The sequence below is a fragment of the Sulfurimonas paralvinellae genome (assembly GCF_014905135.1).
Lineage (GTDB): Bacteria > Campylobacterota > Campylobacteria > Campylobacterales > Sulfurimonadaceae > Sulfurimonas > Sulfurimonas paralvinellae.
Genome location: NZ_CP041407.1, coordinates 1 through 49811 on the forward strand (window position 1 = coordinate 1; position 49811 = coordinate 49811).

At 33.6% G+C, this 49811-nt stretch carries 56 protein-coding genes; 18 read left to right on the forward strand and 38 right to left on the reverse strand.

Features of this window, described 5'->3' with window-relative positions:
• The first annotated feature begins 90 nt into the window (after positions 1-90).
• Together FM071_RS10410 and FM071_RS10415 are read left to right on the forward strand one after the other, a co-directional pair.
• Complete coding sequence (locus tag FM071_RS10410) at positions 91-1311, forward strand: AAA family ATPase (RefSeq protein WP_193112107.1); 1221 nt, start codon at positions 91-93, stop codon at positions 1309-1311.
• A 113-nt stretch (positions 1312-1424) separates the two neighbouring features.
• Positions 1425-1841, forward strand: a complete 417-nt coding sequence (locus tag FM071_RS10415) for a secondary thiamine-phosphate synthase enzyme YjbQ (protein WP_193112108.1) — start codon at positions 1425-1427, stop codon at positions 1839-1841.
• Between the two features lie 12 nt (positions 1842-1853).
• On the opposite strand, the gene FM071_RS10420 is transcribed toward FM071_RS10415, so the two are convergent.
• The 3 genes from FM071_RS10420 to FM071_RS10430 are packed head-to-tail and all read right to left on the reverse strand — an operon-like array spanning position 1854 to position 3101.
• Positions 1854-2288 (reverse strand): NUDIX domain-containing protein, encoded by a 435-nt coding sequence (locus tag FM071_RS10420; protein WP_193112109.1) that lies wholly within the window; start codon positions 2286-2288, stop codon positions 1854-1856.
• A 23-nt stretch (positions 2289-2311) separates the two neighbouring features.
• Positions 2312-2596 (reverse strand): hypothetical protein, encoded by a 285-nt coding sequence (locus FM071_RS10425; protein WP_193112110.1) that lies wholly within the window; start codon positions 2594-2596, stop codon positions 2312-2314.
• A gap of 4 nt (positions 2597-2600) precedes the next feature.
• Positions 2601-3101 carry a SprT-like domain-containing protein gene (locus FM071_RS10430; protein ID WP_193112111.1) on the reverse strand — a complete coding sequence of 167 codons (501 nt, stop codon included), beginning with the start codon at positions 3099-3101 and terminating at the stop codon, positions 2601-2603.
• A 188-nt stretch (positions 3102-3289) separates the two neighbouring features.
• On the opposite strand from FM071_RS10430, the gene FM071_RS10435 reads away from it, so the two are divergent.
• Genes FM071_RS10435 through FM071_RS10455 form a run of 5 tightly spaced genes read left to right on the forward strand, consistent with a single transcriptional unit; the run spans position 3290 to position 5819 of the window.
• Positions 3290-3652 (forward strand): thioredoxin family protein, encoded by a 363-nt coding sequence (locus FM071_RS10435; protein WP_193112112.1) that lies wholly within the window; start codon positions 3290-3292, stop codon positions 3650-3652.
• A 10-nt stretch (positions 3653-3662) separates the two neighbouring features.
• Positions 3663-3938 carry a hypothetical protein gene (locus FM071_RS10440; RefSeq protein ID WP_193112113.1) on the forward strand — a complete coding sequence of 92 codons (276 nt, stop codon included), beginning with the start codon at positions 3663-3665 and terminating at the stop codon, positions 3936-3938.
• A gap of 18 nt (positions 3939-3956) precedes the next feature.
• Positions 3957-4259 carry a hypothetical protein gene (locus FM071_RS10445; RefSeq protein WP_193112114.1) on the forward strand — a complete coding sequence of 101 codons (303 nt, stop codon included), beginning with the start codon at positions 3957-3959 and terminating at the stop codon, positions 4257-4259.
• A gap of 6 nt (positions 4260-4265) precedes the next feature.
• Positions 4266-5000: an endonuclease gene (locus FM071_RS10450; protein ID WP_193112115.1), complete on the forward strand. Its 735-nt coding sequence runs from the start codon at positions 4266-4268 to the stop codon at positions 4998-5000.
• Positions 5001-5009: 9 nt separating this feature from the next.
• Positions 5010-5819 carry a S1 family peptidase gene (locus FM071_RS10455; protein WP_193112116.1) on the forward strand — a complete coding sequence of 270 codons (810 nt, stop codon included), beginning with the start codon at positions 5010-5012 and terminating at the stop codon, positions 5817-5819.
• 138 nt (positions 5820-5957) lie between these two features.
• Here the strand turns inward: FM071_RS10455 and FM071_RS10460 are convergent, their stop codons facing one another.
• From FM071_RS10460 to FM071_RS10475, 4 genes are all read right to left on the reverse strand, one after another.
• Positions 5958-7127, reverse strand: a complete 1170-nt coding sequence (locus FM071_RS10460; protein WP_193112117.1) for a competence protein CoiA family protein — start codon at positions 7125-7127, stop codon at positions 5958-5960.
• Between the two features lie 509 nt (positions 7128-7636).
• Entirely contained in the window at positions 7637-8608 is a 972-nt protein-coding gene (locus tag FM071_RS10465) for an ABC transporter substrate-binding protein (protein WP_193112118.1), read from the reverse strand.
• Positions 8609-8693: 85 nt separating this feature from the next.
• Positions 8694-8858 carry a hypothetical protein gene (locus tag FM071_RS10470; protein WP_193112119.1) on the reverse strand — a complete coding sequence of 55 codons (165 nt, stop codon included), beginning with the start codon at positions 8856-8858 and terminating at the stop codon, positions 8694-8696.
• Positions 8859-8869: 11 nt separating this feature from the next.
• Complete coding sequence (locus FM071_RS10475) at positions 8870-9817, reverse strand: transporter (RefSeq protein WP_193112120.1); 948 nt, start codon at positions 9815-9817, stop codon at positions 8870-8872.
• Between the two features lie 159 nt (positions 9818-9976).
• Here FM071_RS10475 and FM071_RS10480 point away from each other — a divergent pair, with 159 nt between their 5' ends.
• From FM071_RS10480 to FM071_RS10505, 6 genes are all read left to right on the forward strand, one after another.
• On the forward strand, positions 9977-10759 hold the full coding sequence (locus FM071_RS10480; RefSeq protein WP_193112121.1) for an ABC transporter permease: 783 nt from the start codon (positions 9977-9979) through the stop codon (positions 10757-10759).
• Positions 10747-11493 (forward strand): ATP-binding cassette domain-containing protein, encoded by a 747-nt coding sequence (locus FM071_RS10485; RefSeq protein ID WP_193112122.1) that lies wholly within the window; start codon positions 10747-10749, stop codon positions 11491-11493. The genes FM071_RS10480 and FM071_RS10485 overlap by 13 nt, the downstream gene beginning before the upstream one ends.
• Positions 11493-12734: an NnrS family protein gene (locus tag FM071_RS10490; protein WP_193112123.1), complete on the forward strand. Its 1242-nt coding sequence runs from the start codon at positions 11493-11495 to the stop codon at positions 12732-12734. Before FM071_RS10485 ends, FM071_RS10490 begins: the two co-directional genes overlap by 1 nt.
• Before the next feature lie 37 nt (positions 12735-12771).
• Entirely contained in the window at positions 12772-13098 is a 327-nt protein-coding gene (locus tag FM071_RS10495; protein WP_193112124.1) for a YnfA family protein, read from the forward strand.
• Positions 13099-13196: 98 nt separating this feature from the next.
• A complete protein-coding gene (locus tag FM071_RS10500) occupies positions 13197-13631 on the forward strand; it encodes a putative toxin-antitoxin system toxin component, PIN family (protein ID WP_193112125.1) in 435 nt (144 codons plus the stop codon).
• A complete protein-coding gene (locus tag FM071_RS10505; protein ID WP_193112126.1) occupies positions 13628-13855 on the forward strand; it encodes a YlcI/YnfO family protein in 228 nt (75 codons plus the stop codon). Before FM071_RS10500 ends, FM071_RS10505 begins: the two co-directional genes overlap by 4 nt.
• Before the next feature lie 324 nt (positions 13856-14179).
• On the opposite strand, the gene FM071_RS10510 is transcribed toward FM071_RS10505, so the two are convergent.
• The 8 genes from FM071_RS10510 to FM071_RS10545 are packed head-to-tail and all read right to left on the reverse strand — an operon-like array spanning position 14180 to position 20838.
• The gene (locus FM071_RS10510) at positions 14180-14932 is read right to left on the reverse strand and encodes a DUF695 domain-containing protein (protein ID WP_193112127.1); all 753 of its coding nucleotides are present in this window, start codon (positions 14930-14932) and stop codon (positions 14180-14182) included.
• 12 nt (positions 14933-14944) lie between these two features.
• Positions 14945-15286 (reverse strand): hydrogenase maturation nickel metallochaperone HypA, encoded by a 342-nt coding sequence (hypA, locus tag FM071_RS10515; RefSeq protein WP_193112128.1) that lies wholly within the window; start codon positions 15284-15286, stop codon positions 14945-14947.
• Positions 15279-16931, reverse strand: coding sequence for an enoyl-CoA hydratase-related protein (locus FM071_RS10520; RefSeq protein WP_193112129.1), 1653 nt, complete (start codon positions 16929-16931; stop codon positions 15279-15281). The genes hypA and FM071_RS10520 overlap by 8 nt, the downstream gene beginning before the upstream one ends.
• A 13-nt stretch (positions 16932-16944) precedes the next feature.
• Positions 16945-17943 (reverse strand): hydrogenase expression/formation protein HypE, encoded by a 999-nt coding sequence (hypE, locus tag FM071_RS10525; protein ID WP_193112130.1) that lies wholly within the window; start codon positions 17941-17943, stop codon positions 16945-16947.
• Positions 17940-19088, reverse strand: coding sequence for a hydrogenase formation protein HypD (gene hypD, locus FM071_RS10530; RefSeq protein ID WP_193112131.1), 1149 nt, complete (start codon positions 19086-19088; stop codon positions 17940-17942). Before hypD ends, hypE begins: the two co-directional genes overlap by 4 nt.
• The gene (locus tag FM071_RS10535; RefSeq protein WP_193112132.1) at positions 19088-19378 is read right to left on the reverse strand and encodes a HypC/HybG/HupF family hydrogenase formation chaperone; all 291 of its coding nucleotides are present in this window, start codon (positions 19376-19378) and stop codon (positions 19088-19090) included. The genes hypD and FM071_RS10535 overlap by 1 nt, the downstream gene beginning before the upstream one ends.
• 4 nt (positions 19379-19382) lie before the next feature.
• On the reverse strand, positions 19383-20171 hold the full coding sequence (gene hypB, locus FM071_RS10540) for a hydrogenase nickel incorporation protein HypB (protein ID WP_193112133.1): 789 nt from the start codon (positions 20169-20171) through the stop codon (positions 19383-19385).
• Between the two features lie 22 nt (positions 20172-20193).
• Positions 20194-20838 (reverse strand): hypothetical protein, encoded by a 645-nt coding sequence (locus FM071_RS10545; RefSeq protein ID WP_193112134.1) that lies wholly within the window; start codon positions 20836-20838, stop codon positions 20194-20196.
• A 118-nt stretch (positions 20839-20956) separates the two neighbouring features.
• On the opposite strand from FM071_RS10545, the gene FM071_RS10550 reads away from it, so the two are divergent.
• Positions 20957-21640, forward strand: coding sequence for a transposase (locus FM071_RS10550; protein WP_193112135.1), 684 nt, complete (start codon positions 20957-20959; stop codon positions 21638-21640).
• Positions 21637-22173 (forward strand): HyaD/HybD family hydrogenase maturation endopeptidase, encoded by a 537-nt coding sequence (locus FM071_RS10555; protein WP_193112136.1) that lies wholly within the window; start codon positions 21637-21639, stop codon positions 22171-22173. Before FM071_RS10550 ends, FM071_RS10555 begins: the two co-directional genes overlap by 4 nt.
• Before the next feature lie 16 nt (positions 22174-22189).
• On the opposite strand, the gene FM071_RS10560 is transcribed toward FM071_RS10555, so the two are convergent.
• From FM071_RS10560 to FM071_RS10605, 10 genes are all read right to left on the reverse strand, one after another.
• Positions 22190-22747: a hydrogenase maturation protease gene (locus FM071_RS10560; protein WP_193112137.1), complete on the reverse strand. Its 558-nt coding sequence runs from the start codon at positions 22745-22747 to the stop codon at positions 22190-22192.
• A 16-nt stretch (positions 22748-22763) separates the two neighbouring features.
• Entirely contained in the window at positions 22764-25025 is a 2262-nt protein-coding gene (gene hypF, locus FM071_RS10565) for a carbamoyltransferase HypF (RefSeq protein WP_226960609.1), read from the reverse strand.
• Entirely contained in the window at positions 25009-26934 is a 1926-nt protein-coding gene (locus FM071_RS10570) for a carbamoyltransferase HypF (RefSeq protein ID WP_193112083.1), read from the reverse strand. Before FM071_RS10570 ends, hypF begins: the two co-directional genes overlap by 17 nt.
• Before the next feature lie 69 nt (positions 26935-27003).
• On the reverse strand, positions 27004-27735 hold the full coding sequence (locus FM071_RS10575) for a cytochrome b/b6 domain-containing protein (protein WP_193112084.1): 732 nt from the start codon (positions 27733-27735) through the stop codon (positions 27004-27006).
• Between the two features lie 11 nt (positions 27736-27746).
• Positions 27747-29525, reverse strand: coding sequence for a nickel-dependent hydrogenase large subunit (locus FM071_RS10580; RefSeq protein ID WP_193112085.1), 1779 nt, complete (start codon positions 29523-29525; stop codon positions 27747-27749).
• Positions 29525-30760, reverse strand: a complete 1236-nt coding sequence (locus FM071_RS10585) for a hydrogenase small subunit (protein WP_193112086.1) — start codon at positions 30758-30760, stop codon at positions 29525-29527. The genes FM071_RS10580 and FM071_RS10585 overlap by 1 nt, the downstream gene beginning before the upstream one ends.
• Before the next feature lie 131 nt (positions 30761-30891).
• Positions 30892-32190: a nickel-dependent hydrogenase large subunit gene (locus FM071_RS10590; RefSeq protein WP_193112087.1), complete on the reverse strand. Its 1299-nt coding sequence runs from the start codon at positions 32188-32190 to the stop codon at positions 30892-30894.
• Positions 32168-33073 carry an NADH-quinone oxidoreductase subunit B family protein gene (locus FM071_RS10595; protein WP_193112088.1) on the reverse strand — a complete coding sequence of 302 codons (906 nt, stop codon included), beginning with the start codon at positions 33071-33073 and terminating at the stop codon, positions 32168-32170. The genes FM071_RS10590 and FM071_RS10595 overlap by 23 nt, the downstream gene beginning before the upstream one ends.
• A complete protein-coding gene (locus FM071_RS10600) occupies positions 33051-33647 on the reverse strand; it encodes a TetR/AcrR family transcriptional regulator (RefSeq protein ID WP_193112089.1) in 597 nt (198 codons plus the stop codon). The genes FM071_RS10595 and FM071_RS10600 overlap by 23 nt, the downstream gene beginning before the upstream one ends.
• 95 nt (positions 33648-33742) lie before the next feature.
• Positions 33743-34675: a tyrosine-type recombinase/integrase gene (locus FM071_RS10605; RefSeq protein ID WP_193112090.1), complete on the reverse strand. Its 933-nt coding sequence runs from the start codon at positions 34673-34675 to the stop codon at positions 33743-33745.
• 214 nt (positions 34676-34889) lie between these two features.
• On the opposite strand from FM071_RS10605, the gene FM071_RS10610 reads away from it, so the two are divergent.
• Both FM071_RS10610 and FM071_RS10880 read left to right on the forward strand, forming a co-directional pair.
• Positions 34890-35084 (forward strand): hypothetical protein, encoded by a 195-nt coding sequence (locus tag FM071_RS10610; protein ID WP_193112091.1) that lies wholly within the window; start codon positions 34890-34892, stop codon positions 35082-35084.
• The gene (locus FM071_RS10880) at positions 35056-35331 is read left to right on the forward strand and encodes a WGR domain-containing protein (protein WP_226960610.1); all 276 of its coding nucleotides are present in this window, start codon (positions 35056-35058) and stop codon (positions 35329-35331) included. The genes FM071_RS10610 and FM071_RS10880 overlap by 29 nt, the downstream gene beginning before the upstream one ends.
• A gap of 135 nt (positions 35332-35466) precedes the next feature.
• Here the strand turns inward: FM071_RS10880 and FM071_RS10620 are convergent, their stop codons facing one another.
• The 10 genes from FM071_RS10620 to FM071_RS10665 all read right to left on the reverse strand — a co-directional run bounded on the left by FM071_RS10620 (position 35467) and on the right by FM071_RS10665 (position 46339).
• On the reverse strand, positions 35467-36582 hold the full coding sequence (locus FM071_RS10620; protein WP_193112093.1) for an AAA family ATPase: 1116 nt from the start codon (positions 36580-36582) through the stop codon (positions 35467-35469).
• A gap of 969 nt (positions 36583-37551) precedes the next feature.
• Entirely contained in the window at positions 37552-38412 is an 861-nt protein-coding gene (locus tag FM071_RS10625) for a hypothetical protein (RefSeq protein ID WP_193112094.1), read from the reverse strand.
• Between the two features lie 17 nt (positions 38413-38429).
• Entirely contained in the window at positions 38430-39734 is a 1305-nt protein-coding gene (locus tag FM071_RS10630) for a hypothetical protein (RefSeq protein WP_193112095.1), read from the reverse strand.
• 789 nt (positions 39735-40523) lie between these two features.
• Positions 40524-41081 carry a hypothetical protein gene (locus FM071_RS10635; protein ID WP_193112096.1) on the reverse strand — a complete coding sequence of 186 codons (558 nt, stop codon included), beginning with the start codon at positions 41079-41081 and terminating at the stop codon, positions 40524-40526.
• The gene (locus tag FM071_RS10640) at positions 41065-41427 is read right to left on the reverse strand and encodes a winged helix-turn-helix domain-containing protein (protein ID WP_193112097.1); all 363 of its coding nucleotides are present in this window, start codon (positions 41425-41427) and stop codon (positions 41065-41067) included. The genes FM071_RS10635 and FM071_RS10640 overlap by 17 nt, the downstream gene beginning before the upstream one ends.
• A 132-nt stretch (positions 41428-41559) precedes the next feature.
• The gene (locus FM071_RS10645) at positions 41560-41820 is read right to left on the reverse strand and encodes a hypothetical protein (RefSeq protein WP_193112098.1); all 261 of its coding nucleotides are present in this window, start codon (positions 41818-41820) and stop codon (positions 41560-41562) included.
• 10 nt (positions 41821-41830) lie between these two features.
• Complete coding sequence (locus FM071_RS10650) at positions 41831-42973, reverse strand: reverse transcriptase-like protein (RefSeq protein WP_193112099.1); 1143 nt, start codon at positions 42971-42973, stop codon at positions 41831-41833.
• Between the two features lie 24 nt (positions 42974-42997).
• The gene (locus FM071_RS10655; protein WP_193112100.1) at positions 42998-43354 is read right to left on the reverse strand and encodes a gamma-glutamylcyclotransferase family protein; all 357 of its coding nucleotides are present in this window, start codon (positions 43352-43354) and stop codon (positions 42998-43000) included.
• Between the two features lies 1 nt (position 43355).
• The gene (locus FM071_RS10660) at positions 43356-44762 is read right to left on the reverse strand and encodes a DUF2130 domain-containing protein (protein ID WP_193112101.1); all 1407 of its coding nucleotides are present in this window, start codon (positions 44760-44762) and stop codon (positions 43356-43358) included.
• A gap of 206 nt (positions 44763-44968) precedes the next feature.
• Entirely contained in the window at positions 44969-46339 is a 1371-nt protein-coding gene (locus tag FM071_RS10665) for a zinc-ribbon domain-containing protein (protein WP_193112102.1), read from the reverse strand.
• Between the two features lie 158 nt (positions 46340-46497).
• On the opposite strand from FM071_RS10665, the gene FM071_RS10670 reads away from it, so the two are divergent.
• Positions 46498-46698 carry a helix-turn-helix domain-containing protein gene (locus FM071_RS10670; RefSeq protein WP_193112103.1) on the forward strand — a complete coding sequence of 67 codons (201 nt, stop codon included), beginning with the start codon at positions 46498-46500 and terminating at the stop codon, positions 46696-46698.
• Positions 46699-47354: 656 nt separating this feature from the next.
• Here the strand turns inward: FM071_RS10670 and FM071_RS10675 are convergent.
• The 3 genes from FM071_RS10675 to FM071_RS10685 are packed head-to-tail and all read right to left on the reverse strand — an operon-like array spanning position 47355 to position 49735.
• Positions 47355-48224: a hypothetical protein gene (locus FM071_RS10675; protein ID WP_193112104.1), complete on the reverse strand. Its 870-nt coding sequence runs from the start codon at positions 48222-48224 to the stop codon at positions 47355-47357.
• A gap of 1 nt (position 48225) precedes the next feature.
• Entirely contained in the window at positions 48226-49050 is an 825-nt protein-coding gene (locus FM071_RS10680; protein WP_193112105.1) for a ParB/RepB/Spo0J family partition protein, read from the reverse strand.
• 1 nt (position 49051) lies between these two features.
• The gene (locus tag FM071_RS10685) at positions 49052-49735 is read right to left on the reverse strand and encodes a ParA family protein (RefSeq protein WP_193112106.1); all 684 of its coding nucleotides are present in this window, start codon (positions 49733-49735) and stop codon (positions 49052-49054) included.
• Positions 49736-49811 lie beyond the last annotated feature (76 nt).

The following is a 49811-nucleotide window of genomic DNA, read 5'->3' on the forward strand; positions in this document are numbered from 1 at the left end:
TTTTGCAAATTATTCCATGAACATAATTACATTGTTTGCATTTTTATAATTATATGTATATAATACAACAACTAATAAGTATGAGGGAAGATGCAAGAACAAACATATGATATAAATATTGAAGCAACAGTCATATCAAGTATAATATACAACCCTGCCCTGCTAGACAAGTATGCTTCAAAAATCACTGAAAAGCTATTTTTCCTTCCTTTGCACGCTAAAATTATCCATATTATTTTAGATTTTTACAATACTGAAAAAGTCATAGACGAAGAACTTATCCGAAATAAACTTGGACGAGAGTATGAAGATGATTTTATTTATATTCTTACAAAAAACCCTGTAAATCATTTAGAAGACTACTTAAAAATACTTCAGGATTATTCAATAAAAAGAGAGATGCAGGCAGTAGCCTTTGATATTACCAAGTCTCTTCAATCAAATATTACAGGCCTTGAACTTCAGGCCAAGGTCTCCAACCTTACTCAGGAAATAGCGAGTGCCAATACATTAGACATTTTTGAGATCAACAATATAGAGTCCATAGAGGATAAAGAAGTTGATTTCATATGCAGATCATGGCTCCCTATTCCAGTTAGAACTGTCTCACTTGTTACAGCACCGGGCGGTACCGGTAAATCCTGGTTCGTACAACAGTTGGCTATTCGTGCCATTAATGAAGGCATTATAAAAAAAGCATTCCTTTGGCTAAGTGAGGATCCAAAAGAGATCAGTAAAAATCGCTTTACTAAAGTTTTTGAAAAAGTATTGAAATTAAAAGATAATTCTATTAAAAGCAAGATAGACATCAGTGACTCCCCTACTATTCAATTTCTGTATGATGATCAAAGAAAAGTAGAAGTATCTCCCCTCTTCTCTCATTTTAAAGCGAAGCTGCAATCCTATGATCTTATAATACTTGATCCACTAATTGCATTTTACGGTACTGATGAAAACAATAACTCGAGCGCAAGAAGATTTATGCAGCTCTTTACTGATTGGGCTAATAAAGAGAATAAAACTATTATCTTTATTCACCATAGCACAAAGAACACGACACAGAGTAGGGGAGCATCTGCGTTTGTAGATGCCGTAAGAACTGTATATGAAATTGATAAGATACGGGATAAAGAGGGCAATGAACAAGATACCCATAAACGTATTATAAAACTTACTAAAGACAATTATGGAATAAGTAATATTCTTGAAAGTTTCAGTGTACAGCGAGAACTTTTCCCGATAAAGATCCAACACAAAGAAGTCTCATACAAAGATGACTCTTTAGCGTTTGGGATACCAACGGATTTTTAAAAGAGAGGAGGGTAGTAAATAATGCTGTCACATATAGTAAAACTCATTAAACAGATCTTCTCCAAACGTAAATGGGGAGAGAATCCAAGATTCTGATATTATAAACCATACCGATGCAGATATATCAAACAACTATCCGTCTCAAACCTTATAGAAGAGGGTTCCACCTCATTACAGAACATATCGAAGAAGCCCTATCCCTATCAAATATCCAAACAGGTCTTTTGAATCTTTTTATAAAACACACCAGTGCATCACTCACCATCAATGAGAACTGCGATCCAAGTGTCAGAGAGGATATGAAAAATTTCTTCAGTGACATTGCGGATAACAAGTCCTATTACATACATACCTATGAAGGAAGTGACGATATGCCGGCCCATATCAAAACTTCACTCCTTGGCAACTCGCTAACCATACCTGTAACTGATGGAAAGTTGAATCTTGGAACATGGCAGGGTATCTATTTGGGAGAGCACAGAGAGAGTGCTCATGCAAGAGAGATCGTTGTGACCGTTCAGGGAGAGTAGGGCAGGGCAGAGTTATTTGATAGTAGAGTGAAACTTCTGAAGATAATCTCTCAAGATTTCCCCATGATCAAATACCAATGAATCAAGCTTGAGATCTTTTATAGGTACAAGAAAAGCTTCCTTGGCATCATCTGCACCTTGCGGCTTGCCATATGCTTTACAGACATAGACGACACTTACTGTATGAAACCGCTTGTCTCTCATAGGATCCGAATATACGCCAAGCAGCTCTTTGATCTCTACATCCAAAGAGATCTCCTCTTTCATCTCACGAACACAGGCATCCTCTACACGCTCACCTATCTCTACGAACCCTCCTGGAAGTGCCATACCTATTGGCGGATACTTTCTTTGTATGAGAACGATACCTAAGAGCTCCTCAGAGCTGTTATATACTTCGACTATACCATCGGTTGTTAGATAGGGTGTTTTTGGTGTGAAAGCCATTTATGAGCCTTTTATGATAGTTTTTAGAGTCGTCTTGTACTCTTGTCGTGGAACTTGTACCATTTGCATCTCTTCTTATTCTTTATCGCATAGATATTGTAGGTGAACTTTCTGCCGCACTCCTGACACATGAAGGTGGCTCTGTTTTTTGCTTTGTTGTAACGGACAAAGAGAAAATTGCCAAGCTGGTCACCCTCTTTGTAGGGAACCTTTTCATTTTTGTTGTAAGCCTCTTCTGCAAGTTTGGCATCTTCTCTTTGTTTGACGAGCCATGGCGGCTCGATATCCTCTTCGAATTCGTAATCCATAACGCTATTGTACCTTAAAGGGCATCTTGGAGAGAATGATCTCCTGCTGGTCGACATACTGTCTGCAATCTTGACCGCCAAGTTTTTGGCATGTCTCTTTCCATAACTCTGAGTGGCCGCTCTTTTCATTGGAGTTCTTATGAAGATAGAAGAGCAGGGCATGGGCATACTCATGAGGGATAACACTCTCTATCATATAGTCCATACTCTCCTGCATCACTTTCTTATTCAGTAAAATAGTGATACGGCCATTCTCATAAGAGGTAAGGCCGTAGAGTCTGCCGGGTATCTTGTCTGTTATGATGATGGGGAACTCTATTCTAAAGCCGAAGTTCCGTTGCATATGTTCAAGTACATCCTGCTCTTTGTTATGGATCCTTTGAAGATACTCATTAGGCAGTGGATTATGTTTGAAGCTGTAGGACCTGTAGTAGTTCACTCCAAGGATAGAGACTGCAACGAGTATGAGTGAGAGGAAAAAGAGTTCCAGTCTTTTTTGCAGCATATTTTTAGAAGCCTTTATTCATTCAACAGAGTAGTTTGGTTTAGCCAAGATCTTTAATATTTCCCATATTGAGGAGTATATTATACACCGCTTTTTATAAAAATGAAGAGCAGGGATAAGAGCGCAATGAAACTCTAAGTTGTATATTATTACAATACATGCAACTATAGCAACAAAGGCAAAGAGTAATGGTGGAAGTAAAAGAGCTCAGTGACAAGAACTATGTACCCTTTATAGAGTCGACCGATGCAGTCGTCTTTATAGATTTCTACAGTGACACCTGCCCGCCTTGTCAAACACTCCTGACATATCTGCCTAATCTTGCTCAGCACTATAAAGATGAAGATGTCGTGATAGCCAAGGTAAATGCCGCTGACAATCCAAAACTCTCCAACAAGTTCATGGTAAGAAGCGTACCGCTTACTGTAGTTATCGGAAAAGATAAAGTTGTCAAACAGGCCGAAGTAGGGCTGCTAGGACTTGAAGGATATATCAAGATGATAGACAAAGCTCTTGGTAAGGGCGGATTCTTCAAGAAGCTCTTTGGGTAGAGCATAGGCAATGATTCATAAACTAAAGAAGTTCTCAAAACAGATGGGACACGGACTCAAGCAGGAGTACAGAGAGACAAAAGATATTCCTAAACATATCAAGAACAGAGAATATAAAAAAGCGGCAGAGCAGGTGGGTGATATCGGTAAGATGACCTTTCTCTCGGCCTTGTGGATCCTTCCCGGAGGAGGGGTTGTGAGTGCTACGATCGTGAAGTTCTTTAAAAAGATGCGGCCGAGTGCTTTTAGGGAAGATGAAACCAATAAGAACAATGAAATTGCATAGCAAACAGGAGGATGATAGATGAGTGTTGAAACAATGCATATTCCGACAAAGGATCTGCTAAAAAGTTTAGAAGAGGGATATAAAGAGTATAAGAAAGCTATGGAGAGTGGCCATGATGATGAAGACCTTGGACATATTAAAGGGTTCTGTACAACACTCGAACAGATATTAGCTGCATACGGCAAGGTAACATTAACTGAAATGATGGAGATAAAGCGACCGATCATAGGCTCGATTTCCTTAAGAAGGAAAAAACCTAAAGAGGATTATGATATCCCGACATTCATTCGTAAAAAGAGTTCTGTCGATGATGCAGAGTAGGGCAGTATGATATCAAAAATACTATTACTGTTTCTTGCAGCGGCTATAGGAGTGTTCGCAGGCAGCAATGACTCCTTCTCGAGATCGAAAAAAGAGCTGCGTAAAATATATGCCGATCATCAAAGAACGATTTATTGTGACTGTAAGTACAACTATAAGAATAAAAACAATATGATCGATAGAAGATCATGTGGTTATGTGCCGAGAAATGAATACACGAAAAAAGGTAAGAAGAATATCCGTGCAAGACGCATTGAGTGGGAACATGCTATTCCTGCCGAGAACTTCGGAAGACAATTCAGCTGCTGGAGAGAAGGGGATGCGAAGTGTGTGAATTCCAAAGGGAAACACTATAAAGGACGAAAATGCTGCACGAAAGTCAATAAGCAGTATAGGATCATGCAGGCCGATATGCATAATCTTTTCCCTTCCATTGGTGAGCTAAATGCTGACAGGAAGAACTATAGGTATGATTTTGAGGTGGGTGAAAAAGGGCAGTATGGAGAGTGTAAGTTCAATGTGCTCTTTAAACAGAGAAGGGCGAGGGTGCGTGAAGAGATACGAGGTGTTATAGCGAGAGACTATCTCTATTTCCACCAACACTATAAAATGAAACTCTCAAAACAGGAACTCAAGAAATACCAAAAATGGAATGAAGAGTATCCACCATCAGAGTGGGAGAAAGAGCGTAACAGACGTATAGCCAAGTTACAGGGAAATTTAAATCCCTTTATCAAGTAGGATGATGTATTGCGATATCTTTTAATCCTTCTTTTACTGATCATTCCTCTTTGTGCCAAAGACAGTGGCGGGTTTCATGTTCAAAAGGCAGAGGCTGTGACCTATAAAGTTGTCGTCGAAAATAAAGACAATACACTTTCATACGGCAGTGCCGTTGCGATAAGTTCCAAAGGGAAGTTGATAACGGCTTATCATGTCATAGAGGGTTATGTTGGTGAGATAATTGTCCAACACGCTAAAAAGCGCTATAAAGCAAGAGTAGGGCAGGTGAGTGTCGCAAATGATCTGGCATTTTTATACATTCCTGCAGACAATATTCCTTATGCAAAACTCGATACAAATGTAACGCTGGGTGATGAACTTTATCTTTTAGGTGGGGAGAATATCTTATTAAAAGGGATGGTCTCAAAAAATGATCCAAGTGAGTTGCTTATCGACTTGAATACAAAGCCTGGTATGTCAGGTTGTGGAGTGTTTGATGCGAAAAACAGATTGGTTGCTGTATTGTCAAGAGAGAATATCCTAAAACACACCTCTGTTGCCATCAAAACAAATGCATTACAAGAGATAAACGAGAGTTACAGCAACAAACCATCTATCGATTATCAGAGAGATGCCAAGAATTATGATACTTCCTATTGCACCAATAAAGACGATCTAAAAGTATGGGAGAAATTGAGAAGATCGAAAGATCTAAGGATACAGCGATTACATGCTCTGTTTTTAGGTCTTTGCCAAAAAGTGAAAAATAGAGATCTCACTACAGATGCAGCGCAGTATATATTTGAACAGGAAAGACAAAAGTTTGTAGATGAGTAGAATCTATGTATAGATTATTAGGTTTTATTTTATGAATAATTGTCTAGTTTGTAGGAATACTTCAGTTGTAGGTCTTACTATAATGTTTATATTTGTTTTACACAGACAAGATATTTTTCTCAACATAACATACTAAAACTATTCTTCAAAAAATGGCAGCACAGGCCTGATAAGCCTTTCCTCTTCGCTCTTAACGACTTCTTTATGCTGCTGAGCTTGTTCATTCTTAAAAACACCAGTTTCATTTTCTTTGGCTTTGTCTGAATAGATATATATACTTTTTGATGGTTCTATTGATGATATAAGTTCAGAGTCTACTTCATACTCTTTACATCGTAAAGCATCATTTTCAAAAGCTCTTTTGTTTAATATATTGCAGTGCAGTAGACCGCTTCCTCGACCGCTCACATGGCGACATAAATTGCAATTTGAAATCTCTATACCTTGCTTATATGCATTAAAAATATTGTTCTCGTAGTTCATCATGCCTTCGTATATTTCAGAATCAATAATTAGACACTGAAGATCTCTTCTTTTTGTAATATCTTCCAGGTTGGACATCTTAATATTATCCCTCCCACATATATTGCTTTTATTGACGGTAAAAATTGACACATCCCTTGAGCACTCAATCTCACATTCTGTTTCAATTGTTTTTTTCTGAAAATTATAAATACTTACAGCAGGATCGGAGGTGTCTATTTCATGTTTTTTTAGTCCAAAAAGTTCACCTTCAGAGGATATGTTTAGCTCAATAATTCTGCTTCCGCTCTCTATTTTTTTACTATCACACTTGTGAGTGACTGCGATCTCGACAAAGACAACATCTTTGCTATAGGAGGACGAGAGTAAAATATCAGGAACGAAGCCATCATGGGGTTTCTCAATATCTACTGTGTCAAAAACTTTGCTAATATCAAATAGCTCTAAATCATCAGAAACACATATTGCACCATCGATGAGCTTACTATACTTTATGCACTTCTTTTCTACTGGAAGCAGAAGACCAAAAGGTATTCCTTCCTGTATACACTGTTTGTAAGTAGAAGCAAATATCTCTTTCGCGACATAGTGTAGGTATCCTTCATAGGAGCAGTTTGTAGTGTTGGAAATATGATAAAAATGCCATGTGTTCTTACTCCCCATTCTCGTACCCATTCTTGATCCGCATGAACAACAGAAAAAAGGAGTGCTTTGACCTCTGTTTTTATCAGATAGTGAAAACACATCTATTAATAAACCATTTTCATCTAATGCATATCTGTGATTGTGTTGATTTTTCAATTTTGTTTCCTGGGGCTCTTCCAAATAATACTATTTAATTCGAAAGAAATAATAATACCATTTTTGTATGTTTTTATGAAGTTCTATATTTACTATACTCTATATTATGTAGATTGTTTCATATATTTTTTATAGGGTACAGATATGTCAAGAAGAAGATATAGCTATTTGAATTATTTGTTACCAAAAGAGCTTGTTGAAGTCTTCCTTTGGGGTGTTTTTTAGGTGTTTAAAGAATGCTTTTTCTGTATCTTTATTTGCTCTCAATCATGAGTCCTTGCTCTTTTGTTAAAACTTTATTTTGTAATTTTAACTAATTTTGCAGTGTTGCTATAACTTATTGTTCCATAAAACAAATCTAAATAATATATATTATTATTTAATGTTCATTTAAACTCAATAGATATACAATGTGTCTAACTATTATGAAAAAGCTAAGTTTTAAAAATGATGTGATCCGTGCGCTATGGAAGTAGCAAGCACGGTTAATAGGAGAAGAGATATATGAAATTATATTCTTGTTCGACTAAATTCTACTGATAAAAACCAGCGTCAGGTAGTTTACCGCCTATGATCTTTGGATTGTTTTGTTTTAAGACATTGAAAAAGAATTCGAGATCTTTTTTTGCATCTTTTGCAGCAACATCATTGAGTTGGACATGGCTTATACTGTCTGCTACAGCTTCTGGTGTTAGCATCGGAATATATTTATTCACTAATTTTCCTGCTTCTTCTGGGTGAGTTTTGTACCATTTTAAAGCTTTTGCATACTCTTGGTTAAAACGTTTTACGATGTAAGGATCTACTTGACCGACAGTTGCCATGCCTGCTTGTGGAATCTTGCCATCTACATGAAAAACTTCTCCCCACTCTTTTTGCAGATTAGCACTTCTGTATAAGTCAGGTGCTATCAGTTTGAGCGGGAAAGAGTGTGTTTTTCTTAAAGCCATAGAGATAGCAGGTTCTACTAAAAGTGCATTGTCAACTCTTCTCATAATGAGCATCTGCATTGCATCGATAGGGGAACTTACATACTGAATTTTAAAATCTTTTTTAGGGTCAAGTCCCTCTTTTTTAGCGATCTCTTGAAATACGATATCCGGCATATCTCCGCGAAAAGGCATAACAATCTCACATCCTTTAAAATCAGCTAATGTTTTTTTATTTTTATCACGTGTCAGCATGCCTAAGATACCCCAAATAGAAACATTTTGAAGTTTTATATCAACACCTTTGTTGTAAAGGTTGGCAGCTACATTTGTAGGTACAGCTATAAAGTTCGCTTTACCTCTGAGTGTCAAGGCTCTAAGCTCATCGGGTGATTTCCATAAAACGAACTTAACATTTTTGGCAACATCATTTAGGGCACCGCTCTCTATTATTCGTAAGAGTGGATGAGAAACACTTGCCATTGGACCACTTAAAGTAAGCGTGTCAACCTTTTTAAAATCACCTGCATGAAGTGAAAGTGCAACGAATACACCTAAAACTAATTTTTTTAACATTTTTCTATCCTGTTTTTGTAAATGTAATAATTCCCGTTAAGTTTAGAACTCTCAAGTATTATTTGATGAAGATGGAGTAAAAATTTTAGCATAGTAACTCTTTTAAAATCCCATGTATCTGTTTACTAGGTACATCTTTATGCCTCATTGAGACAACTCTCATAAGTGGGCAGAGCAGATCTTTTGATCTGCTGTAACCCGATTTTTTTATGATTGTATTGATCTCTGATTTTAGCTCTATATTAGACATTTTCTTTCCTTTTAAAATAGATAACCAAGCCTACAAACAAATCTCTGTTTTTCTAATGGTTGATACTCTGAGAGATTGTAGTGTGCAAGAAAACTCATACCAACGCCAAGATGAATCTTTGGTTTACCAAACGGTAAAAATTCAACTTCTGGTGTTATGTATCCAACTGTTCCACTGAATGCTTTAAATGGCAGTCTTTGGCGAAGAGCAGGAGTCGTATCATTTCCCATATCTGTTTTAGAGTTATATTTCCCGTTATATTCGATACCTAAGTTAATTTTATCTGTAACAGCACTTGTAAATGATAGATCATAACTGAGTTCATTTCCAAAGTCATAATCATGTTCTGCTTTTGGTCTATAGGTGTACATAGTATTGAAATCAACTCTCATTGTGTCATTTATAACTTTTGAAACACCAAGTTCTGCTTTATATTCATACTCACCGGTTCCCATTTGTGTAGGAAGCGGTGTATTGGTAGTTGCAGCAAAAGGAGGTGCTTTTTTAAAGCCGTCATCTGTTGAACCCGTTGGCAGTTTTACCCCTGCACCGACTGAAACTTGATAGCCATACTCTTTCATAGGTAAAACAACATATCTTCCCATTACTACCATATCACCTACACCTTGATTGTCAATCGCCACATCATTTGGACCTAGTTTGGCCGTTGCCTCAATATGTTTATATGGAAGAACAACTCTTACATCAAAGTTTTTACTTACACCATATTTTGCGACAAGCAGTGTGGCATTTGCTGTTGCATCAAGATGCTCTCTGTTAGTTACTTCATGTGTGCCATCAAACATATGGTCTCTTTTCATATAGATATTTTTAATACCCATCTTAAATTTACCCTCGGGAAGCGTCATAGCACCGCCTTTAGAGTTAATGCCTGGAATTACTTGTGCATTGAGTAGTGTCGCTCCAAGTAAAGAGAGTGTTAATAGTTTCTTCTTCATTATTTTCCTTATTGATATCAATTATCATAGTTGATTGTGAAAGTTTATCGATACTTTTCTTAAGTATAGATAAACTTGAAAGTCATTATCATTATTAACTAAACTTAAGTTTTTAAATACTATACTTCGATAGTAATAATTATTATAAGGAATAGTTTTATGAAATTCTTTCTAAAAATACTCAAAGATTTTCCGGCTTATTTATGGAGTGGGTGGGGTGCTGTTGCTTCCATCTTACTCTTTATAGCTCTGTGGGATGTTGGAAATCAGCTCTATGGCAATTTAGTCCTGCCATCTCCATTAGAGACATTTAAAACACTCTATACGATGCTGCATAGTCCAGATGTTTGGGAACAGATAGATATTACACTCTATCGTGCTTCAGTCGGTTTTGGACTCTCTTTACTTTTTGGTTCTGTTTTAGGTCTTATTGCAGGTTTTTTCGCCACAGCTTCCATGATGAGTCGTCCTATTGTTACGATACTTGTGGGTATGCCGCCGATTGCGTGGATCGTTCTTGCTATGATCTGGTTTGGTATGGGGGATGAGACGGTTATCTTTACTGTAGTAGTTGCCTCTTTCCCTATTATCTTTGTTGGCGCGCTCCAAGGTACGAGAACACTTGATGGTGACTTAAAAGAGATGGCAGAGAGCTTTCATTTTCCATGGCACATGAAGTTTATAGATGTCTATTTTCCACATATATTTTCTTACATTTTTCCTGCGTGGGTAAGTGGGCTTGGCATGGCTTGGAAGATAGTTATCATGGCTGAATTATTAGCGACAAGTGATGGTCTGGGTGCTGAACTTGCTATTGCCCGTAGTCAGTTAGACACGCCTACGGCTTTAGCGCTTGTGACAATTATGATAGGTTCTTTGATGTTTATCGAGTACATAATATTAGAGCCGATTAAAAGAGAGGTAGAGTTATGGAGAAGTTAGAAGTTAAACACTTAACACACCATTTTGGATTTACAGAGATCCTTCACGATATAAACTTTACTCTTAAAAAAGGGGAAGTTTTAAGTATTGTAGGTCCAAGTGGTGGAGGGAAGACAACACTTTTACATCTGTGTGCGGGGCTTTTGGATGTTGAAGAGGGTTCTATTTACAACAGTTTTCAGAGCAGTGCTTTTGCTTTTCAAGAAGGCAGACTTCTTCCTTGGAAGAATGTCATAGATAACATCGCAGTAGGCCTTTTGGCTAGAGGAGACAAAAAAAGTGAAGCTTTGCAAAAATCAGAAGAGATAGCACTGAAATTTGGACTTGAAGAGGATGATTTTGAAAAGTTTCCAAAAGATCTAAGCGGTGGGATGAAACAAAGGGTAAACTTTGCAAGGGCCTTAGTGACAAAGCCATCACTTCTGTTTTTAGATGAACCGTTTTCTGCTTTGGATATAGGGTTAAAAAGGGAGTTGTATACCCATCTTTTAGAGAGTTGTAAAGAAGATAATATGAGCATACTTTTTATTACGCATGATCTGATGGAAGGAATCCGCTTGAGTGATGAAATTTTACTTCTTGAAGCAGACCCTGGCCATATAGTAAAAACCTTTACATATGACACACCAAAAGATAAAAGAGATGATACCTTTGTTTATGAAGAGAGTGCAAAGATACTTCAAGACAAAGAGATTATCCAAACATTTGAATTAAACACTCTGGAGTTGAAATAATGCAAAACAAAGAAGAGAAACTACACGCAACCAATCATTATCTATATTATCCGGATGAAGAGAACATACCTCCCTATCTGGCTTACGGATTTCGTCCTATATTTTTACTTTTAGCTCCTTATCTGATACTCTCAATGGTACTTTGGGGATTTGTCTGGAGTGGCGTTATCAATATACCTTTTATGGACAATGTATTAGTCTGGCATGTCTATGAGATGCTCTTTGGCATACTCACCGCCGGTGTTATGGCATTTTTAACGACAGGGCTTCCTGAACTCTTTCCAGGAACGGTGCCTTTGGTTGGAAAAAAATTAAAGTATGTCATGCTTCTTTGGATAGCAGGACGCATAAGCTTTTGGTTCATAGATATTACCGGTGTTTATCTAGCTGCCATTTTAAACCTTGCAATACTAGGTTGGCTTATCTGGTTTGCAAAAGATGTTGTACTCGATAAACTTCAAAGACACGCCTCTTTAGGATATGCTTTAGTCGCTATTTTTGGTATTGAGAGTTGGTTTTTTGCTTCTATGGCAGGTTTTGCGACAACTGATCCTGTGATGATCTTAAGAGTGGCACTTGGCGTTATTGTAATACTAATTTTACTTGCTATGCGACGCGTCAATATGGAAGCAGTCAATGAACTTATGGAAGATAAAGGGATTGATGATATCTATATCTCCCGTCCACCGCTTACAAATTTAGCAATTTTTTGTGTTGCTCTTTTTACTGCTGTTGAATTTTTCTATCCTAACAACTCTGTTCTTGGATGGATAGGTTTGGCGAGTGGTGCTGCCGTTTTAGCTATTACAAGTGATTATAATCTTAAAGATAAGTTTATATTGAATCAACCTTATGTTATCTATCTTTATTGTATTTATGTTTTGATGGCGCTTGGATATGCACTTATGGGATGGGATATACTCATAGGAGAACCGTACGATATAAATAGTTTTAGACACTTTATAACTGCAGGTGGTTTGGGGCTGGCTTATCTGATGGTCATGGTAACGATAGGATGGATTCATACAGGAAGACATCTTACATCCAACATCTATACGCATCTGATGGTCTTTTTTATTGTACTCGCTACTTTTATGAGGGGAATGATCCCATTTTTTGAAGAGTATTCTATGCAGCTCTATTTTTGGTCTGCCATTGTATGGACTTTGCCATTTGTACTTTTTATAAAAGTGTTTTTTAAGTTTTTGCTTACTCCTAGAGCAGATGGGATTAAAGGATGAGTTATAATAATTTACTCTTTGTATGGGGAGAGAAACAATGATAACGAACATAGGTCTTTTTTTTACAGGAGCATTTTTTGAAATTTTTGGATGTTATTCTTTTTGGCTTTATTTTAAAGAAAATAAGCATTCTTTTTGGCTTGGTATAGGACTTATATCCTTGGTAGTCTTTGCCTATGTTTTAACAAAAATAGATCTTACACATGCTGGAAGGGTATACGCTACTTATGGAGGTATATACATTTTTTCTTCATTGCTCTGGCTCTACTTTGTTGAGAATGAAGTATTAAATAAGTGGGATATTATTGGTTCAATAACTGCATTTATTGGTGTTTTGATAATTTATGTTGGAAATAAATCTTAAGTATATTATCTAATATACTTTAATTGGACTATTGTCTTAAATTAATTAACATAAGGTATATGATTTGACTTATAAAATCATATTGTATATAATATGACATGAAAATAGTAATAGATACAAATGTTGTTCTTGCAGCCTTAATGGCAAAAAAGGGTATTTCCAATAAATTTATGATTTGGTTATTTGAAAACCCAGAGAAAATAAATGTTGTATCTAATACACTTGTAACTGAGTTTGAAGATGTACTTTTAAGAGAAAAAAATAGAAAACTCTATGAGCACTTTTCAAAAGATGATCTTCATTCTTTTATTGATGATATCTGTCTCATATCGCATCATCAAAAGATTAATTTTCTTTGGAGGCCATTTTTAAAAGATATCAAAGATGATATGGTCTTAGAAACTGCATTTAATGCGGGTAGTGAGTATATCATCACATATAATACAAAAGACTTTGTAGGTGTAGAAGATAAGTTTTCTATAAAGATCATTACACCAAAAGAGTTTTTAAAAATAACAGGAGTGTTAACATGAATTATGCATTACGAATACCAGATTATTACAAAGATGATATCGAGAGCGTTAAAGGCAATGTTTCTTTAAATCAGTTTATTGTTAATGCGATTGCTGAAAAAGTTGCATCATTAAAAACATTGGATTATCTTGAGCAAAGAGCAGCTAGAGGTTCAAGAGAACATGCACTTAAAATGCTAAAAAATGCTTCAAATAAACAACCAAATGATCTAGATAGTTTTTAAAAGAATAGAGTATTATTTTCAATAGAATATACCTTATGTTAATCAAATCAATTTGTTTTCCTTGATTCACTCCTGTTAAGTTTTAAAGCATCTCTTAATTCATAGTACTTTTTTAAAGAGTTTTTATAAATTGTATTTTGGATTATATTTTATAATCTCGATCTTCCTACCTGAAATCAAATCAATACTTCGTCCTCTTCTAGTGCATTTAGTTACTTGCCTATCTGTAAAGAATTTAAATTATATTATCAACTCTTTATCTTTTGAGCCTAATAAAACTTTTAGCATATAAACTATTTTGTATTTACAGCTGGAATATCTACTTTATGTTTTTACTAGAGAACATTCCCATCCATCATACATTCCATTACAACTTGTGCTTATTTCAATAATCTTCATAGTAAGTTCATCAATATTATAAAAGAATGGGCTGTCTATTCGGTAAAACTGTACTCCATGCATTGTTTCATTGTTAAATGGTACTTCAAACTCTTTTTGGCATTGAAATCCTTCATTTTCAATTTTTAGTTTGAAATTTTGGCGTTCTTCATCATTCTTAAAATATGCTTTATGCTCAATCGCACGTTCCATATGTAAGTTATCACCTTTCTCTTGTAACGCATTGCAAGTATGATGGTTGGTTATTATCTGCCACTCAGCAACTGTTGGAAAAAGAAGTTTTTGGTAAACTTCCCATTCCATATCCATTCGAGAACCAAATTCATAAACGTACTCTGGAAAATGTTTCATGGCTGTAGATACAGTATCACTCCATTCAAAGTCCATTTTTAAATAATATATAAAAGTTACTTCTCCTTGAGAGATAATACGTCCTATATATTTGCCACTGCGCCAGCGGAGTGATTCCAATTCAAGTCTATCTTCTATAAAACCAACATCATTACTCTCTTCATCAGTGACCAATCCATTCTCTTTAGGATCATGTAACTTGATTTTCACAAATGCTACATATATAAATTCAGGATTTGGTACCCCATCAGCTACGCCCGCATTAAAAGAGATCATTGCCGGATGCCCTTCAATTGGTTTCATATACGCTTCCCAATATTCTTGCATAGTTTTTCCTTTTTATTCCATTTCTAAACTCATGAGGAACATATCTTCCCCATCAATTACATTTACATCAGTTGAGCCGCATTCTTGGCAACAATAGTGAATTTTTTCAAGTTCATTTTCTTTTTTACATTGGTTACACACTATTTTCAAAGCTTGTATATTCATAATAAACTCTGCTCCATCACACACAGTCTTCTCTTTAAAAGTATTAAAAGCAATCTCCAAAAGATGTGCTTCAATACCGCTCATAACACCAATTTTGACAACTATCTTTGTGACTTTCTGAGCATCATTTTTTTCCGCTACATCTTCTATCTGTTCAAGTAAAGCTTGAACAACACTGTACTCATGCATCTTCTCTTCCTTTTTTAGCTGCTATTTTCAATCTTTTAGGTGTCACCAATGGACAGACTTTATATACAAACTCATATCGCAATTTGTGAAAATTACTCTCTTTGTCCCAAAACTCAGAATGCATAACAGCTATCTCATTTTCTCTAGCCTGTTCAATCAATTGTTTATTTTCTTCTAAATAGTCCTCTTTTTCCCAAAGAAAATCACCACATTGATCTTCATTCGAAACTATCTTTTTACAAAATCTTTGTAAATTATCCATATAATCTGCATGAGAAAAGACTTTATCAACCATACCAATACGTTCAGCCTCTTTTGCTCCAATAGGCAAACAAGCATCTAAAAGTTCCTGTGCTTTTTCTTCTCTCACCCGTTTAGGCAATGTATATGTGTGATATTCACTACCACTGAGTCCCAATGTTTTATAATGAGGGTTAAGAATTACTATCTCATCAGCGATGACATAATCACATGCTAAAGCCAAAAAGACTCCTCCTGCTCCAGCATTTTTATGGAGTGAGGCGACAGTAACAACATCATCTGCAAAAAGTATACTTTTTACAAGATCATTCATTGCATTGATATTGCTCCATCCATCCTCACCATTTTTCTTGCTGTCTTCAAGGAGATTGAGATGAATTCCATTACTGAAAAAATCTTGCCCACCCATAAGTACGACAACTTTTGCTTCTGTTTTTATATATTCAAAAGCATATTTCAATTTCATACATTTATCACTGCTAAAAGCACCGTTATGAAAATTGAAATGTAAATACGCGATTTCATCTTTAATGTTACAGCTTATTTCATAAAAAGTTTTATAACTTTTATCAAATATAAGAGGCAGTCTCTCCTCTTTAACGCCTTTAAGTCTATCTTTAAGAACATAAGTTGCCGGAAGTTTAAACTTTGTCTCTTCTTTAAGATGTGTTATCCAAATGGCACCGTCTATTGTACTCAGACATATAGCACCATCTCTCTTTGCTACTATTTCTTTGGGGAAATTCCCTCGTAAACGCTCTTCTTTCCAAGCTCCGTATAATCTAACTTTGAGTCCAAGTATTTCATCTTCTATACCAGGAAAACTATCATAGGTATATACTTTTTTCACTATCTCTTCAGTTGTGTCATTATCCCAATCTATCTGATAATTTGGATCTTTGTTTAAAGCTAAAGAAACATCTTGTTGTTCTTTTTTATTGGCGATTACATTTTCAAAAAACAAATCTAAAACTGATGCATAACTGCTGAGGACTTCATTACGATATAAACTGGCTTTATAGGTATTTCGAACTTCAAAATTTTTCTGTACATAAATATCTCCACCGTCAAAAAGGGCATTGGCTTTTAAAATAACAACTCCCCATTCTTTTTTTCCAAGAGCATTTTCCAGACTGTAAGCACCTCTGTCACCAAGTGGACCCGGATGAAAAATATAAGTCGGATAATTTTCATAAATTGATTTTGGAATATAATCTCTTAGATAGGGAGAAAGTATAATCTCAGGAGAAAAACTTTCAATCTCTTCATCACGAGAAGCAGAATTTGCATACACAACATCAACAATATCCCCTCTTTCACACAAGTAAGTATATACTAACTGAGAGAGCGAATTAAATGTTGAAACAAGCAATGTGATTTTCATATACGACAATTACCTAGCAGATACGAGGTAATAATTCTCCTGTAGGTGTATCTAAAAATCTTTTTGTACCATATGAGCTTAAAAGCAATACTTTACCAAGATAAGCATCACTGACATTTGCAATTTGTACGGCATTATCTGAGTTTTCAAATCTATGAAGTACTTCAAGTGCTTTTTGCTCATCCTCTTTCTTAACGGCTAGGACAAAAGTCCCCTCATTTGCCAAATTCACAGCTTCAAAGCCTAGCATTTCACAAATTCCATACACTTCTTGAGAGACAGGCAAGGCATCTTCTTCTACTTCTATACATATATTTGACTGTTTTGCCCATTCGTTAAGGACTGCACTTACGCCACCTCTAGTTGCATCACGCAATGCAGTTATATTTACATCTGCTTCAATAAGAGCCTGCACTTGATGTGTTAATGAAGCACAATCACTTTGAAGATCTGAAGAGAGTTCAATACCCTCACGCGCAGCAAAAATAGTCGCCCCGTGTCTTCCTAAATCACGAGATACCAAAATGACATCTTTTTCAGAAATATTGTTAGAGCTAATTCCTTTTTTTTGAATCTCTCCAATACCTGTTGTATTTATAAAAATTTTATCTACACTACCTCGAGGGACCACTTTTGTATCACCACTGACAATAACAGCACCATTATTTTCAAGTTCTTTTTTCATACTGCGAACAATTTTTTCCAACTCTCTTGTTGCAAATCCCTCTTCAATAATAACACTACACGTAAGATATTTTGGTTTTGCACCCATCATAGCCAAATCATTACATGTACCGCAAACTGCAAGTTTTCCAATATCACCGCCAGGAAAGAAAAGTGGACTCACTGTAAAACTATCAGTACTAAACGCAAGTTCTCCATTTTGAATCACTGCGGCATCTTCAGATTTTTCTAATATATCATTTTTAAATGCTTTGTAAAATATTTTAGAAATGAGTTCATTATTCTCTTCCCCGCCATTTCCCATAGCTAATGTTATCTGCTTATTCATTTTAATAAATTCCCGTATTTATAATATGCTGCACACGCACCTTCACTACTGACCATGCATGAGCCTAAAGGCGTTTGTGGCTTACATGCTGTACCAAAAATTGTACACTCATTCGGCTTTGCCATACCTCGTAAAATATCACCGCAGATACATAGTTTATGATCCTCTATCTCCTGACGAGGTAAAATATCTGCATATATTTTCTCTGCATCGATATGTGAGAACTCTTCTTTAAGTTTATACCCACTCTCTGGAACATTTCCTAGTCCACGCCATTTAAACAAAGATGCTTTTTCAAAATACTTCTCTATAAGAGCCTGTGCTTTGAGATTTCCATCGAAAGAGACCAAACGCTTATATTCAATTTCCAATTCACAACGATTTTCATTAAACTGACGCACTATCATTAAAATGGCTTCCATAATATCCACAGGTTCAAAACCTGCTACAACAACAGGACGACCATAATCACGTGGAAATTTTTCATAAATCTTACTACCCGTTATTACACTTACATGGGAAGGCCCAAGAAATGCATCAATTCTATTATTATAACTATCTACATGTTCATCTCGTGAATCTATAAGTTCAACCATAACTTCAGGAACAGTCACATGGTTTATATGAAAATAGATATTAGTAATATTACGTTTGAGAACAGTTTCAATAAGTGCTGTTGTCATAGGAGTGGTTGTTTCAAATCCTATAGCAAAAAATATAATTTTTTTATCCGGATTTTCTGCCGCAATTTTGAGAGCATCCAAAGGAGAATAGATAAAACGTACATCTGCGCCTTTTGCTCTTGCATCTTGAAGACTTCCCTTACTTCCCGGTACCTTTATCATATCACCAAGTGTAACAAGGATTACATCTTCCTGTTCCGCCAAGATATATGCATGATCAATACGTTCTTTTGGCATAATACAGACAGGACAGCCTGGCCCATGTATGAAATTGATATTTTCAGGTAAAAGCTGTGGCAGACCAAACTTCATAATAGAGTGTGTATGTCCACCACATACTTCCATAATATTTATAGGATGAGGAAGTTTTTTTGCCTCTTCATGAATAAGTTTTGCAAAGCCTTCAATGACCTGGGGGTTTCTAAAGCCTTCATACAAATCTTTTAATTGCAGTTCCCCCATTATGCATCTCTATTAGGGCAGTTATCATCTTCTTCCACTAAGTGCCGCCTCTCTTCTTCATCAAGTTTTTCAAGAATTTCACTATATACTTTTAAAGATTCAAGTGCATCGGATTCATCAATCTTATTCATAATGAATCCAATATGCAGTAAAACATAATCTCCAATCTGAACATCGCCATCTTGCATCAACTCCAATCCAGCTTCACGTTTCACACCCATAGTATCTACAGTGGCAACATTTCTCTCTAAATCTATCTCAACAACTTTACTAGGTATGGAAAGGCACATAAAATTAACTCCTCATCTTTCTTTTAAATTCAATCCAATCAATTACTTTTTGAATTGAATCTTTGTCTTTAATATTCACTTCTAAAATATCAACACCAGGTTTAATTTTACGAGCCTCTTTTTTCTCATGTTCCAAATCGTAATCAAAATATGGCAATAAGTCTGTTTTTGTAATCAAGATTAAATCGGCTTGACGAAACATTACAGGATACTTTTCTATTTTATCACTTCCCTCTGGTATGGAAACAAGAACAATATTGAGGTGACTTCCGACATCATAACTTGCAGGGCATACAAGGTTACCAACATTTTCAATAAAACAAATATCAATATCTTCCAAAGGCATATCATGTAGGCCTTTATGCACCATAAATGCGTCTAAATGGCATGCTGAACCTGTTTGTATTTGATAAGCAGGAATTCCCTTAGCTTTTATTCTATCTGCATCTCGAGCAGTTTCCAAGTCTCCTTCAATAACACCGAACTTAAACTCTGCCATATCTGCCATATGCTCCAGTAGTGTTGTTTTTCCACTACCTGGACTGCTCATAAGATTAATACTCAAAACATTATGATTATCAAAATGAGTACGGTTGTGTGATGCTTCATGATTGTTTTTATCCAAAATTTTTGTAATAACATTAATTGTTTTTGTATCATTGAGCTGTGGGTTATGATGTAATGTCTCATGCGCAGCCTGATGTTCATGAGAATGATCATAAGTATGTTCATGATGATGGTGTTCATTTCCTAAAGTTGTTCCTGTTATACTGCATCCGCAATCTGCACACATATATATTCCTTCTTTTTGATTTTTATGCTAATAGCATATCTGTTCCAACAGCAATAGAGATCAACCCAGCTGTTGCAAACACTCTTCTTACATTAGTTTTGCTGGTTAAAAATTCTTTATTAATATATAAGATAATACCACCAAAACTAATAAATACAACACTAACACCTGCAACAAAAGCAAGAACCATAGTCAGATCTACAGTTTTACCATGAAGCATGCCTAGTGTAACGAGCATACCCCGTACTCCTCCCATGCCCATTAAAGCACCCATAGTCCATGCAGATGTTGAAGCTATCTTTGTATCATCATGAACATGCTCTTTTCCAAAATAAATGTGAATATGTTCTTTGCCCTCATGTTTATGTTTATTAAGATGTATCTTATCCTCATACACCATATAAAGTAAATACACACCCATACCAATTATAACCGTAGAAGAGATTACATCTCCGTAATCTGTTACATTTTGAGGTAAATGATATATTTCTAAAATTTTTGCAAAAATAAATAGTGTCATCCCATGACCAAAAGCGAACGCAAGTGTTATAAACATAGTTTTCTTCATTGACTTTCCAATTGAAAAATCGGTAATTGCAGTTAAATGATCTGGGCCGAATGCATGCAATATTCCATACCAAAAAATTATAAGATAGCCTAATTCCATACAAATCCTTTTTAAATGGTGAATGTTTATTCAGTTTTAAAAGATTTTATACTACATTATGTAAAAGAAAGATAAAATAATTTAATTCTTATATGTTTTTTGGACTAAAAGGGAAAAGATGCAGTGGCTAACAGAGTGCCTTTTTTGCGGCAATTATGTATATAGACTCAAAGACAACAGAATTAAATGCTCTTCTTGCCATAAAAAAATTTCTTTACAAAAACTCAACAAAATTATTTTTTTAATTGAAGCTTTTATAGAAAATGAAAATGCTTTACATATTGCCAAACGAATGCATATGGCATACAGTTCAGTACATACATACTTTGAGGAGTTTCGTTTGCTGTGCGCGAAAATAGCAGAAGAAGAGTATGAACTCTATCGTGAAAAAAACTGTGAATATGAAGAGTATTTTTATCTTGAAAAGTCTAAAAAAAATAATCCAAAAGCCATCTTTGATGCACATAATTTTCTTACTTTTGATTATGATGGACATATATATACGCTGCTAATGCCTTCTCTACAGCCATATAAGCAACAATTTTTACAAGATAATTTACAAAATCCCTATTTAGCCGAGTTTAATAAATTTAAACGAATTAGTAGAATTGCTAAAGTCTCAAAACGCTATAATCAAATAGTAAAATTTTGGGAATATTTTGAACAAGAGATTCTTAAATACAAGGGGGTCAAAAGTGAAGTATTTATCTACTTTTTAAAAGAGTTTGAATTTAAGTTTAATCATGAAAATTCTGAAGCAATAAAAATTTTAATGGAAAAATATGTTAAGGAAAAATTATGAAGAAAACTGCAGTACTAGGAGTAGGCAATATACTTGAACTGGATGATGGTATTGCTGTATATGCAACAAAGTATCTTGAAAACAATTATAGTTTTAAACCATCCATAGATATAATTAATGGTGGTGTTGAAGGAATTAATCTCTTAAATCTTTTTATGGAGTATGAACATATTCTTATTCTTGATGCTATTGAAATAGATGATAAACCCGGTTCCATATATCATATTCCTGCTCATGAATTAACGGGATACGGATTAAATTCCGGTGGTGCACATGAGATTGGAGTATTGCAATGTTTTGATATTTTGGAGCTTATGGGTAAGGATATTCCACAATCAAGCGTAGTTGGAATTATTCCTGAAAAAATTGATGTATTTATTGGACTAAGTCAAACAATGAAAAAAAATTTTCATACCTATATTAATACTGTACTCAATATTTTAAAAAAAGAGAATATTATATATAAGAAAAATCAACAGACTATTAGTATAGAAAATATTATTGATATGTTTAAAAACCCTTCATCTAAATAGAGTATTTATAGCTTAATTAAAACCCTCTAGAGTGTTCAATGCTTGGGTTTGCAAAAATCTCTAATATCTCTTCTAAGCTAACATAGTTGTCTTTTTTTTCAATCTTAATACCAAGGTTTTCGATTTTTTCTATTATTGTTTCAATGTAGACGCTCCATACAGCTCTTAATGATTGGGTTAAGCCAACTTCAACTGCAATAATATCTTCAGGAACAATACTAATTACAATGGTTTCAGCCATCTGCTCTGTCAGAGAACATATTTGAAGCATTTCAGCTATTTCAACTTCGTTTGCTGTTTTTTTTATAAGATCACCATTTAAAAACTCTTCTGTTGTTTTTATGGTGATATCCCCTACTTCTTTAGTATCATCTGAAGCAGTATTAATAATTATCACTTCATCATATTCCTGTATCAAGGGCATAAGTTTAAAACCTAATGTCCCTCCATCAACAATATCTATTGCAGGAGAGAACTTATAATTTTCCTTAAGATACTTTGCGCCGTAGAGACCTATACCTTCATCTTTAAAAAAGGCATTACCTGAGCCAATAAGTGCAACTTTTTTTTCCATAATTTCCTCTTTGTTTTTATATATGCAATGCGTAATACGCTTGACCTAGCGATATTCCACCATCATTAATCGGAGTTTGATGCTGAATATAGTATCTCATACTATTTTTCTTCAACTGTTCAATACACTTTTGCAATAAAAGCTTATTTTGAAATACTCCGCCACTTAACACCACTGGTAATTCTCTATACTCTAAACAGATATCAATTACTATTTTAGCGACTGCATTAATAAACTTAGCAGCTATTTTTTGTACATCATTTTCACTCATTATCTCTTCAAGCATTATTTTACAATCTATAATACCCTCATTCATTGTATAATGATATGAATCATGAGTCATAATTTTCTCGGCATAACTCTCAAGCACCAAACCACTTTGTCCTTCATAGAAAACTCCTTGGAGATTGTCGCATAAAGCATAAACTGCATCAAATAACCTTCCAATAGAAGTGCTTTTAGGGGAGTTAATTGCTCTTTCTCTCATTAAATAAAAAGTTTCTATTTCATTCTTTGTAAAAGATTTTACAAGACTATGATCCATTTGCAGAATTTCTGTGATGCTAAAATACTCAAACAACAATGATAATGCTATTCTTCTAGGTTCTTTAATAGCCTTTTCACCTCCAAGAAGAGTAAATTCTTTTAAATGAACAATGCGTTCATATTCAGTAGGTGTTGCTAACAAAACTTCACCTCCCCATAATGTGCCATCATCTCCATAACCGGTTCCATCAAAGCAAAATGCTAAAACTCTTTCATTTAAATTATACTCTGCCATAACTGAGAGAGCATGAGCATAATGATGTTGCACTTGAATTAACTCAATATGAGTATATTTTTGTATATACTCTTTTGCCCATTTAGTTGTTTCATATTTTGGATGCTTATCACAGACTAAAATATCTGGTTCAAAATCATAAAACCTTTTAAAAGTTTCAACAGTCCGTAAAAAATAATCAAATGCCTCTAAGGAGTTCAAATCTCCAATATGTGGAGAAACAATTATATTATTATCAAACGCTAATGTAATTGTATTTTTTTGATTAGCTCCCAGAGCAAGTACTTTTTTCTTGCTCTTATTTTGCAAATAAAAACTTTTAGGAGTATATCCGCGTGAGAGTCTTAAAAATATAGGTTCTCCATAAACATCCATAACTACACTGTCATCACAAGCGTTAATGATCTCTCTATTATGCGTTAAAGAAGTTTGTGCAACTAAATGCAGTTTTTTAAACAGTTCTTTGTCGTCCCTGATAATTGGTTCATCACTTAGATTGGCACTTGTTGCTACAAGAGGTTTTTTAACCTCTTGTAAAAGTAACTCATGCAAAGGTGTATAAGGTAAAAAGACACCTATCCTATCAATCTCAGGTGCTATAAATTTAGATAAATATCTACTCTTATTTTTTTGAACAACAACAATTGGACGCTCTTTTGCAACTATCAATTTTTCTTCTGTTTTAGATAATTTTGTTACTTTCTTTATACAACTTATACTTGGAAACATTACAGCTAAAGGCTTTTTTTGTCGATGCTTATGCAATCTCAATGCTAGTACGGCAGCATCATTTGTCGCATCACAAATAAGATGAAAGCCTCCCATACCTTTTACTGCAATTGTCTTTCCATCATTTATATATTGCACGGCAATTTTTACAAGACCTTGGTCATTTTCAAAATCATCTTCCATTAAATTTATGATTTTTAAATTTGGACCACAATCAAAACAGCCTATTGGTTGAGCATGATATCGTCTATTAGTCGGATCATTATACTCTTCTGTACAAGCCTCACACATATTAAAATGCTCCATCGAGGTGTTATGTCTGTCATAAGGAAGATTATCTATTATTGTATATCTAGGACCACAATTCGTACAGTTTATAAAAGGATATTTATATCTTCTGTTGTGGACATCATTCATCTCTGCTCTACACTCGTCACAAAGTGAAATATCAGGAGAGACCATTGTTTGCAATGTTGTAGTTTCAGAATGAATGATAGAAAACATTTCATCATTTACAAGATCTATATCCTGTTGTTCTATATAATCAATACGAGCTAATGAGGGGCTATTTAATTTTAAATCATTGATAAATTGCGATAATTTTGCATTCTTTCCTTCTACTTCAATAACAACGCCCCTACCATCATTAAATACGAAACCTTTTAATGAATACTTTATTGCCAACTGATAGACAAAAGGTCGAAATCCAACGCCTTGAACTATTCCAAAAATATGAAGCTTTACTCTTTTTTTAGATGTAGACTCCACCGACAACGGCATTCTCCTTACCAATTGGATAATTTTTACTCATATACGGAGGTGCTACTTTTAAATTTCTTTGCATTCTTGAAAATAGTGACTGATTTGCAAAATGAGTACCGCATAATATTGTTTCTGTCGCTTTTGTTTTTGATTTCAATTCACCAATTATTTCAGAAAAGTAATCCCCAAAACTTTCAAAAATCGAATACGCTAATATTGGAGTACTAACGTCTGCAAGCTGATAAGAGATAATACTTGAAATAAAGGCAACATGATCGAAACGATTATCTTTTACATGTGTGTCAATTTGTATGCCTCCCTTACCAACAAACTTCATGGCCTCTTTGATAACTCCTCGCATTGATTGGTCGTCAAGTCCTAAAACAATTGCTACCGATTCAAAAAGTTTAACATCGTCTCTATCTTGCAATGCTTCAAGTTGTGCATAGATATCAGGTATTTTATTCTTGAGATTATTTACAAGCCTGTCTGATCCTTCGCGAAGTTCTGCCATGTTTTGAAGAAGGTTTTCACTACTAAAGTGTTTTGGAGGAACAATTCTAAGCACATTCTTTCCATCATAATATAAAAAAGACGGCTCTTCATCAAAATAGGCCCCAACACATTTTTTATTAAAAAGATTATGCTCAGCAATAACAGACATAAAAGATGCTTCATCTTCAGAGTAATATTTTTGATTATTATGATATTTTTCAGTAGTACCTTCCAAAACATTGGCACTCATAACTTCAACACTATTAAAATGCTCCATTCTATCAAAAAACATCATATCGCCTTGTGGTATACCGGCGAACTCATTAGCAATACTAACTACATTTTTTGCTATAAGATTATGTGAAGGAAAGGATACTCTTTCCCCTTCCGCAATAAATTGAATATCTTTGTTGATAAAGAAACGCATATCTTTTTGAGACTTTACATTCAAATCGTAATCCATAAGCATATCAGCATCACAGTTTTCATCAACATCTTCATAAGCTATAAAATCAACACCTAGTTTTTGTAGTTCTGCTCCGAGTAAAATAGTGAAACCATCATCAGGATACTTTACATAGCATGTATTAGCATTACTTAATGTTTTGAGTTCTTCATTTTTCAGTGTTACATGTAGTATCGGCCTTTCAATGCTTAGCAGTGCTTGAAACTCTTCTGTTATCAAAGAGAGGTGATCTGTAATTTTAGATGCATTTATCATTATCAAAATAGAATCATTATTTAACTGTGTATGCTTATAAAATATACGATATCCAAAAGTTGTTTTCATAAGTAATTTTTTATCATCTAGTATTGCTTTTGCTGCCACTTCAAACATTGTTCTAAAACTACCGGGGTCATTTGCATATCGCTCTGTTGTTTTATTTACAAGACGAACAGGAACGCCACATGAATGGCATGAATTTAATGAATGAGACTCTCTTAAACCGACTTGATCCATTTCTGCTTCGCATTCGCTGCATGGACGCAAAAATTTAAAAGATGTATTTTCTCTTGTATATGGATACTCAGTTAAAAAGCTGTAATTTCCGCCACAACAACTACATGAAATGAAAGGATAATAATATCTGCGTGAACTTACATCAAAAAGCTCTTTTTGACAACTCGGGCAAAGCCCTAAATTCAGTGGATATTTTAAGTCAAATTCCGGCAATTTTTCAACTTTTTCATCATTTTCACTATAGGAAGATGACTTTAAAAAAAGTGAAGCGGGTAACCTCTGTGCAAGTGAATCAAGACACGCTTGAAGTTTTTCATGTTCTGAGTCAAAAGCACATATTATTTTACCATTATCCATCGATATGTCGCAAGGAATATTAAATTCACGACAAAACGCTGTAATATAATTAGAAATATATTTTTGTTTTGTTGTAATGCGAAGTTCGAGTATGAAAGCCATGAGTAACCTTTATGATTTTTTAAATAAAGAAAAGATAAAAAAGAAATGAAACAAAAAAAGAGGTAAAGCCTAAGCTTTATCCTCTTTTACAAATTTACTACCACCGACAACAATGGCAATATCACCTTCTTTCCAATAAATAGTACGCCATACCTGATAATATATATGGAAAACTACCCATGCAATAATCCACCACATTGTGTAATGGTGTACAATTCTTACATCCATAATAGTTGCAGTTGGTCCTCCACCAGCTATCCAAGCTGATACTGGTATTGTCCAATCAGTTACCAGATGCAGCATGGCAGGCCACCATGTACCGATTGAACTCTCACCAGATTCTAAACCATGTACATACAACTGTAACCCGGTAAAGAGCATCCATGCTAAAAGCAGATGAAAAATTGAAAAATATACAGTATTAAAACTATCACTATGTGTAGAATCAAATTTCTTACGGCGATTGAGTGTAAGAAGATTTAAAAAAACCTCAATAAACTCTTTTATATTCTTAGCTGTCGGCAAAACCTTTTTATATGGCTTTTCAAAGCGTGAAAAGAAATAGAGGTATGCTACTATTATTGATGTCACATCAAATATAATCGCAACCATAAAGTGTCCCCATCGATTCCATGCCATAACATACTTATCGACTGCACCATCAGCCATAAATGTTTCATAATAAGGATGCCCAATATAAAGTCCTGTAATAACAGCGACTATCATTGATATGACATTTATCCAATGGATTATACGCATTGTACCTGTCATACGTTTAACTTGTCTGTGACCAGCTTTCATAATAGACTCCTTTAGATACTACATTGCGTATCTATCTTATAGACACCTAATTCTTTACCCTTAGTATCTACTACATGCACAGCACAAGCGATACAAGGGTCAAAACTATGAATTGTACGAATAATTTCTAAAGGTTGTTCAGGTTCTGCGACTTTTGTACCTATCAATGAAGCTTCATATGCACCTAAACGCCCTTTATAATCACGAGGTGCTGCATTCCATGTTGAAGGAACAACCGCTTGATAATTAACAATTTTTCCATTCTCAATTTTCACCCAGTGACCTAATGCACCACGAGGTGCTTCTGCAAGTCCCATTCCCTTAGTTTTAACACTTACTTTGTCAAAATCAAATTCTGTCCAAGTGCTTAAATCTCCTGCAGCAACATTTGCTGCCAATTCATCTGCCCACTCAACCATTACATCAGCCATTAACTCAGTCTCTATAGCACGAGCTGCCGTACGACCGACTGTACTAAAAAGAACACTTATAGGAAGATTTCCTCGTTTAAGGAAATTTGTTACATATTTAGTTATTCTTTCATCTTTACGTGCTACGCCGACAACCATACGGGCTAAAGGTCCTACTTCAACACGCGTATCATTATATATAGGTGATTTAATCCAAGAGTATTTCTCATTTGTTTTTAAATACGCTATTCCATCTTCACGTTTATCTAAACCTGTATATTTTGGAATTGTTTGTCCATCATATGGGTGTAAAGGATTTTTCCCTTCATACCAAGAGTGTGTCACATCTTCTGCAACCTTCTCAGGATCAACATCTTCAACTTTAGAAATATCTCCTCCATAAACTATACCACTTGGGAAAAGTAAAGCTGATTTATAAAATCCAGTGTCATCTAAACGGAAATCACCATAACTCATATAGTTAAGGAGACCACCACCTGTTCCACCTACACCTTTACCTTGCATAAGTTCTGTAAATGTAGCTTTGGAATCAGTCGCTTCATCCGCATACATGGTACCTGCCATATATACATCCGGTAAATAGGCTTTTTTAACAAATTCTGTTGATTCTTTAAGAAGATTTTTAAACAGAGCGATACGCGCAGGATTTTGGATATCTTGAACACAAGTTACACCACCAACAACAATAGACTGTGGATGTGGATTCTTACCACCAAAAATTGCCTGCATTTTTGCCATATCACGCTGGATGTCAAGTGCTTTTAAATAATGAGCCACACCAATAAGGTTTTGTTCTGGTGTCAATTTATAGTGTTTATTCCCCCAATATCCATTTCCAAAGATTCCTAAGCGTCCTTGTTTGACAAATTTGGCTACTCTCTCTTTAATCTCTGCAAAATGTCCTTCACCTTCTATATAAGGTGTAGTTCCTGCTACTTTTGCCCACTTTTGAGCTTCTTGTGCTGTTTTTGCAGGATCAGCAGAAAGTGCAGATACAACATCAACAAAATCAAGCGCATGAAGATGGTAAAAATGTACCAAGTGGTCATGTACATATAAAGAACCTTGGATAAGGTTACGAACTATTCTTGCATTTTTAGGAATTGTAATGCCAAAAGCATCCTCTACACCCTCAATTGAACGCTGATAGTGGGTTCCTGTACAAACTCCACAAATACGCATAGCTAAAAGTCCTGCATCTCTTGGATCTCTTCCTTGAAGAATAGTTTCAATTCCTCTAAACATTGTAGAAGAACTATATGCATCGACAATTGTATTGTTCTCATCAATCATTGCTTCTATTCTTAAGTGACCTTCAATTCTTGTAATAGGATCTACTACTATATGTTTCTTTGCCATTATGCTTCTCCTCCATCTTCTTTTTTACCTGCAAAGGCACTTGCTGCTGCATGAATACCAATTCCTATACCAGCTGCTGTTAACAGCCCTAGGCCAAATTCGTCAACAGTTTTCTCTACACCACCTGTAGGTGCTTTTATTTTTGCATCTGCCATTGGTCTTTCATAGGCATATTTATCCCAGAAATCTGGCTCAGAACATCCTATACAACCACGACCAACACCAATAGGCCAGTTTACACCTTCATTGTAACGAACGATTGAACAATTATTAAATGTCATAGGTCCCTTACAGCCCATTTTATAAAGACAGAAGTTATTTTTTGCACCCTCATCACCCCACTCTTCTACATACTCACCAGCATCAAAGTGTGCACGTCTTTCACAGTTATCATGAATTCTATAGCCAAATGCAAATTTAGGGCGCAATAGAGAATCAAGTTCAGGCACCTGACCAGTTAGAATATAATGGATAATTACTCCAACCATGTTAGCAGGGTTTGCCGGGCATGCAGGAATATTAATAAGAGGTTTCCCTTTTATAACATCCATTACACCAACGGCACCAGTTGGATTAGGAGCTGCTGCTGGAACACCACCAAATGTAGCACAAGAGCCAACCGCAACAACAGCTGCTGAATGCTTCGCAACACGGACAAGGTGATCATGCATTGTTTCGCCACTTGCTCCAATTGTACCAAATTGACCATTCATGCCTAAAGGAACTGATCCTTCAACAAAAAGTAAATATTTGTCTTTGAAATGTTCAATTGCTTCTTCAAGTTGTTTCTCTGCCTGATGCCCCGAAGCAGCTTGTAATGTTTCATGAAATTCAAGTGAGATGATATCTAAAACAATTTCATCAATTTTTGGTCCATCTGAACGTAGTAATGCTTCTGAATTTCCAGCACAATCTTGGAGTTCCAGCCAAATAACCGGAGCCCTGTTCATCATCAATGCCGCATCAGCCACTAGAGGAGTAAAAGAAGCCGGCAACATCAGCATACCTGTCACAGCACTAGCCCACTTTAAAAAGTCACGTCTTTCTATTCCTTGTGTTTCCAACACATCACCTATGTCTAAACGGTTATTTATAGGTTGTTGTGTTTTTAGTTCTTCTATACGTGCCTGACAAGTTTGAAACAACTTGTCATAATAAGCATCACCTTTGTTCGTCTCAACACGTGCGCTTTTAGATGTAAAAAGCTTTTTCACGCCTTCAATTCTATCTGACATTGCCAACTCCTTTTTTAATAATGAATAATCATTCACTATAGTAGCGGCTAATAACTTAAAGTAATATTAGTTTTATTAATATAAATTGAAATATGAACTTTCTTATATTGATTTCGGACTAAACGTAATATTTAATGCGTTGTACATACTGAGCAGACATCAAAAGTGCGGAAAATGAAAAGGGCATCTTTTTTAGCGAGACCTTGCATTGCTTGCTGTACAGGTGTAGGGGTTTGTGGTGTAGAACTTCCAATATTAAATTGTGTAGGCGTTGTAATATGGTATTGACTTATCATACCATTTTTTAATTCAATTTTATGAAGTAACGGACCACGTGGCGCCTCTACAACACCTATACCTGTTGCTGATATTTGTTTTATATCAGTAACAGTAACAACTGAGTCTTCATCTATATCAAAATTATCTAAAAGTATTTTTGAATACTCCAACAAGTAACCAATCTCAAAAACTCTTGCCATCACTCTTGAGTATGCGCTGTCTTTATATCGTCTGTGCATATTCTTTATAAGGGGAACAGACTGTGATAACATACGTCCAAGCGGTCCTGCTTCATAATATTCATTTTTATAGAGAGCATTTTTAGCATAAGTAATTTCCTGTGGAGAATACGCATCAGTATCAGAAACATATTTGCTATTAATTCCAAAAGTTCTGGTCCCTTTTAATTTTGACGAATTCGTAAACCCATGCTCTCCAAGTACAATAAACTGATCTTTTGCAAAACCTTTTGTATGCATACCTGTTTCAATTAAACCTTTTTCCAAGTTTGTCAAATCAGAAGAAAAACCATTAAAATCTTTACAGGATTCAAGTGTAAGAAATTTATCTAAGCTTATACCTAAAGTTTCCTTTTCAAAAAACTTTATCAATTCTTCAAGTTGACTACGTGCCTGCATTATTTCTATAAATGTTGGATCACTTGTCACACCACCTGGTATCATATAAGAGGAATGTGGCCATTGTCCACCGAACACTGCGATCGCTTTTGCAGATAAGGATGCAGCATAAGCCCCTTTGAGTGGTGTTTTTTCCAGTTTAATACTTATTAGCTTTACAAGTTCTGGAATAATGACCATGTATAACCACTTAAAGTGATTTTGAATCATCTCCATTATCAAAGTAAACTCACGTATTTTTTGTGCTTTTTGTGTTAATTTTATTTCAAACCCTGCATTTTTATAAGCATCTTCTATTGCTCGTACTGCCGCCATGAGGTGGGCATGTCCACATATTCCACATACACGAGGAGTAATTACAAGTGCATCAAGTGCATTTTTGCCTTTTAAAATAGATTCCATCCCTCTAAAATGAGGAAATGTTATCGTTGCAAAATCAACTTTATCGTCTTTAATATCAAAATATACAGAGGCTTCACCTTCAATATGTTCAAGGAGTTGTTTTGTAATCAATAAGTTTTCCTTCTAATCGTTTAATATGAAATGTTTTAGCAATTCCCGCCATTGTCAAGTAATTGCGTTTAGGGACTCCAAGTGGGACATCTTCAGGGATAGACATATTTGTTTTTGTATTAAAAAAATTCTGCTTTGGAAAATCTGGTTCAGTACATCCAAAACAAGGCGTACCACTTCGAGTTTTTGAGCTCACTTCATTCCACAAAATTTTATTACAAGATGCATGTGTCATAGGACCGCGACAACCTTGCTCGTAAAATAGACAACCCTCCTTAAGTCCAAATCCTTTAGCATCAACTTTCCATTCAAAATATTCATTTCTAGTACATCCATGGTGTGCCAAGTTACTGTAGAGTTCACGTGGGCGATGCATCTCATCGAGTAAAATTTTTTGATGGTTAATAATCATATTAAGTGTATATCCTAGCCACTCTGGATGTATTGGACAGCCTGAAAGATTAATTATTTTTTGATCCACCTCTAACATAGGACCTGTTCGTTCAGATTCATTAAATAATAAGCCACTATTTCTCTGAGGTGCTGACGCTTTAAATATCCCCCCAAAACTTGCACAACTTCCCACTGCAATAACATACTCTGCATTTTTTGAATAATGTTCTAACATTGTTTGTATCAAGATATCATTGCGTTTGAGCTCTGGATCAAAGGCTCCTTCAAAAACTAAGATGTCACATGAAAGTTTACACTCTGAAATTTCTTCAAACGTATATAGTGCTTCCATTGTTGGAAAGTAAAGAAGTTCAATCTTAGATAATAGAAGAGGAAGATACGGTAGATTTAAGAAAGAGTGTGTATTACCATTGCATGTAACACCTTGAAGCCATAATAACTTTTTTTTATTGTCTTTTTTTGAGTGCATTATATATATTTTGAGAAATAGATTCTTGATACCATTCTAATGGATGAGGAAGAATTTTCTCACCAAAAAGAAATGCCATACCACCAAGATATCCCATAAATAAACCAAAGGCAGAAAAGAAATCTTGATCATGTAAATCTCCTTTAGCAACACCATCATTAAAAAACATCATCATTTCCGTAACAAATGGTGAAACACAGACCATTCCCTCACACCCTTCACCAAATACCTCTCTATTTGACAAGTAAACTCTCAGAAAATACTCAATCATCTCAGGTTTTTTTGTAGCCATCTCGAAATACATGACAACAATTTCATGTATTTTTTCTTCAGTAGAAATGTCTTTTTCATTAATTAACAAAATCTGATTTCCAAGATATTCTGAGATATATAAGACAAGTTCTTTAGCTAGAATATCTTTAGACTTAAAATAATTATAAAAATTACCAACACTCATACCTGCTTCTTCTGCAATATCTGGTATAGTTGTTACATAAAATCCTTTTTTTGAAAAAAGTTTTAATGCGACATCAATAAGCCCAGTTTTTCGTTTTTCTTTAGAAATTCTTGCCATATATATCCATTTAATTAACTATATCAAAGATAAAGTATATCACATTTTAAATTAGTTTATAAAATCTTTCAAAAGCCGTTTAGTAAATACCCAATTCATAACACCGCCTCAATCATCCCCTTCTCATCACTTCTGGCATAGATCATGGTAGTCTGTATATTCTCATGTCCCATAAGTTCTTTGATAGTTGAAAGATTGACATTCTTTTTGACCATTCTCTTTCCGAATGTATGTCTTAAAATATGTACACCTCTCTTTTTGATATATAACTTACTATATAGTTTATCAAGCATACTGTAAAGTTCAGCTCTATGCATCACCCTTCCCTTTTGTGTGACGGCAATATATTTCTGTGGATTTTTTGTATGCAGCGTTTCATCTTCTAAAAAATGCTCTTGTAGAAACATAAGTTCATCAGTAATAAGATCTACTGGTATATAGACATATCTGTATTTATTTCCTTTACCCATAATATAGATCTTATAGACACCCTCCTCTTCCAAGGGTGTTATATCTTCAAGTTTAATGCTCAAGAGTTCACTTGCTCTTATACCTGTATAGTAAAGCAGTTTTACAAGCAGTCTGTTTCTTATATTTAAAAAGTTCTTTTTATAACGCTTTTCTTGTAGATACTTCTCCAACAGCTCACTTTCATACTCAGAGAGTGATTCACTCTCACTCTTTACATTCTTTGCACTCAGACCTTTAAGTTTTGCAGTGAGATCGATATTATCTTTATTGTGTTCAGAGATATAAGAGAGAAATGACTTTATGACAGTGATATGAAGATTCTTTGTATTGACAGACTTATTGCCAAGATTGTTTAGATATTCAAGTATAAATTCTCTGTTGATATCATAAATTGAGTTTATACAATTTTCTTCATCTTTTAAAGCATAGAACCCATAAAAACTATCTAATACTCTTTTATAGTTCAATATTGTATTTTTTGCAAGATTTAAAGTTTTTTTCTCATTCAGGTAACTTTTTATCCATTTATCTAAAATAAACAACTGGTCTTTCTCCATATTTTTTGTCCTGTTCTCTTGAAAATTCTTGTTTATTATAACACAATGTTGGATTATGTAATACTTTTAAGGGGTAGAATGGTATTAAATCACTTCCTTTTTAAGGTTTAGCATACATGCACTTTTTTGATATTATTGTTATCTGTCATACTTTTTGTATATTTTTACAATTTTAAATATAATATCTTTAATAAAATTACATAAAGGTTATCAAATGGAAGAAAATGAGTATATAGGGAAAAGAGTGAATTTAGATATTAAAAATATCAAAAGAATAAAGATAATAGCTACTCTTCTTGAAAACGAGGTAAAAAACCTCAATGAAAAGAAAAAGCTGGATTATGTCATCAATAAGGCTATAGAGTCATATTATGGATCCGATGAGATCAAAGAGCTTCTTGAGCTCTAATACCACTACCTTCCTTTATCGTGAAGTAAATGGTAAAGTGAGATATTACAAGATTAAAACCTACCTTACCCTTTTTGGAGAGTACCTTTTGATTCGTGAGTGGGGTGGTATTGATAATAAAAATGCTACTGGGCAGAAACAAAGCTATTTTTCGAGTTTATCTGACCTTAAAAATACTCTGAATAAGACAGTTCATCTAAAAAGTCAACGAGGGTACTCACAAACCTTGAACCAGACAATATCCTAATTATTTATTAATACTAAAAAGCAGAAAAATAGTTTAATTAAAAATGAAAATACTTAAACAATATATAGTACTGTATTATTACCAGTGTTTACAATATAAATATTTTTAATATCTATATTGTATTTCTATTAAAACTTAAGTTATTTGAAGATTTTCATTAATCAATTCATCTCGTAAAAAATTATCAATTATCTCATACTCCCCTCTCCTTAGATGTCTCAGATGTCCCATATCTACTAAATACTTCCTTTTTTGCTGTAGTGAACTTGAATCAAGTACCTGTTTCTGATGATTAGCCATACGGAAAAGTACATCATGTAGATGCTCTTTCATTCTGATTTCTTTAAGATACTCCATCACAAGATCATGCATCTCCTCTTGCGCAGCTTGATAACATTGATCAATTATAGCCTTTGTTATTGTTTTAATATCTTCCTCCAGCATCTTAAACTCTATCATTTGTAAAACCAGCATGGTATTTGCAGGATGTCCTCCGCATCGATCAATTAGATGATCCAAAAGTACATCATTTTCAAATATAATTCTCCGACTTTTGAATGCCTGGGATACCTCTTTGCTAAGCTCATCCTTATCAAACGGAGCCAGTGTAATTTTTCGTGAAAAATTATAAAACGGTGCACTTTTAGTTTCAAAAATAGTTGTCATCATCGTTGTATTGGATCCAGCAAAGATATAGCATATATTCTCATGGTGCTGTATTTCAGCTCGCATCACTTCATAAATATCTATCTCATTACTCATATTCACCGCATCTTGGAACTCATCAAAAACGATATAGAGTGGATGATGCAACTCTTTGGAGAGTTTTCCTAAAAGCTCTAAAATCATAATAAGCTTATCTTCCTCATTTTTATCAGAAGCGAAAAGTTCAACAGATGCCTCAAATAAAGTAACATCAACCTTAACTGTACTGCGATGTTTTTTTAAAAATGTAATGATATTTTCCTGTATCTGTTTAATGGCACCTCGCAATCCCATTTGTGAATAGATATACTCCATCAGTTGAGTATTAAATAGTTCTAGTCTTGGTATTTTTCTAAAATCCACATAAAAGTATTCCTGATTAATATCAAGTAATGTTTGTTTTATAAGTGAAGTTTTTCCATAGCGTCGTGGTGCTTTAAGTGTGAAAGATTGTGTACCTTTTAAAAGCTGATGGATAGTATTTCTAATTTCATGTCTGTCGTAAAAAGATTCATTTGTTACAACCTTACCATAGGGGAATAGCATAATATTTCCTTCTCAATAAAAAGTATTGATTATATATTATATTGATATTTTAATACATACTTTTTATTTATTATACTATATAATGATATAATAATCAATATTTATTATTGATTGAGTTAAAATTACTTATTTAGCCTGAAATATTTTACATTAAATCTAAATTTTTAAAGACTCCAAATTATATATATTCCATTGTCACGCTTCTTTTAATAAAAAATAAGAGACCTACTCAGATTTCAAAAGAGTATTATTTTAATAAAAGCACTACCATGAAAAAATACATTCATTACATAAATTTGAAAAGAAATCGTAAATATTCACTTAATATTTTAGAGCTTAAATAATTTGAATAAAGCTGTATTTTTACAATAATATACAACTTATATTTTTGTATACTCTCCCTTAATTATTATGCATAATGTATAAAACTATCTAATTTGGAATATAGAAAGGAAAGTTAGTTCCTTCAAATAAGATCTTGATAAAAAGTATTATTCTGAAGTAATTATTGATCTATGTCGGTTATCTATAGGTACGGTTAAGGAATATAAACTATCAAGTGAATTAAAATAGTTAAAGGTGTGTTAAATTGGAATAAAAAATCTAAAGGTGCGTTATTTTGGAGCCAAAGGTGAGCTTTTTTGGAGTAAAAATTGCTAAAGGTGCTCTTTTTTGGAGCAAAAAAAGCTAAAAGTGCTATATTTTGGAGTAAAAGAAGTATATTTAGTTGTATTTTGTTTATATAAATTATTATATAAACAAAAATTGCACAGTTTGTATGCTTTTTTTTCAAATTGTGCACCTGAAAGTCTAAGAAAGTCCAAATTGTGCACCTGAAACTTTTTTTGCCCCCTATTTAACGGTGTTGTGGGGCGTGCTTAATGGGATAGAGTATTAGTGTTATAGCATCTAGCAGAAGTTCAAATTCTGTCAACAAGATGCTTTTATCTGACACAGCACTTTTACTTATTATTTAATTGCCTTTAATTCATCCGCAAAATAATCAATGTCTTCATACACATGCACATAGGTGTACTTTCTAACCAAGTCTTTTTTTGCATCCTTATATTCTGAATCAGTATTTTCATTTGTTTCTGCATCTTCTCCATAAAAAGCATTTCCGAGTTCCCTTATTTCTTTTTTATAAGTGATGTCTGAATTTTTTATAACATCAATTACAGAATTAAACATAACTTCTCCGTTGCCTGAGTTTGCAGTTGCCTCTTTGTATTCTTTTACAACAAGAAGTGGCATTGCTTCTTTTTGAAGATACTCGAAATCTTCTGGTTTTAATCTATCTTCCAAAACTTCTAATGCTACATCACTTAGAGATTTATTCTCTCCTCTTGATTTGCTTATCATATATGCACTAATCTTGTTGGCAATAGGACATATTTTAACTTCGCTATCAACCTCTCTAATAAATTTAACAGTATTTAGCATTCCTCTGATAAAATTATTTTCAAGATAAAAAGGGATTAGAATTATAGCTTTATAAAATGCTACTGATTGGAAAAGATATTTAATTGCATTATTTGTATCATCACCACCGCTAACATCAATAATTAGGTATTCATTATCTTTATGAGACCTTGAGAACTTATCAAGACTGTCCGTAAAATGATCCATGAATGCTTTTTTTCCTGTTTTTATTTTATGTGACAGTTTTAGTTGGCTGTCTCTATCAAATTGGAAATTATTATCATTGTTGTTATCTAGAAATGCAACTTTTATTTCTATATCTTTCTTTTCTTCTGATGCTTTTAGCAATGCTAGTGGTAGAAATTGAACAGCTATAGTTGTTTTTCCTGAACCACCTTTTTGACCCATTGTTATAATTATATTTTTTATATTTGTTCCTTTTGAAATTTTATAATATGACTATCAACCGTTTTAAGCCACTTGTTGTTTATTGATTTTAACAACAAACAACTTTCTTCAAAGTTAATAGTTGTTTCATTTATGTTGTATCTCTTGTGAATTTCATCTATAAGAAATGATAGTTTACTTTTAGCAACCATATCGTTATACTCAACCGCTTCTTTTAATTGAGTATAACGAATTAATCTATATCCCTTACCACCAGGTCTTGTATAATCATGTAGGTCTTGCTTTCTAATAAATCCCATGTTGAGCCATTCTTTTCCTTCAAGAGTAAAGATTTTAAGATTTTTACAATACATTCCAATCTTTACTTCATCTTTTGGAAGTTCCCACTCTTGCAGTATCTCATCTATTGTTCTTTCAATATCTGCTTTACCGTTTCCAATACCCTCCTTATATAGTTTTTTTACTATGTATGAAATGTTGTGAGTGATATATCCTCTAGTAGCACTTCCTTTTTTTGCTTCTCTAATCATAGATAGCTTTCTAACCTCTGGGTATCTGTTTCCATACTCATCGTAAACGCAAAACATTCCGATTTCTGGATAAGACGATTTCCCTCGCTTTAAAATATCTCTGTTTGCACCATGAAACACATAATCAAAATAACCCTCTGCCTCAATCTCTAGATCTGAAAATATTTCAACTCTTGAAAACTTTTTATATATCTCTTCTTGTTTTGTATCAAAATCATCATAGGTATACCAAAGTTCTTGTTTATATGGATGCTCCATATCAGATGGTACTAATGGTAAGGTTGCATGTTTTGATATTTCAATTTTTCCTTCTTGAGATTTATTGTGATTTTCATGTTGCGTATCAATATAATTTTCTTCTAAAATTTCATCACTATTATCTAGGATTTTCATTAATTCTTTTTTTTCTTCAACTAAAAGTTTAATTTTTGAAATATTTTCAAAATAGTATTTAGCAATATATTTTCTCGCTGTTTTTGTTCTTCTTGATTTCATTACCCGTGAGATATTTTTTATGTTTTTTATTTTTTTGCAGTCAGCTTTGTTTGTTGATTTTTCAAACAAGAGGCAATAGAGAATCGGAGCAAATTTTAACTCAAATTTTTCACTTAGCCCAATATAATATTCAGAAGCATCAACATTATTTAAGGTCACATATTCCTTTATATGTTTTTTCACTTTAGCTTCTAGTCGATTGTAAATCACAAGGTTGTTTTTTTTCTCTTTTATAAAACGATTTCGCAATTCAGTGTTTTTCAAAACAATAGCATATACAAGTTCTTCTACTTTCATGTCTAAAATCATACAATTAAGATTATTCTATATAACTTAACTAATTCTAAAATTAAACTTTTATAAAACTGAAAATAAACTATTTCTAAAATATAATAATACAAATTAATACCTATTTATAGGATAATAAATTCTTTTAGAAATTATCAAATGTATCACTTTTTATAGCACTATGTATCATTTTTTGTAACAAAATAAAAAAAACTACAAAGCACTTACATAAATAATATTTATTTTTATTGTAATAATCTACTCTAAAAAGCGATATAGATAAAAAAATAGGAAAAGTATCTTAAAACTTGTTTCATTTTAGCACCTTTGTTCTTTCTACTATTTTATACAAAAAACACCTTGTAATATCGTCATATAGGTACTTATAGCAGATATTTTATAAGAGCATGCCAATTAAGCGTGGGTTAAGACTTCTCTTAAGCAAAAAAATGAGTTTTCTTAAAAAAAACGCCCCGAATCTTAAGAATTGGAAAAAAGCATCAGATACCCATCAAAAATTTTAATGCTTTTTTCTTAAGAAAAGTACACTATTTTAAAAACTCAAACCTTAAACGAACAGACACTATAATATTGCCATTATGATTGATTATTTACATAGGCATAATTTATAAATAAGGAACTTAATTTTTCCCTATCCTTTTTACTAATTCTTTCTCATAATAGATAGACATCTCATCTCATTTTTTAATTCTATTCAAACCTCTCAAGAAGCTCTAAATTTTTATACTCTACCTTCTCATTTAAAAAATAGGTGATTGCTAATAGCGATGTTTACTATCAAATACTTTGTGTTATTGTTCTGGATTTATACTGAGATAAAAAATATTCGAACTTTTCAATTTCTCCTTCTTGTTCACTCCATCGCCTAACATTCTTAAAATCAATATCATTTTTTAATGCTACCAGTATAGCTTGCTCTAAAGATCTTTCATCATCCCAAAAGAAATATGCTGCCAAACGATCTTTTACACTATCTGTCGGAGTAATAAGTCTTAATACTCCATATTCAGTTTCTATTTCAGAAATCTCTTTTACAAGCTCTTGTCCTATTGCCAGAGGACTTGCAGGAAACTCTACTGTATATTGCATATCGGAATGACGAAAATGTTTTCCCTCTTTAACAAATCCTAATTCATTCATTTTCTTTTTGATTTCATTATGCTTAAAGATGCTTTGATCAATCAAGTCTATATCCATTGAAGTATATTCTCCAAAACTATAGATTTCTACACAAAACCCACCGGAGAGTGTCGTTTTGATATCAATATCCAATAGTTCTTGACAGATGTAAGAGGCAATCTCGATATTGCTCATCTTGCTAAAGTTCTGTTTCACTGCTATCTCCCTTAAGGATATATGGCTTGTTTTTTCTTCTTGGCGCAGTTCTGTTAAATTGTAAACTCTCTTTTAGTTCATCAGGATATGCTTCTAATGCTTTTTTTAAAAGGGTTTTTAATTCTGGTAAAAAATAGTATCTTGGATTAAATTTATAGAGTCTGGATCTTCCTACTTGAAATCCAATTAACACTCCGCCCTCTTCTAGTGCATCTAGTTGTTTGCCTATCTGCGAAGGATTTAAATTGAAAAATCTTGCTATCTTGCTTGCATACCCTTCATTTTTTGATAAAAGGTATTGTAGTACTAGCTCTTTATCTTTTGAGCCTAATAGAACTTTTAGCATACAAACTCCTTTATAGTTTTTATTAACTATATTATAGTTTATATTAACTATTTTGTCAAAAATATATAATTTAAAGAAGCAATATTAATGTGAGTTTTATTTTTCTGAGATAAATATCTATAAACAAAGAAGTTAATTTTCCTCTATTCTTTTTACCAATTCATTCTCACAATAGATAGACATTTCATATGGTACAAGACGAAATGCCACTGTTGCTCCATCTGCATTTTGAGCCGTAGTTCTGATTGTATATTCACCCGATGATTGCAATGCCCCACTTGCGTCAATAATCATATCTGTTGCAAATGGATCGTTGATCTCAGTATAGCCCTCTTCAACAAGATACGCTTTGAGTATCTCTTTTAATCTATCTAATTCTTTGTCTTTTATCATTCTGTTCTCCTTATGATGTTTTTAAACTATTTTCAACCATCCCAACATATTTGTTATTAGGATGCATTAGATCAAGTAACTTCTTCATGTTAAAACGATTTTTTTGAACATTGAAGAGATCAAGTAATTTTTGATCTTTTTTTAATCTGTTTCTTATAAATCCTAAAAATGATGTTTTTTGTGCAGCGGGAAGAAGATGGTAGATCAATGCAAAAAGCTCAATGCTTTGAATAGTCATGTTATAAGGGGTTGTCTTTTTTGCAGAGAAATAAAATTCCAAGAGTTGTTTATCATCACTGTTTTTAGCCAAACTCATAGTGAACTCTCTCAAATCTTTACCGGAGAGCTGCTGTATCTGTGCAATGAAAGGATTTCTAACTATTTGGTTCGTCTCTTGCAGACCGGAAGTCCCTATTCTTCTTTGAATAACATCATCTGGATTGCTTAAATTATGAATGATCTTTTTAACGAGAGCCAGATAATATTCCTGAGACTTTGGAGTTTGAAATTTTACTTTGTCTACTTTTACTGCATAGTTGTTATAGATAAATTTATAAAATCTCTCTTTACTCTTTTTACCCCTTAGTATATTGTATATATCACTATAGAAATCCAAACTATGGGAATCTACTAAGACCGATGCATATTTTTGATTGTCTCTGTAGGCCTTTAGTATCCTATATTCATTCTCATTGGCAATAGTAAAAAAGGCTCTGATGATTTTATGCTGCGAGTAATTTGTAAATCGCTGCAGAAGTTTATCCTTCGTTATAGATCGACGCAAATATTTTTTATGAATGATTTTTTCCTCTAAAAATCTTGCTTTTTTAGCAAGTGCATCTGCATCCTCTGTAAATCCTCGTTTGAGCCAGAGAAATTGATAGGAGTGGATCTTATCTTGAAGCCAAATCTTTAAAGAATCAAGCTTTAGCACTTTGTTATCATAAACAAATACAACATTGTTGTACTTATTTTTAATAGCAATTTGTACACTGAATAAAAGAGCGTAATACTCTGCTAGATATGAATTTTCTATATTAGATACCGAACAAGAATATCTTTGCCCGGTGAAAAGATCTATCACACCCAAGCCAGCACATTGTGTTTGATCACAATAGCTTGCATCAGAGATCATAAATACATTATCATTCATACAGCTCTCCTGTTCTTATTCATTCTATTCAAAACTCTCAAGGAGCTCTAAATCTTTATACTCTATCTTCTCATTTAAAAAATATGTGATTGCCAATAGATCTATTCCAAGCGAAACTACTTCTATCTCTCTGCGCGTATAGTGCTGGGGATACCCTTCTAAAATATCCAACATCTCAAGAATCGCTTCATCAATTCTATAGACCTCGCCTTTTACATTGTATCCATGACCTTCATTATCAATAAGATATGGGAAATACTCTTCGGTGTTGACCATAGGGTAGTTTTGTTTTGAGGCGGCATTGCAGATAAACTCTGCATCCGCTAAGAGGTGGTGATTATGAAACCCTTGTTTGAGAGTTCCATAAACAAACAGATACATCTTATTCTTCCTCCTCATCTTCAATATATTCCAACTCAAGCGCTTTTACATTGCCAATCGCATTACCGGCAATCCCCTTGATAGAACCATACATGCCAATGGTATTATCAAGAACTTTCTCTATCTGCTTTTCTCTCTCTTTCCACAGTCTAGCCATTGCCCTCTTCTCTTTATCAAGCTGAGACTGCATTGCACTAAAGCCTTCGGTAATCGCTTCGATATGCATGGCAAACTCATTACTTGTTAAATAGTTGTATAGCAGACTCATCTTGTCACTTTTTCCTTCTTGTGATAGCTTTGATAGTGCAAGCTGTATCAACTGTTGGCGAATAAGTGCGGTGCTTCCTTTAAACTCATCGAATGTACAGACCCATACACCTTCATAAAATCCCATTCTCTCAAGTTCTTTTGGCAATACTGTAGTTACTAATACTCCAAAGTCAGCGCCCTTCTCTCTCATATCAGCTTTGAACTTCTCGATCCAGCTCTTTTGAAAATCTTTTGTGCGTTTGGACTCATAGTAGATCTTTGCACAATTGCTCATGGTCTGTGTATTGATGATCTGCAGACAATCAGCTCCACGTTGTCCTTTTTTGATCTCCTCTATAGTATCGAGTGGATAGTGTGTTGCAAGATACTCCTCGATTGCAAGCTCTTGTACTTCACCTTGGGTTTGCATACTTCCCTGCTGTGCCTTTTGTTGAGCGACACTGAGCTGCTCTTGTAATTGACGCATCTTCTCATCGGCCTCTTTGAGTTTGAGTTCGTTTTGAGAGGTGAGTTCCTGGACTGTTTTTTGTTTCTCGGCAGCGAGTTTTTCATAGAACTCTATTTGAGCTTTTGATCTGACCTCTGCTGCTATCTCCTCTTTTTCCATCTTGAGTTTTGCGATCTCGGCTTTGGATGCTTCGAGTTCCTGTATCTGTTTGGACTTTTGGCTCAAAGCGGACTCTAACTCCTCAATACGCGAAGCACTCTCTTTTTCAAGGGATTGTTTGATCTGGGTTTCCAACTCTTTTTTACTTTGCTGCAGGGCTTCTTGTAATTTTTGATCCTGTTGGCTCTGTAGAGTAAGGAGTTCTTTGTTCTTCTTTTCGATCTCCTGTTTGAGTATCCCCTCCTCTTGCTCTTTTATCTCCAGTAGCTCTTTAGAGATAGAGTCACGCATCGCTTTTTCTCTGGCTTTGAGCTGCAGCTGTAGTGATTCTTGCAACTTTTCATCGAATTGTTCCTGCTCTTTTTTCAGTTGCAGCTCTTTTGCAGCGAGATCGACCTGTGCTTTTTTATAGGCCTCTCTCTTTTGCTGCATATCTTGATTGAACTTTTTTTCATACTCTGAATAGATCGCCTCTTCCAATTTGATCTCTGTGCCACAGTTTGGGCACTGAATGGTTGTTTGCGTACTCATTTTATAGCTCCTTTGCGCTTAGTATATATTTTTTTCAATTGAAACTCCTGTTTCTTTTCAAATTGCAATATTTTCATCTTGATCTCTTATTTTATGCTCTATATATTGATAATAGTATGCAGCAGAATCCACTTTTTTTAAAGCGGGAAGTTCTGCTGCGATCACTATTAAATGACTTCGTTTTTATACTGACCTATTTATAAAATTCAGAGCAATTTACACTGATTGGATTTGAGGAGTCTTACTTTGTAAGGTTCCAGTTTTCCCTCTTCATAACGTTTTATATTATAGCCCACCCACTTTCTCAATGGTTCTGAAAGTCGCTTATTCTCAGCTATGTAAACAAGCACTTCTTTATATCGTTCTCTCCATTCGTCTATAAACTTTATTCTTTTACAATTTGGACAGCCTCCGTTATTTGTATAGATATTTCCTACCAGTGTATACCAGCTGTGTTTACACCTGTTACACTTCACATAGCTTTTATTATTACGCAGCTCAGGATCTTTTGGATCCAATGAATATCTTCCATTGCTTTTTTCATCAAGTGTTTTAGCTCTTTTTTCAAAACTCTCTTTTATCTTTTCCTCTTTCCTACATTGAGGACACGGATTTTTATTGCTCTTTACAAAGTAGAGTGTGTCATTAAATGTATGCCCGCATACTCTATGTCTGAAGGTATGTTTTCTGTCAACACCTGTATAGAAATTATCTACCAGAATATACTCACCATTATGATATTTTTTAAGATCTTTATTGATCCTATCAGGTATTTGGGATTGTTTTACCTCTTTTATTTCTGCTGCAGAGACCGATCTCTTTAGCACTTGAGAGATATAGGGTTCAATCTCTTCGGGCAGTCGTTCCCACAGTTTTGCAGGTATACGCAGTAAATCTTTTTTATTCTTGGCGACATAGCTATCTTTTATGCTGTCTCTATATTTAGAAGATTCAAAAGCTTCTTTTCCGTAACTAGCCCGCTCATGCTGCTCTCCATCCACCTCTATTAACAGATCTATAGATGGAATATAAAAGTCAAACTTGAGCCTTTTTCCTGTTTGTGGGTTGATACACTCATCATACTCTTTTTCCAGCTCATACTCAATTGTAAAATGATCGAATATATCTTTTAAATAACGATGTGTCATAGAATCCATACCTCGTCTGAAACAATTCGGGCATCGCTGTCCTGATTTGAATTTATTCCATTTCTTTTTAAATACAGTCCCACAGGTATTATGCTTGTATTTATGGAGTGTATTTGCATTTATATATTCACTATCCACAAACGAGTACTCTTTCTTAGTGCTCTCCTCTACTTTTATCATAATAGCTTCTCGTGTATATGCAAAATGTTTTCGTAGTTCTACTCCTTTGCATTTGGGACATCTTCTTTTACCTTTTACAAATTCATAGATATCCAATGAATACTCATGCATACATTTATTGTGACGGATTTTCATATATCGTTTTTTTCTGGCTGCGGCTTTTTCATCCAACTCAAGAAGTGAGTACTCATTATCCGTTTTTACTTCTACTAGTTCTTTCATTACTGGCCATGTGTATTTTTGACTCATAATATAATCCTGGTTTTAAATTTTAAAAAGTATTAGATATAAACTTTTTAGTATTAATAGTATTATATATAATACCTTATAATTTTATTAAAAGTATCTGATATAATACTATTTATGCAAATTACTATTAAATAAGCATAAATAACTATAATTACACTATGAAAAAGAAAGTTACAAATAAAGAGCTGGCAGAATTAATTGGAAAGAGTGAGCAGACAATAAAAGGATGGAAGTCAAGATTTCCTGAACTGTTAGAGATCGTACGGCTTGGAGCACTTTGTAAAGTCAATGATTTAGACAGTGAACAGATACTTAAACTTTCTGAACTCAAAGATGTAATTAAATCCTCTGATTCATAAATAACGAAGTACTTTAACACTGAATAATTCCCTAAAATAGGGAGTTTTAATAAAAAACGAAGTACTTTAACACCCACTTTCTATTAGATTAAATTCTTGTAAAATAAGATATTAAAAACGAAGTACTTTAACACTGGATAATTCCCTAAAATAGGGAGTTTTGACAAAAAACGAAGTACTTTAACACCCAGTTTCTGTTTAGATGATATCTTTATGACACACAAACTATGACATGTCAATTAAACGAAGTACTTTAACACCACTTCCTGTTTAGATGATATTTTTATAACACACAAACTATGGCATGTCAATTAAACGAAGTACTTTAACACTGGATAATTCCCTAAAATAGGGAGTTTTAATAAAAAACGAAGTACTTTAACACTAGCACTCCTTTTTAGGTTAAATTTTTATAACATCAAAAGTTTCAATATGTCAACTGAAAAAATTTATTTTTTTATAAAATAAGATATTAAAAACGAAGTACTTTAACACCCAAAACGAAGTATTTTAACACCTCTGCGAAGTACTTTAACACCCAAAACGAAGTACTTTAACACTCTAAACGAAGTACTTTAACACTTATTCGTAGATAATATAGATATTTAATATAGAAAATATATCTATTAATAGATGTATCTTTTTGAATACATCCATTAATCTTCAAATTCAGGAAGAACTTTAGTCTTCATATCTATAGGCATATTAATGAATACGTCATCTGTACCTTTATAATAAAAGATTTCTTTCTTTGAATCATAAATAATATCAAAGGATTTAAATACATCAATATGCTCTCGAAGTGTTTTTTTCGCTGTTTGAAGAGTTCTAGTACTTGCTGGAAGAGGAAATCCAACCGTAGTTAAAATATTTTCTAATGATAAATTAATTGCTTTATGAGTAAAGAAAAATCGTATAATAGATTTGACTAAAGGAGAATCTACTGAAAGTAAATCTGGAATTTTACTTGAATAGTTAATGCTCAATCCTCTTTCATAGAATTCTACATAATTTGGATCTAAAACGATACCATATAAATTTTCTTTTGATGAAAAGGCTTTTTTTAAGATAATTCTAAAATCTATTTCATTCCCATTTTTATCTTTATACTGAATTCTACAATCTGAAATTTCATCTAGTTTTTGTCTAAACCATCTTAAGTTTTTACTTTTATTTTCTATATCATCACTATAAAATTTAGCAATTTCTGATTGTGAAAAATATACAGCAATAGTTCCATCTTCTAAGCGTCTTATTTTTTTGTTATAAGTAAAAATAAGATCCATGATATCTTTATGAGTTTGTGTTAATAATCTATTTCTTATTTCTACATGACCCCATTTTGTTTCAATAATTCTTACATTGTTATTTTTTTTAAAATCTTTTGCAGCAACTGATTGCGGAGGAAGTTGTTTAACTGGTGCATAGATAGGAACACGTAATTCTTCCACACTACTTGTAGAATATTTTATTTTATCTTCAACAGTTTCAAATAAACTTTTTTGTATTGGTTTTTTTTGGGACATTTTAAACTTCTTTTTTTTCTAGCAACAATTCAATTTCATGAATATAAGCAATAATTTTTTCTTTTATAGGTTTTGTAAGACCTTTAGTATTAATAGTTATATTATTGTTACCATGTATAACTCTTTTAACCTTAATATGTTTTTTTCTTGTGTACTCTTTTATTTTAATTAATGCTTCATTTCTTGGTAAAATTCTAATTTTTTCAAATATATCAATCTGGTCATTTTTTGAAATTTTATTTATCGCAGCTAATACAGTGACATCTTTATATTGAGTATCTTTTATCCTATCTAAAAGCTCATCAGAAAGTTTTAAAATTGATAATAGCTTAGATACCCTTCCTTGGGAAATACCTAATGAATTTGATAGTTGTTCCTGGGTTCTTACTATACCCATTTTTAAAACCTTATTTAAAGCCATAGCTGTTTCTAATGGTTCCATATCCTTTCTTTGTAGATTTTCTATTATTGGAGATATAACTAAATCTTTATCTTCTAATGAAGTTAAAATATTCGCTTCAATTTCTTTCTTATTTAAATATTCATATGCAGCTACACGTCTATGTCCAAAAACAATCGTATAGGTTGAATCTGAATTTTCCAACACTGTGATTGGTTGTAATAAACCATTTTCAGCGATAGAATTAGCTAAATCTATTACAGCATTTTGTTCTAATTCAATTCTCGGTTGATGAGGATTAGTTTTTAGTTGAGTAATCGGAACGGTTGTTTTTCTTGGATGTTTTTCTTGAAAAGAATCTGTTAAACTAGCATCTTCAAAAACTTCACTTGCTAAATTAAAGTCTACTTTTTTTCTTTTTGCCATTTTATTTTTCCTTTTTTCTTTTTATTTTTTTAGCATTTTTTTTAAAATCTAATATATTGGATATTTCGGCAATTAATGCTTTAATTTCTTTAGAAGAATCTGAATTATTATCAAATTCACAAACACTAAATCCATGAGAAAGAGAAATTGAAAAATCTGATCGTCGTCTTAATACACTATTTAATAAGTCAAATTGTTTAGATGATTTTTGAATAAAATTTTGAATATCATTAAAGTTTTGTTGAGAGTGGTGTATTTTATTTAGAATAACATGTGTTTTTATATTTTTTCCAACTTTTTTTGAAACTTCTTTGATAATTGCTTTGTATTTTTCTAAACCTATAACCTCAAGAAATTCAGTTGATACTGGAGTAATAATTAAATCAGCTGCATACATCGCGACTCTATTTAAACCACTATCAAAACCACCTGTATCTATTACCGTGATATTTCTTTCATCATCATTATTTAAAAATTCTACAAAATCTTTTTTATCATCAAAACTTAGTATGTTTAGTTTTTTTTGTCCAAATTTACTTCGAATAACATTACACGCAGTTATTGTTTGTTGAACATCTAAATCTACAACATTTACATTATATTTTTTGCTTAGTTCGACAGCTAAATTATAGGCAATTGTACTTTTGCCTACACCACCCTTTTGGTGAGATATTGCTATGATCATATTTTGCCTTTATTAAAATAAATACTAATTATGTTCATGAACATAATTTTAAAGTAGTATATTCTAAAAATAAAAA

Excerpts from the sequence above, each read along its gene's own strand:
- FM071_RS10410 (WP_193112107.1), top strand. The coding sequence starts at position 91 with ATGCAAGAACAAACATATGATATAAATATTGAAGCAACAGTCATATCA.
- FM071_RS10415 (WP_193112108.1), top strand. The coding sequence starts at position 1,425 with ATGCAGATATATCAAACAACTATCCGTCTCAAACCTTATAGAAGAGGG.
- FM071_RS10420 (WP_193112109.1), bottom strand. The coding sequence starts at position 2,288 with ATGGCTTTCACACCAAAAACACCCTATCTAACAACCGATGGTATAGTC.
- FM071_RS10425 (WP_193112110.1), bottom strand. The coding sequence starts at position 2,596 with ATGGATTACGAATTCGAAGAGGATATCGAGCCGCCATGGCTCGTCAAA.
- FM071_RS10430 (WP_193112111.1), bottom strand. The coding sequence starts at position 3,101 with ATGCTGCAAAAAAGACTGGAACTCTTTTTCCTCTCACTCATACTCGTT.
- FM071_RS10435 (WP_193112112.1), top strand. The coding sequence starts at position 3,290 with ATGGTGGAAGTAAAAGAGCTCAGTGACAAGAACTATGTACCCTTTATA.
- FM071_RS10440 (WP_193112113.1), top strand. The coding sequence starts at position 3,663 with ATGATTCATAAACTAAAGAAGTTCTCAAAACAGATGGGACACGGACTC.
- FM071_RS10445 (WP_193112114.1), top strand. The coding sequence starts at position 3,957 with ATGAGTGTTGAAACAATGCATATTCCGACAAAGGATCTGCTAAAAAGT.
- FM071_RS10450 (WP_193112115.1), top strand. The coding sequence starts at position 4,266 with ATGATATCAAAAATACTATTACTGTTTCTTGCAGCGGCTATAGGAGTG.
- FM071_RS10465 (WP_193112118.1), bottom strand. The coding sequence starts at position 8,608 with ATGTTAAAAAAATTAGTTTTAGGTGTATTCGTTGCACTTTCACTTCAT.
- FM071_RS10470 (WP_193112119.1), bottom strand. The coding sequence starts at position 8,858 with ATGTCTAATATAGAGCTAAAATCAGAGATCAATACAATCATAAAAAAA.
- FM071_RS10475 (WP_193112120.1), bottom strand. The coding sequence starts at position 9,817 with ATGAAGAAGAAACTATTAACACTCTCTTTACTTGGAGCGACACTACTC.
- FM071_RS10480 (WP_193112121.1), top strand. The coding sequence starts at position 9,977 with ATGAAATTCTTTCTAAAAATACTCAAAGATTTTCCGGCTTATTTATGG.
- FM071_RS10485 (WP_193112122.1), top strand. The coding sequence starts at position 10,747 with ATGGAGAAGTTAGAAGTTAAACACTTAACACACCATTTTGGATTTACA.
- FM071_RS10490 (WP_193112123.1), top strand. The coding sequence starts at position 11,493 with ATGCAAAACAAAGAAGAGAAACTACACGCAACCAATCATTATCTATAT.
- FM071_RS10495 (WP_193112124.1), top strand. The coding sequence starts at position 12,772 with ATGATAACGAACATAGGTCTTTTTTTTACAGGAGCATTTTTTGAAATT.
- FM071_RS10500 (WP_193112125.1), top strand. The coding sequence starts at position 13,197 with ATGAAAATAGTAATAGATACAAATGTTGTTCTTGCAGCCTTAATGGCA.
- FM071_RS10505 (WP_193112126.1), top strand. The coding sequence starts at position 13,628 with ATGAATTATGCATTACGAATACCAGATTATTACAAAGATGATATCGAG.
- FM071_RS10510 (WP_193112127.1), bottom strand. The coding sequence starts at position 14,932 with ATGCAAGAATATTGGGAAGCGTATATGAAACCAATTGAAGGGCATCCG.
- hypA (WP_193112128.1), bottom strand. The coding sequence starts at position 15,286 with ATGCATGAGTACAGTGTTGTTCAAGCTTTACTTGAACAGATAGAAGAT.
- FM071_RS10520 (WP_193112129.1), bottom strand. The coding sequence starts at position 16,931 with ATGAAAATCACATTGCTTGTTTCAACATTTAATTCGCTCTCTCAGTTA.
- hypE (WP_193112130.1), bottom strand. The coding sequence starts at position 17,943 with ATGAATAAGCAGATAACATTAGCTATGGGAAATGGCGGGGAAGAGAAT.
- hypD (WP_193112131.1), bottom strand. The coding sequence starts at position 19,088 with ATGGGGGAACTGCAATTAAAAGATTTGTATGAAGGCTTTAGAAACCCC.
- FM071_RS10535 (WP_193112132.1), bottom strand. The coding sequence starts at position 19,378 with ATGTGCCTTTCCATACCTAGTAAAGTTGTTGAGATAGATTTAGAGAGA.
- hypB (WP_193112133.1), bottom strand. The coding sequence starts at position 20,171 with ATGTGTGCAGATTGCGGATGCAGTATAACAGGAACAACTTTAGGAAAT.
- FM071_RS10545 (WP_193112134.1), bottom strand. The coding sequence starts at position 20,838 with ATGGAATTAGGCTATCTTATAATTTTTTGGTATGGAATATTGCATGCA.
- FM071_RS10550 (WP_193112135.1), top strand. The coding sequence starts at position 20,957 with ATGCAGTGGCTAACAGAGTGCCTTTTTTGCGGCAATTATGTATATAGA.
- FM071_RS10555 (WP_193112136.1), top strand. The coding sequence starts at position 21,637 with ATGAAGAAAACTGCAGTACTAGGAGTAGGCAATATACTTGAACTGGAT.
- FM071_RS10560 (WP_193112137.1), bottom strand. The coding sequence starts at position 22,747 with ATGGAAAAAAAAGTTGCACTTATTGGCTCAGGTAATGCCTTTTTTAAA.
- FM071_RS10570 (WP_193112083.1), bottom strand. The coding sequence starts at position 26,934 with ATGGCTTTCATACTCGAACTTCGCATTACAACAAAACAAAAATATATT.
- FM071_RS10575 (WP_193112084.1), bottom strand. The coding sequence starts at position 27,735 with ATGAAAGCTGGTCACAGACAAGTTAAACGTATGACAGGTACAATGCGT.
- FM071_RS10580 (WP_193112085.1), bottom strand. The coding sequence starts at position 29,525 with ATGGCAAAGAAACATATAGTAGTAGATCCTATTACAAGAATTGAAGGT.
- FM071_RS10585 (WP_193112086.1), bottom strand. The coding sequence starts at position 30,760 with ATGTCAGATAGAATTGAAGGCGTGAAAAAGCTTTTTACATCTAAAAGC.
- FM071_RS10595 (WP_193112088.1), bottom strand. The coding sequence starts at position 33,073 with ATGCACTCAAAAAAAGACAATAAAAAAAAGTTATTATGGCTTCAAGGT.
- FM071_RS10600 (WP_193112089.1), bottom strand. The coding sequence starts at position 33,647 with ATGGCAAGAATTTCTAAAGAAAAACGAAAAACTGGGCTTATTGATGTC.
- FM071_RS10605 (WP_193112090.1), bottom strand. The coding sequence starts at position 34,675 with ATGGAGAAAGACCAGTTGTTTATTTTAGATAAATGGATAAAAAGTTAC.
- FM071_RS10610 (WP_193112091.1), top strand. The coding sequence starts at position 34,890 with ATGGAAGAAAATGAGTATATAGGGAAAAGAGTGAATTTAGATATTAAA.
- FM071_RS10880 (WP_226960610.1), top strand. The coding sequence starts at position 35,056 with ATGAGATCAAAGAGCTTCTTGAGCTCTAATACCACTACCTTCCTTTAT.
- FM071_RS10620 (WP_193112093.1), bottom strand. The coding sequence starts at position 36,582 with ATGCTATTCCCCTATGGTAAGGTTGTAACAAATGAATCTTTTTACGAC.
- FM071_RS10625 (WP_193112094.1), bottom strand. The coding sequence starts at position 38,412 with ATGGGTCAAAAAGGTGGTTCAGGAAAAACAACTATAGCTGTTCAATTT.
- FM071_RS10630 (WP_193112095.1), bottom strand. The coding sequence starts at position 39,734 with ATGAAAGTAGAAGAACTTGTATATGCTATTGTTTTGAAAAACACTGAA.
- FM071_RS10640 (WP_193112097.1), bottom strand. The coding sequence starts at position 41,427 with ATGCTAAAAGTTCTATTAGGCTCAAAAGATAAAGAGCTAGTACTACAA.
- FM071_RS10645 (WP_193112098.1), bottom strand. The coding sequence starts at position 41,820 with ATGATAAAAGACAAAGAATTAGATAGATTAAAAGAGATACTCAAAGCG.
- FM071_RS10650 (WP_193112099.1), bottom strand. The coding sequence starts at position 42,973 with ATGAATGATAATGTATTTATGATCTCTGATGCAAGCTATTGTGATCAA.
- FM071_RS10655 (WP_193112100.1), bottom strand. The coding sequence starts at position 43,354 with ATGTATCTGTTTGTTTATGGAACTCTCAAACAAGGGTTTCATAATCAC.
- FM071_RS10660 (WP_193112101.1), bottom strand. The coding sequence starts at position 44,762 with ATGAGTACGCAAACAACCATTCAGTGCCCAAACTGTGGCACAGAGATC.
- FM071_RS10665 (WP_193112102.1), bottom strand. The coding sequence starts at position 46,339 with ATGAGTCAAAAATACACATGGCCAGTAATGAAAGAACTAGTAGAAGTA.
- FM071_RS10670 (WP_193112103.1), top strand. The coding sequence starts at position 46,498 with ATGAAAAAGAAAGTTACAAATAAAGAGCTGGCAGAATTAATTGGAAAG.
- FM071_RS10675 (WP_193112104.1), bottom strand. The coding sequence starts at position 48,224 with ATGTCCCAAAAAAAACCAATACAAAAAAGTTTATTTGAAACTGTTGAA.
- FM071_RS10680 (WP_193112105.1), bottom strand. The coding sequence starts at position 49,050 with ATGGCAAAAAGAAAAAAAGTAGACTTTAATTTAGCAAGTGAAGTTTTT.
- FM071_RS10685 (WP_193112106.1), bottom strand. The coding sequence starts at position 49,735 with ATGATCATAGCAATATCTCACCAAAAGGGTGGTGTAGGCAAAAGTACA.